The 54,348-nt window shown below is 65.6% G+C and carries 59 protein-coding genes and 1 tRNA gene (1 of these 60 only partly in view); 32 read left to right on the top strand and 28 right to left on the bottom strand.

Annotated elements, in window-relative coordinates; translation table 11 throughout:
* The 3 genes from P1X14_RS11550 to P1X14_RS11540 form a co-directional block, all read right to left on the bottom strand.
* Positions 1-531, bottom strand: partial view of a DUF3419 family protein gene (locus P1X14_RS11550; protein WP_277315515.1) — the 5' end (the start) only. Its footprint begins 714 nt before the window's first position; the window shows 531 of its 1,245 coding nt (coding positions 1-531); its start codon is at positions 529-531; its stop codon lies beyond the left edge, outside the window.
* Positions 532-719: 188 nt separating this feature from the next.
* The gene (locus tag P1X14_RS11545; RefSeq protein WP_277315514.1) at positions 720-944 is read right to left on the bottom strand and encodes a hypothetical protein; all 225 of its coding nucleotides are present in this window, start codon (positions 942-944) and stop codon (positions 720-722) included.
* Between the two features lie 65 nt (positions 945-1,009).
* Positions 1,010-1,480 (bottom strand): hypothetical protein, encoded by a 471-nt coding sequence (locus P1X14_RS11540; RefSeq protein WP_277315513.1) that lies wholly within the window; start codon positions 1,478-1,480, stop codon positions 1,010-1,012.
* A gap of 63 nt (positions 1,481-1,543) precedes the next feature.
* On the opposite strand from P1X14_RS11540, the gene rpiB reads away from it, so the two are divergent.
* Genes rpiB through nrdR form a run of 3 tightly spaced genes read left to right on the top strand, consistent with a single transcriptional unit; the run spans position 1,544 to position 3,764 of the window.
* Positions 1,544-1,996, top strand: a complete 453-nt coding sequence (gene rpiB, locus P1X14_RS11535; protein WP_277315512.1) for a ribose 5-phosphate isomerase B — start codon at positions 1,544-1,546, stop codon at positions 1,994-1,996.
* Positions 1,993-3,303: a serine hydroxymethyltransferase gene (gene glyA, locus P1X14_RS11530; protein WP_277315511.1), complete on the top strand. Its 1,311-nt coding sequence runs from the start codon at positions 1,993-1,995 to the stop codon at positions 3,301-3,303. Before rpiB ends, glyA begins: the two co-directional genes overlap by 4 nt.
* Positions 3,303-3,764, top strand: coding sequence for a transcriptional regulator NrdR (nrdR, locus tag P1X14_RS11525; RefSeq protein ID WP_277315510.1), 462 nt, complete (start codon positions 3,303-3,305; stop codon positions 3,762-3,764). The genes glyA and nrdR overlap by 1 nt, the downstream gene beginning before the upstream one ends.
* Positions 3,765-3,769: 5 nt before the next feature.
* Here nrdR and P1X14_RS11520 read toward each other — a convergent pair whose 3' ends face one another.
* Together P1X14_RS11520 and P1X14_RS11515 are read right to left on the bottom strand one after the other, a co-directional pair.
* Positions 3,770-4,204, bottom strand: a complete 435-nt coding sequence (locus P1X14_RS11520; protein ID WP_277315509.1) for a hypothetical protein — start codon at positions 4,202-4,204, stop codon at positions 3,770-3,772.
* Positions 4,201-4,941, bottom strand: coding sequence for a hypothetical protein (locus P1X14_RS11515; protein WP_277315508.1), 741 nt, complete (start codon positions 4,939-4,941; stop codon positions 4,201-4,203). The genes P1X14_RS11520 and P1X14_RS11515 overlap by 4 nt, the downstream gene beginning before the upstream one ends.
* 111 nt (positions 4,942-5,052) lie before the next feature.
* Here P1X14_RS11515 and P1X14_RS11510 point away from each other — a divergent pair, with 111 nt between their 5' ends.
* From P1X14_RS11510 to rpsD, 3 genes are all read left to right on the top strand, one after another.
* Positions 5,053-5,787, top strand: coding sequence for an RNA methyltransferase (locus P1X14_RS11510; RefSeq protein WP_277315507.1), 735 nt, complete (start codon positions 5,053-5,055; stop codon positions 5,785-5,787).
* Between the two features lie 75 nt (positions 5,788-5,862).
* Entirely contained in the window at positions 5,863-6,117 is a 255-nt protein-coding gene (locus P1X14_RS11505) for a hypothetical protein (RefSeq protein ID WP_277315506.1), read from the top strand.
* 305 nt (positions 6,118-6,422) lie between these two features.
* A complete protein-coding gene (gene rpsD, locus P1X14_RS11500; protein WP_277315505.1) occupies positions 6,423-7,037 on the top strand; it encodes a 30S ribosomal protein S4 in 615 nt (204 codons plus the stop codon).
* Positions 7,038-7,094: 57 nt separating this feature from the next.
* On the opposite strand, the gene P1X14_RS11495 is transcribed toward rpsD, so the two are convergent.
* Both P1X14_RS11495 and P1X14_RS11490 read right to left on the bottom strand, forming a co-directional pair.
* Positions 7,095-8,423 carry a hypothetical protein gene (locus P1X14_RS11495; RefSeq protein WP_277315504.1) on the bottom strand — a complete coding sequence of 443 codons (1,329 nt, stop codon included), beginning with the start codon at positions 8,421-8,423 and terminating at the stop codon, positions 7,095-7,097.
* 58 nt (positions 8,424-8,481) lie between these two features.
* On the bottom strand, positions 8,482-10,482 hold the full coding sequence (locus P1X14_RS11490; protein ID WP_277315503.1) for a S9 family peptidase: 2,001 nt from the start codon (positions 10,480-10,482) through the stop codon (positions 8,482-8,484).
* Between the two features lie 140 nt (positions 10,483-10,622).
* Between P1X14_RS11490 and P1X14_RS11485 the strand changes: the two genes are divergently transcribed.
* On the top strand, positions 10,623-12,281 hold the full coding sequence (locus P1X14_RS11485; protein WP_277315502.1) for a M28 family metallopeptidase: 1,659 nt from the start codon (positions 10,623-10,625) through the stop codon (positions 12,279-12,281).
* Between the two features lie 152 nt (positions 12,282-12,433).
* Positions 12,434-13,429, top strand: coding sequence for an agmatine deiminase family protein (locus P1X14_RS11480; protein WP_277315501.1), 996 nt, complete (start codon positions 12,434-12,436; stop codon positions 13,427-13,429).
* Here P1X14_RS11480 and P1X14_RS11475 read toward each other — a convergent pair.
* Complete coding sequence (locus tag P1X14_RS11475) at positions 13,426-13,971, bottom strand: hypothetical protein (protein ID WP_277315500.1); 546 nt, start codon at positions 13,969-13,971, stop codon at positions 13,426-13,428. The genes P1X14_RS11480 and P1X14_RS11475 overlap by 4 nt on opposite strands.
* A gap of 62 nt (positions 13,972-14,033) precedes the next feature.
* Between P1X14_RS11475 and aguB the strand changes: the two genes are divergently transcribed.
* On the top strand, positions 14,034-14,882 hold the full coding sequence (gene aguB, locus P1X14_RS11470; RefSeq protein WP_277315499.1) for an N-carbamoylputrescine amidase: 849 nt from the start codon (positions 14,034-14,036) through the stop codon (positions 14,880-14,882).
* Here aguB and P1X14_RS11465 read toward each other — a convergent pair.
* Complete coding sequence (locus P1X14_RS11465) at positions 14,879-15,424, bottom strand: uracil-DNA glycosylase (protein WP_277315525.1); 546 nt, start codon at positions 15,422-15,424, stop codon at positions 14,879-14,881. The genes aguB and P1X14_RS11465 overlap by 4 nt on opposite strands.
* A 92-nt stretch (positions 15,425-15,516) precedes the next feature.
* On the opposite strand from P1X14_RS11465, the gene folK reads away from it, so the two are divergent.
* The 3 genes from folK to P1X14_RS11450 all read left to right on the top strand — a co-directional run bounded on the left by folK (position 15,517) and on the right by P1X14_RS11450 (position 18,532).
* A complete protein-coding gene (gene folK, locus P1X14_RS11460) occupies positions 15,517-15,996 on the top strand; it encodes a 2-amino-4-hydroxy-6-hydroxymethyldihydropteridine diphosphokinase (protein ID WP_277315498.1) in 480 nt (159 codons plus the stop codon).
* 13 nt (positions 15,997-16,009) lie between these two features.
* Positions 16,010-16,085: transfer RNA gene (locus tag P1X14_RS11455), tRNA-Lys, on the top strand.
* A 353-nt stretch (positions 16,086-16,438) separates the two neighbouring features.
* On the top strand, positions 16,439-18,532 hold the full coding sequence (locus tag P1X14_RS11450; protein ID WP_277315497.1) for a TonB-dependent receptor: 2,094 nt from the start codon (positions 16,439-16,441) through the stop codon (positions 18,530-18,532).
* On the opposite strand, the gene P1X14_RS11445 is transcribed toward P1X14_RS11450, so the two are convergent.
* The 3 genes from P1X14_RS11445 to galE form a co-directional block, all read right to left on the bottom strand.
* Positions 18,529-18,801 (bottom strand): type II toxin-antitoxin system RelE/ParE family toxin, encoded by a 273-nt coding sequence (locus P1X14_RS11445; RefSeq protein ID WP_277315496.1) that lies wholly within the window; start codon positions 18,799-18,801, stop codon positions 18,529-18,531. The genes P1X14_RS11450 and P1X14_RS11445 overlap by 4 nt on opposite strands.
* Complete coding sequence (locus P1X14_RS11440; RefSeq protein WP_277315495.1) at positions 18,789-18,941, bottom strand: antitoxin; 153 nt, start codon at positions 18,939-18,941, stop codon at positions 18,789-18,791. The genes P1X14_RS11445 and P1X14_RS11440 overlap by 13 nt, the downstream gene beginning before the upstream one ends.
* A 73-nt stretch (positions 18,942-19,014) precedes the next feature.
* On the bottom strand, positions 19,015-20,010 hold the full coding sequence (galE, locus tag P1X14_RS11435) for a UDP-glucose 4-epimerase GalE (RefSeq protein ID WP_277315494.1): 996 nt from the start codon (positions 20,008-20,010) through the stop codon (positions 19,015-19,017).
* A 70-nt stretch (positions 20,011-20,080) separates the two neighbouring features.
* Here galE and msrA point away from each other — a divergent pair, with 70 nt between their 5' ends.
* Positions 20,081-20,626 carry a peptide-methionine (S)-S-oxide reductase MsrA gene (gene msrA, locus P1X14_RS11430; RefSeq protein WP_277315493.1) on the top strand — a complete coding sequence of 182 codons (546 nt, stop codon included), beginning with the start codon at positions 20,081-20,083 and terminating at the stop codon, positions 20,624-20,626.
* Positions 20,627-20,772: 146 nt separating this feature from the next.
* Here msrA and aqpZ read toward each other — a convergent pair whose 3' ends face one another.
* Both aqpZ and P1X14_RS11420 read right to left on the bottom strand, forming a co-directional pair.
* Positions 20,773-21,510 (bottom strand): aquaporin Z, encoded by a 738-nt coding sequence (aqpZ, locus tag P1X14_RS11425; RefSeq protein ID WP_277315492.1) that lies wholly within the window; start codon positions 21,508-21,510, stop codon positions 20,773-20,775.
* A 122-nt stretch (positions 21,511-21,632) separates the two neighbouring features.
* The gene (locus P1X14_RS11420; protein ID WP_277315491.1) at positions 21,633-22,655 is read right to left on the bottom strand and encodes an L-threonylcarbamoyladenylate synthase; all 1,023 of its coding nucleotides are present in this window, start codon (positions 22,653-22,655) and stop codon (positions 21,633-21,635) included.
* On the opposite strand from P1X14_RS11420, the gene P1X14_RS11415 reads away from it, so the two are divergent.
* Positions 22,654-24,363: an acyl-CoA dehydrogenase gene (locus P1X14_RS11415; RefSeq protein WP_277315490.1), complete on the top strand. Its 1,710-nt coding sequence runs from the start codon at positions 22,654-22,656 to the stop codon at positions 24,361-24,363. The two genes, P1X14_RS11420 and P1X14_RS11415, sit on opposite strands and share 2 nt — an antisense overlap.
* Here the strand turns inward: P1X14_RS11415 and P1X14_RS11410 are convergent.
* From P1X14_RS11410 to P1X14_RS11395, 4 genes are read right to left on the bottom strand one after another with little or no spacing between them, the layout of a single operon-like run.
* Positions 24,360-24,842, bottom strand: a complete 483-nt coding sequence (locus P1X14_RS11410) for a hypothetical protein (protein ID WP_277315489.1) — start codon at positions 24,840-24,842, stop codon at positions 24,360-24,362. The two genes, P1X14_RS11415 and P1X14_RS11410, sit on opposite strands and share 4 nt — an antisense overlap.
* Before the next feature lie 26 nt (positions 24,843-24,868).
* On the bottom strand, positions 24,869-25,708 hold the full coding sequence (lepB, locus tag P1X14_RS11405; RefSeq protein ID WP_277315488.1) for a signal peptidase I: 840 nt from the start codon (positions 25,706-25,708) through the stop codon (positions 24,869-24,871).
* A 5-nt stretch (positions 25,709-25,713) separates the two neighbouring features.
* Positions 25,714-26,070 carry a GntR family transcriptional regulator gene (locus tag P1X14_RS11400; RefSeq protein ID WP_277315487.1) on the bottom strand — a complete coding sequence of 119 codons (357 nt, stop codon included), beginning with the start codon at positions 26,068-26,070 and terminating at the stop codon, positions 25,714-25,716.
* A 31-nt stretch (positions 26,071-26,101) separates the two neighbouring features.
* Positions 26,102-26,689: a nitroreductase gene (locus P1X14_RS11395; RefSeq protein ID WP_277315486.1), complete on the bottom strand. Its 588-nt coding sequence runs from the start codon at positions 26,687-26,689 to the stop codon at positions 26,102-26,104.
* A gap of 234 nt (positions 26,690-26,923) precedes the next feature.
* Between P1X14_RS11395 and P1X14_RS11390 the strand changes: the two genes are divergently transcribed.
* The 3 genes from P1X14_RS11390 to P1X14_RS11380 are packed head-to-tail and all read left to right on the top strand — an operon-like array spanning position 26,924 to position 29,840.
* Complete coding sequence (locus P1X14_RS11390) at positions 26,924-28,498, top strand: peptide MFS transporter (RefSeq protein ID WP_277315524.1); 1,575 nt, start codon at positions 26,924-26,926, stop codon at positions 28,496-28,498.
* 8 nt (positions 28,499-28,506) lie between these two features.
* On the top strand, positions 28,507-29,193 hold the full coding sequence (locus P1X14_RS11385; RefSeq protein ID WP_277315485.1) for a DNA alkylation repair protein: 687 nt from the start codon (positions 28,507-28,509) through the stop codon (positions 29,191-29,193).
* Positions 29,194-29,219: 26 nt separating this feature from the next.
* Positions 29,220-29,840: a hypothetical protein gene (locus tag P1X14_RS11380; RefSeq protein ID WP_277315484.1), complete on the top strand. Its 621-nt coding sequence runs from the start codon at positions 29,220-29,222 to the stop codon at positions 29,838-29,840.
* An 89-nt stretch (positions 29,841-29,929) separates the two neighbouring features.
* On the opposite strand, the gene P1X14_RS11375 is transcribed toward P1X14_RS11380, so the two are convergent.
* Positions 29,930-31,969, bottom strand: coding sequence for a M13 family metallopeptidase (locus P1X14_RS11375; RefSeq protein WP_277315483.1), 2,040 nt, complete (start codon positions 31,967-31,969; stop codon positions 29,930-29,932).
* Positions 31,970-32,268: 299 nt separating this feature from the next.
* Entirely contained in the window at positions 32,269-34,206 is a 1,938-nt protein-coding gene (gene acs / locus P1X14_RS11370; RefSeq protein ID WP_277315482.1) for an acetate--CoA ligase, read from the bottom strand.
* A 166-nt stretch (positions 34,207-34,372) separates the two neighbouring features.
* On the opposite strand from acs, the gene P1X14_RS11365 reads away from it, so the two are divergent.
* From P1X14_RS11365 to P1X14_RS11350, 4 genes are read left to right on the top strand one after another with little or no spacing between them, the layout of a single operon-like run.
* Positions 34,373-35,794 (top strand): efflux transporter outer membrane subunit, encoded by a 1,422-nt coding sequence (locus P1X14_RS11365; protein WP_277315481.1) that lies wholly within the window; start codon positions 34,373-34,375, stop codon positions 35,792-35,794.
* Positions 35,787-37,187 carry an efflux RND transporter periplasmic adaptor subunit gene (locus P1X14_RS11360; protein ID WP_277315480.1) on the top strand — a complete coding sequence of 467 codons (1,401 nt, stop codon included), beginning with the start codon at positions 35,787-35,789 and terminating at the stop codon, positions 37,185-37,187. The genes P1X14_RS11365 and P1X14_RS11360 overlap by 8 nt, the downstream gene beginning before the upstream one ends.
* A gap of 19 nt (positions 37,188-37,206) precedes the next feature.
* Positions 37,207-37,890: an ABC transporter ATP-binding protein gene (locus P1X14_RS11355; RefSeq protein ID WP_277315523.1), complete on the top strand. Its 684-nt coding sequence runs from the start codon at positions 37,207-37,209 to the stop codon at positions 37,888-37,890.
* Positions 37,890-39,098: an ABC transporter permease gene (locus tag P1X14_RS11350; RefSeq protein WP_277315479.1), complete on the top strand. Its 1,209-nt coding sequence runs from the start codon at positions 37,890-37,892 to the stop codon at positions 39,096-39,098. The genes P1X14_RS11355 and P1X14_RS11350 overlap by 1 nt, the downstream gene beginning before the upstream one ends.
* On the opposite strand, the gene P1X14_RS11345 is transcribed toward P1X14_RS11350, so the two are convergent.
* Both P1X14_RS11345 and P1X14_RS11340 read right to left on the bottom strand, forming a co-directional pair.
* Positions 39,067-39,693 (bottom strand): nucleotidyltransferase family protein, encoded by a 627-nt coding sequence (locus P1X14_RS11345; RefSeq protein ID WP_277315478.1) that lies wholly within the window; start codon positions 39,691-39,693, stop codon positions 39,067-39,069. The two genes, P1X14_RS11350 and P1X14_RS11345, sit on opposite strands and share 32 nt — an antisense overlap.
* Positions 39,680-40,588, bottom strand: a complete 909-nt coding sequence (locus P1X14_RS11340) for an XdhC family protein (RefSeq protein ID WP_277315477.1) — start codon at positions 40,586-40,588, stop codon at positions 39,680-39,682. The genes P1X14_RS11345 and P1X14_RS11340 overlap by 14 nt, the downstream gene beginning before the upstream one ends.
* 125 nt (positions 40,589-40,713) lie before the next feature.
* On the opposite strand from P1X14_RS11340, the gene P1X14_RS11335 reads away from it, so the two are divergent.
* Positions 40,714-41,718, top strand: coding sequence for a glycerophosphodiester phosphodiesterase (locus P1X14_RS11335; RefSeq protein ID WP_277315522.1), 1,005 nt, complete (start codon positions 40,714-40,716; stop codon positions 41,716-41,718).
* 10 nt (positions 41,719-41,728) lie between these two features.
* Positions 41,729-42,028 carry a hypothetical protein gene (locus P1X14_RS11330; protein WP_277315476.1) on the top strand — a complete coding sequence of 100 codons (300 nt, stop codon included), beginning with the start codon at positions 41,729-41,731 and terminating at the stop codon, positions 42,026-42,028.
* On the opposite strand, the gene P1X14_RS11325 is transcribed toward P1X14_RS11330, so the two are convergent.
* Together P1X14_RS11325 and P1X14_RS11320 are read right to left on the bottom strand one after the other, a co-directional pair.
* A complete protein-coding gene (locus P1X14_RS11325; protein ID WP_277315475.1) occupies positions 42,025-42,741 on the bottom strand; it encodes an alpha/beta fold hydrolase in 717 nt (238 codons plus the stop codon). The two genes, P1X14_RS11330 and P1X14_RS11325, sit on opposite strands and share 4 nt — an antisense overlap.
* The gene (locus tag P1X14_RS11320; protein WP_277315474.1) at positions 42,732-43,400 is read right to left on the bottom strand and encodes a TIGR02117 family protein; all 669 of its coding nucleotides are present in this window, start codon (positions 43,398-43,400) and stop codon (positions 42,732-42,734) included. The genes P1X14_RS11325 and P1X14_RS11320 overlap by 10 nt, the downstream gene beginning before the upstream one ends.
* A 24-nt stretch (positions 43,401-43,424) precedes the next feature.
* Here P1X14_RS11320 and phhA point away from each other — a divergent pair, with 24 nt between their 5' ends.
* Entirely contained in the window at positions 43,425-44,291 is an 867-nt protein-coding gene (gene phhA, locus P1X14_RS11315) for a phenylalanine 4-monooxygenase (RefSeq protein ID WP_277315473.1), read from the top strand.
* 39 nt (positions 44,292-44,330) lie between these two features.
* Here the strand turns inward: phhA and P1X14_RS11310 are convergent, their stop codons facing one another.
* Genes P1X14_RS11310 through P1X14_RS11295 form a run of 4 tightly spaced genes read right to left on the bottom strand, consistent with a single transcriptional unit; the run spans position 44,331 to position 48,732 of the window.
* Positions 44,331-45,308, bottom strand: coding sequence for a 50S ribosomal protein L11 methyltransferase (locus tag P1X14_RS11310; RefSeq protein ID WP_277315472.1), 978 nt, complete (start codon positions 45,306-45,308; stop codon positions 44,331-44,333).
* The gene (locus P1X14_RS11305; protein ID WP_277315471.1) at positions 45,308-46,012 is read right to left on the bottom strand and encodes an SDR family oxidoreductase; all 705 of its coding nucleotides are present in this window, start codon (positions 46,010-46,012) and stop codon (positions 45,308-45,310) included. Before P1X14_RS11305 ends, P1X14_RS11310 begins: the two co-directional genes overlap by 1 nt.
* A gap of 37 nt (positions 46,013-46,049) precedes the next feature.
* Positions 46,050-47,390, bottom strand: coding sequence for a methyl-accepting chemotaxis protein (locus P1X14_RS11300; protein WP_277315470.1), 1,341 nt, complete (start codon positions 47,388-47,390; stop codon positions 46,050-46,052).
* A gap of 16 nt (positions 47,391-47,406) precedes the next feature.
* The gene (locus P1X14_RS11295) at positions 47,407-48,732 is read right to left on the bottom strand and encodes a methyl-accepting chemotaxis protein (RefSeq protein ID WP_277315521.1); all 1,326 of its coding nucleotides are present in this window, start codon (positions 48,730-48,732) and stop codon (positions 47,407-47,409) included.
* 221 nt (positions 48,733-48,953) lie between these two features.
* Here P1X14_RS11295 and sdhC point away from each other — a divergent pair, with 221 nt between their 5' ends.
* From sdhC to P1X14_RS11255, 8 genes are all read left to right on the top strand, one after another.
* Positions 48,954-49,376, top strand: coding sequence for a succinate dehydrogenase, cytochrome b556 subunit (gene sdhC / locus P1X14_RS11290; protein WP_277315469.1), 423 nt, complete (start codon positions 48,954-48,956; stop codon positions 49,374-49,376).
* Positions 49,369-49,758, top strand: a complete 390-nt coding sequence (gene sdhD / locus P1X14_RS11285) for a succinate dehydrogenase, hydrophobic membrane anchor protein (protein WP_277315468.1) — start codon at positions 49,369-49,371, stop codon at positions 49,756-49,758. The genes sdhC and sdhD overlap by 8 nt, the downstream gene beginning before the upstream one ends.
* Positions 49,758-51,560 (top strand): succinate dehydrogenase flavoprotein subunit, encoded by a 1,803-nt coding sequence (gene sdhA / locus P1X14_RS11280; protein WP_277315467.1) that lies wholly within the window; start codon positions 49,758-49,760, stop codon positions 51,558-51,560. Before sdhD ends, sdhA begins: the two co-directional genes overlap by 1 nt.
* Before the next feature lie 60 nt (positions 51,561-51,620).
* Positions 51,621-52,238: an alpha/beta hydrolase gene (locus P1X14_RS11275; RefSeq protein ID WP_277315466.1), complete on the top strand. Its 618-nt coding sequence runs from the start codon at positions 51,621-51,623 to the stop codon at positions 52,236-52,238.
* Positions 52,129-52,605 (top strand): alpha/beta hydrolase, encoded by a 477-nt coding sequence (locus P1X14_RS11270; RefSeq protein WP_277315465.1) that lies wholly within the window; start codon positions 52,129-52,131, stop codon positions 52,603-52,605. The genes P1X14_RS11275 and P1X14_RS11270 overlap by 110 nt, the downstream gene beginning before the upstream one ends.
* A 71-nt stretch (positions 52,606-52,676) precedes the next feature.
* On the top strand, positions 52,677-52,952 hold the full coding sequence (locus P1X14_RS11265) for a hypothetical protein (RefSeq protein ID WP_277315464.1): 276 nt from the start codon (positions 52,677-52,679) through the stop codon (positions 52,950-52,952).
* Between the two features lie 133 nt (positions 52,953-53,085).
* Positions 53,086-54,078: a C13 family peptidase gene (locus tag P1X14_RS11260; RefSeq protein WP_277315463.1), complete on the top strand. Its 993-nt coding sequence runs from the start codon at positions 53,086-53,088 to the stop codon at positions 54,076-54,078.
* 13 nt (positions 54,079-54,091) lie between these two features.
* A partial coding sequence (locus P1X14_RS11255; protein WP_277315462.1) for a hypothetical protein occupies positions 54,092-54,348 on the top strand: 257 nt, incomplete at its 3' end.

Below are 54,348 nucleotides of genomic sequence, written 5' to 3'. Positions count from 1 at the left end.
GACGGTGCCGATCAAGCGGCCGAGCAGCCCGCGCTTGTAGAAGCCGGTGGCAAAGCCCGAGATGCGGCGGCGGCCCGACCAGTCGCGGCCTTCCCAATAGGCGCGGCTCTTCTCGTCCAGATGCGGGCGCAGATAGCGCTTGTACGCCTCGACATTTTCCGGGCTGTCGGCATGGCCGAAGAAGCGGTGGAAACTGGCCTGATCGGGCAGATGCAGCGCCGCGACCTTCTTGAGATTGTTGAGCGCGATATGCGCCGGATTCAGGTCGACCGCGGTGACCTGTTTTGGGTTCGCGGTCAGGTACGAGAAGACGTTGCAGCCGCCCGAAGCGATGGTCACCATGTGGTGATCGGGCTGCAGCTCGAGCGCTTCCATGTCGATCACCGGATCTTCCCAGATCTGGGCATAGACCAAGCCGCGGAACGCGAAGGTGAAGGCGCGTTCGAGGATGCCTTCCTTCGTCAGATGCTCGTGACGGTGCACTGCGCCGCGAACTGCTCCGTTCTTCGGCGTCTTGGCAATCGAACCCATGTCGGATCTCCGGCAAATGCCCCGCAGCACGGCGGCTTTCGCGCGGCCTAGGCGTTCGATGTGACAGGGAGGTTGCAGCCGCGCGTCATTCCCTTGGCACGCCCGCTGCAAAGCGCCAAGCGGGTGTTACCGAACGACGTCGGAATGCCGGAAGGCGGCGCGCGGACGCTGCCCGCGCGCCACAGGCCTTATTCGACAGCGTTGCCGATCGCGTCGCCGACCTTCTCGACGCGGTTGCCGACATCGTCGGTGGCATTGTCGATCGTGTTGATCGCATCTTCCCCGGCATTGGACAGCGTATCGCCGACCGAGTCCGCAGTGTTGCCCAGATCGGCGGCGGTGTTCTCCGCCTGCGAGCAGGCCGACAGTGCCAGGCCGAGCGGGAGCGCGAGAACGAGGATCGATTTGCGCATGGGGTTCTCCATTGCTGTTGATTCCGGTCCGTAACGATCAAGCCGCCGGGCCGTTCCGGCGCGGATCAGTCGCGGCAATAGCCTTCGCCATCCTTCACCTTCAGACAGTCCTTCTTTCCGGCCAGATATTTCAGCCCGGTCGCATCACCGTTCGACGCGCGTAGTTCCTGCTTGCCGTCGGGGCGGGTGAAGGCGATGCCGGCGTCGCTGCCGGTGCCGTCGAAAATTCCCTTGTCGTCGAGCGTATACTGCATCTCCAGCTTGTAGCTGCCCGCGGTCGCACCCTTGGAAACGACCAGATAGGTGCCTTCGACCCCGGTCCAGCGGCCGACCCAGTCGTCACGCGACGGCGGCAGGATGGTGACGGCGTTACCGGCATCCTCCAGCACATTCCCGGCGCCCTCGACGATGTCCGCCGCGCCGTTGCCGATCTCGGTCCCGGCATTTTCGACCGCATTACCGATATTGCTGCGATCCGCCGCATTGCAGCCGGCCAGAATCAGCGCCACCGGCGCGACGAGCAAAAATCCACGCATTTCCTTCTCCAACCCCATTGTCGTGTCTAGCCAGCACCGTTCCGCGCGCGTAGAGGGCGCGGCATGCCGCACCGGATCGCCATCGCATCGGACCATGCCGCCTACGCCATGAAGTCCGAACTCGCCGAATGGTTGCGCGAAATCGGTCATGACGTGACCGATCTCGGCACCAATGGACCTGAAAGCGTCGATTATCCCGACTATGGCTATCGCGTCGGCCAGGCCGTCGCGACAGGCGAGGCGGCGTTCGGCGTCGCCATCTGCGGATCGGGCATCGGCATCTCGATCGCGGTCAATCGCGTGCCCCAGGCTCGCTGCGCCTTGGTGTCGGAGCCGCTCTCGGCCCGGCTGGCGCGCAACCATAACGATGCCAATGTCATCGCGCTGGGCGCGCGGCTGATCGGCGTCGAGATGGCCAAGGCCTGCATCGTGACCTTCCTCAATTCCGAATTCGACGGCGGCCGCCATCAGGGCCGCGTGGACAAGCTGACTCATCCCGAAAGGAACCTGCCATGAGCACCAACCCGCAAACGGCCGGCCTTCGGAGCGAAGGCTTCTTCACCCAATCGCTCGCCGATGCCGATCCTGCGGTGTTCGCAGGCGTCGCGCACGAGCTGGAGCGCGAGCAGCATCAGATCGAACTGATCGCCAGCGAGAATATCGTCTCCAAGGCGGTGCTCGAAGCGCAGGGTTCGGTCTTCACCAACAAATATGCCGAGGGCTATCCGGGCAAGCGCTATTATCAGGGCTGCCACCCGTCCGACGAAGTCGAGCAGCTCGCGATCGACCGCGCCAAGCAGCTGTTCGGTTGCGACTTCGCCAACGTCCAGCCGCATTCGGGCGCGCAGGCGAACGGCGCGGTGATGCTGGCGCTGGTGAAGCCGGGCGACACGATCATGGGCCTGAGCCTCGATTCGGGCGGCCATCTGACGCACGGCGCCAAGGCGGCGATGTCGGGCAAATGGTTCAACGCGATCCAGTATGGCGTGGACCCGGTCACTCATCTGATCGATTTCGACGAAGTCGCGGCCAAGGCGCGCGAGCATAAGCCCAAGCTGATCATCGCGGGCGGCTCGGCCTATCCGCGCATCATCGATTTCGCGAAGTTCCGCGCGATTGCCGATGAAGTCGGCGCGACCTTCATGGTCGATATGGCGCATTTCGCAGGTCTCGTCGCAGGCGGCGTGCATCCGACCCCGTTCGGCCATGCCCATGTCGTGACCACCACCACCCACAAGACGTTGCGCGGCCCGCGCGGTGGCGCGGTGTTCACCAATGACGAAGCGATCGCGAAGAAGATCAACTCGGCGGTGTTCCCCGGCCTTCAGGGCGGCCCGCTGATGCACGTCATCGCCGCCAAGGCGGTGGCGTTCGGCGAAGCGCTGCGTCCGGACTTCAAGTCCTATGCCGCGGCGATCGTCGAGAACGCCAAGGTGCTGGCCGCGACGCTCAGCGAACGCGGCGCGGCGGTCGTTTCGGGCGGCACCGACACGCATCTGGCGCTGATCGACCTCACCCCGCTGGGCGTGACCGGCAAGGATGCCGACGAAGCGCTGGAGCGCGCGGCGATCACCTGCAACAAGAACGGCATCCCCAACGATCCGCTGCCGCCGATGAAGACCAGCGGCATCCGCGTCGGTTCGCCGGCGGGCACCACCCGCGGCTTCGGTCCTGCCGAGTTCCGCGAGATCGGCAACATGGTCGCCGACGTGCTCGACGGCCTGCGCAAGAATGGTGAACAGGGCGACGCGCAGATCGAAGCCAATGTTCGCGAGCGGGTCCGCACGCTATGTGAGCGCTTCCCGATTTATCCGGAGGCCTGATGCGCTGTCCGTTTTGCGGTAACGACGATTCACAGGTGAAGGACAGCCGTCCGACCGAGGACGGCGCGGCGATCCGGCGGCGGCGCCAGTGCGAGGCGTGCGCGGCGCGTTTCACCACGTTCGAACGCATCCAGCTGCGCGACCTGACCGTGCTGAAGAGCGAGGACCGGCGTGAGCCGTTCGAGCGCGACAAGCTGGTCCGCTCGGTCTCGATCGCAGTGCGCAAGCGCCCGATCACCGCGGCGCAGGTGGAGAAGCTGGTTTCCGGCATCCAGCGCCAGCTCGAGACCTTGGGCGACAGCGAAATCCCGTCGCAGCGGATCGGCGAGCTGGTGATGGAGGGCCTCAAGGGCCTCGATCCCGTCGCCTATATCCGCTTCGCCAGCGTCTATAAGGACTTCCGCGAAGCCAAGGATTTCGAGGAATTCGCGGGCAACGTCACCGAAGCCGGGCGGGACTGAACGGCTCAGGCCTTCACGAACAGAACGCCGATCGCCGCGCTGTTGAGCGCCAGTATCGGACCCAGCCACAGATTCGACATGCGCAGCGATCCCAGCGGATCGGGCGCCCATAACGTGCCGAGCAGCGCACCGCTCAACAGCGCCAGATAGAGCAAGCTCAAGGCAAGAGTGACCCAGGATTGCGGCCTTGCACCGGGTGCGAGCGGCGCCGGGTTCGGCTTTGCCTTGGCGGCTGGCGCCTTCGCCTTGGTCTTGGCCTGCTGATACTGGATGCCCCCGACCAGCGCCATCGTCGGGAAAAGGTTGGGGACGAACCATTCCCACGCGGCCCTCACTTCATCCGGCTTGAACAGCGCGATGCTCGACAGGACGACCAGTAGGAGGATCAGCACGATCCCCCAGATCCACCAGATCAGGGTCAGCAGCGCATTGATGTTCACGATCCCCTCCGCAGCAGGCCCGCACCCACAAGATGTGCCCGCCCATCGAGTGGACTGGCACCGACGAACTTGATGTCCGATTGCACCGCCACCCGTGCGAACTCGTAGATCAGCGCCGTCATGCGATGTTCCTGCCCCAAGGGGATTTTGGCCACGTCCAGCGGAATGCCGTCGCCGCCATTGCCGACCCATGCCTGCGCCTGCCCGATCGAGGTGGCGCTTCCGTCTGTGGTCTTGAGCTTCGTGGTGACCAGAATCACGATCACGCGGTACCGGCCCGGTCCGGCATTGCGCAGGCTTTCGAGAATGCCCGCCACGGTAAAGGTGGCCGGCATGCCGATCAGGCCGGTGGGGTCGAGCTTCCATCGGCGATCGCCGATGGTGGAGCGGCCATCGCGCTCGAACCGCTCGGCCTGGGTGGCGACCGCGAAACCGCCGGGAACCGAGTAATAGCTGCGCCTTGTATAACCCTTGGAATCGAGTTGCGCCCTCAGGCGCGCCTCGACCGCTCCCACGGTCGTCAGCCCGGTACCCAGCGCCGTCCATGACAATTCGACCTTGGCAGACGGACTGGGCGCGGGCAGCTTGAATACCGGAAAATCCGCATTTTCCGCACTGTATTCCGAGCTGCTCCCGGTGGACGTTGGCTGAGGCGCCATATTGTTGCTAGAGGGCGCTGCGCAGCTGGCCAGACCGAGCAACGCGGCACTGAGGATCGCGGCAAGAATGGAACGCATCGATTCCCCCTCATTTGAATGAAGAGATCTTATTATTGCTGCGCGGCGAGTTAAATCACCAAAAACATCGACTTTGATCTATAATATTCGGGACTTCGACTTTTCATGAACTTGGCCGCCACTTCCCCGGTTATCGTCCTTGTCCGCCCGCAGCTGGGCGAGAATATCGGCAAGGCTGCGCGGGCGATGCTCAATTTCGGACTGACCGAGATGCGGCTGGTTTCCCCGCGCGACGGCTGGCCCAATCCCATGGCGGGCCCCGCCGCCAGCGGCGCCGATATCGTGCTGGAGCGCGCGCGGGTTTTCGAGAGCGTGGCCGAAGCAACAGCCGATTGCGGGCATGTCTATGCGACAACGGTGCGCAAGCGGGGGGTGACCAAGCCGGTGGTGACGCCGGAAGAAGCCGCACGCGCGATCCACGCCGCGCCGCATCGCTCCGCCATCCTGTTCGGCCCGGAGCGTTCGGGACTGGAGACCGACGATGTCGCGCTGGCCCGCACGATCCTGACCGTGCCGATCAACCCGGAGTTCGGTTCGCTCAATCTGGCGCAGGCAGTGATCCTGGTCGCCTATGAATGGTCGAAGGGCGTCGGCGCCGAAGGCGGTCTCGTTCAGCCGACCGAGGAGGAGCTGGGGCCGCCCGCGCCGCAGGACGAGCTGGAAGGGATGATCGGCCAGCTCGACGAGATGCTGTCGCGCAGCGGCTATTTCTATCCGCCCGAACGCGTGCCGACCAACAAACGGACGTTGCGCACCCTGCTGACCAAGCCCGGCTGGACCAGCCAGGAATTGCGCACCGTGCGCGGTGTGCTGTCGGCGCTGGATGGCAAGAAGCAGCCGAAATAGCGTCTTGGCGCATTGCATTCGCAATACACGCTCGCTTAGAATGGCTATTCAGGAATTTCCCCGGGGAGCCCGTACATGATTGCCACTCTTTTCTCGACGCTGTTGCTCGCAACCCCGATGGCGTCTGCGCAGGATGCCCCTGCGCCCGTGGATCGCGTGATCTGCAAGCGCGACAATTCGGTCGGCACGCGTCTGGCCAAGCGCACCTGCATGAAGGAGAGCGAGTGGAAGCAGGCCGAGCAGCGCTCGCGCGACGACCGCAATCGCATTCTCGACAATGCCGAGCGTGAAGGCCGGAACGCCGAAACCCCCTACGCCAAGCCGAGCTGAGCCCAACACCGGTCGAACGCCTCGCGTTTATAAGCGATCGAGGCTTCGACCCGTTGATCCCACAGCGCGACGATCGCCTGCTCCGGCAGGCGGGCGTCGCGTCTGCGAGCCTGGGCATTGGCAATATACCATCCAGTTGGAGGCCTTTGCGGGCATCCCCATGGTTGACTTGCGCGCGCCACGCGGCTAACCGCGCGCCTTCGCAATGGCCCCGCACTCCGGTGAAGCGGTGGCCCTGCCCTCCTCCGGGAGATCAGCAGGCGGATACCGGAACCAACGTTGTTAGCAATTGCAAGGATTTAGGAATGTCGAAGCGCAGCAGCGCCAAGCACAAGCTCGACCGGCGGATGGGCGAGAACATCTGGGGTCGCCCGAAGAGCCCGGTCAACAAGCGTGAATATGGTCCCGGCCAGCACGGTCAGCGCCGCAAGGGCAAGATGTCGGACTTCGGCATCCAGCTGCGCGCGAAGCAGAAGCTGAAGGGCTATTACGGCGACATCACCGAGAAGCAGTTCAAGCGCTCGTACGAAGACGCCGCCAAGATGAAGGGCGACACCGGTCAGAACCTGATCGGCTTGCTCGAAATGCGCCTCGACATGATCGTGTACCGCGCCAAGTTCGCCCCGACGATCTTCGCGGCTCGCCAGCTGGTGAACCACGGCCACGTCCGCGTGAACGGCGAGAAGTGCAACATCGGCTCGCGCCGCATCAAGGTCGGTGAGGAAATCTCGCTGTCGTCCAAGGCGCAGGAAATGGCGCTGGTGATGGAAGCGCAGAGCCTGTCGGAGCGCGACATCCCCGATTATGTGGTGCCGGATGGCGCCTCGAAGATCACCTTCACCCGCGTGCCGACGCTCGACGAAGTGCCGTACCCGGTGAAGATGGAACCGAACCTGGTCGTCGAATTCTATTCGCGCTAAGTCCGGCTTCCATATCGGAACAGCAAAGGGCGGTCCTTCGGGGCCGCCCTTTTCGTTTCAGCGTATCCCGAATTGCGCCCGCGCAAAGCGGATGAAGGCCGGCCAATTGTCGCGATTGTTGTGACCGCCGCGATGCTGGCGCCAGGCGATCGTGCCTTCGGTGGCGGGGACAAGCTCGGGCGGGAAGGTCGTGGTGCTCAGGCCCGGCTTGCCGAGCAATTCCCATACCGGCGAGGCAGCCAGTGCGGCGAGGAAGTTGCCGCGCGGATCGACCCAGCCGTCGCCGGTCTCGACCGTGCCCGCGCCGATGAAGATCGGGCGTGGCGCCGCCAGCGCGATCAGCATGTGCGCGTCCACCGGCAGGTCGAATTCGGTCTTCGGCCCGGCGTACTTCAGGAAATTGCCCGCGAACCAGTGATACTCGCCACCCGCGGCAAGATTGCCGATCCGCTCGCCGAAATTGCGGCGATAGAGTGCCGCACCACCCGCACCCGATGAGCCGACAAAGCCGATCGCGAAGCGCGGATTATACGCCATCGTCACCAGCGCCGCCTTGCCGTAGCGCGACAGCCCTTCGATCCCGATCCGGCGCGTATCGATCCGCTTGTCCATCGCCAGCGCGTCGAAAGCACGGTCGGCGCCCCAGGCCCAGGCGCGGAGCACGCCCCAATCCTCCGGCCCGCGTCGCGCCCCGCGCAGCGAGATGCCGATCACGCCGCTATCGAGTTCGCCGCCATTATCGGCCTGCACCGAATTGGCGACGATCACGCCATAGCCGAAGCCGTTCGCCAGCAGTTGTTCGCCCGGCGTCGGCCCCGGTTCGGGCGGGCGCGGCGGACCGGGGAAGCGGAAGCCCTCGGGAAAGCCGAAGGACAGGATCAGAGGAACCGCCCGCTTCACATTCGCCGGGATCGTGTAGCGCAGCTGGATCACTGCCGATGCCCGGGGCCATGCGCGATTGTCCGCCGTGCCTTCCAGCCAGCGCTTGATGACCGGCATGCCCGCCTCGGTCGTGCGCTCCTCCTTCACCAGCTTCCATGCGATGCGCGGCGCGGTGGCGGGGACGCGGCCATAGACCTCGCGGTCGAACAGCGCGACGATCTGCGGCCGCCGCTCGCGCCGCCACATCGCGGCGCTGGTTACCGGCCTGCCATCGGCTATCGCCAGCAGGGGCGGGAGCGACGGATTTCCCGCCTGCGCCTCGTCATAATTTGCGGCGTTGGGCGCCTGCCGGTTGAAGCCGTCCGCGCCGGGCCGCGTATCGGCGATCCCCAGCCGGTCCAGCATCGCGCGCCGGTCGATCTCCGCCTCGCGATAATCCTGCTGGGCCGCGGCAGGCACATTCGCCAGCAACAGCAATGCCGCGCACAGGCCGCCGATCCGCATCCTCGCCTCCCGATGTTATCGCTACCATAATGGCAGCGCGCCATCGGAACGCAAGCGGCTACTCCCGGGGCGGCAGCTTCAGCGCAGTGCGCAGGAAGGCGTCGCTGCGGTCGAGCAGGGTGGTGCGCGCCTCGGCATCCTCCAGATAATGATCGAGGCCGGCAAACTCGACGAACTCGACCGTCTTGCCCGCCGCCTTCAGCCGCGATTCCATCGTCCGCGACTGGCCGACGCCGACATTGCTGTCGCGATCGCCATGGAACAGCAGCACCGGCGCGGTGATCTTCACGGCGTTGCGCGCAGGCGATCCCTCGGTGAGGTGCGGGCCGGAACCGATGAAATCGCGTACCAGCTTGAAGCTGGTGAAATAGCGCGACTCCTCGCGCAACGCGGGCAGATCGGTGACCGGCGCCACCGCGACGATCGCCTTGAACAGTGTCGGATCGAGCACCGCGGATTGCAGCGCGGCATAGCCGCCATAGGACCAGCCGACGATCGCCAGCTTGTCCGGCGCGGCGATCCCCTGGCTCACCAGCCAGCGGCCACCATCATTGACGTCGCCGATCGCGACCTTCCAAGACTGGAAACCGTTGTTGACGAACCACGCATCGCCATAGCCGGTCGATCCGCGGAAATTGGGCTGGAGCACCGCAAAGCCGCGCGCGGCATAGAATTGCGCCAGCCAGTCGAAGCCCCATTCGTCCCGCGCGCCGGGGCCGCCATGCGGCATCACGATCGCGGGAAGATTCTTGCCGTCGCTGCCCGGCGGCAGGGTGAGATAGGCCGGGATCACATTGCCATCCGCGGCAGTGAAGGTCACCGCCTTGACCGGCGCCAGCTTCACCGTCTCGAGCTGCGGCCGCGACAGCATGATCTCCAGGATCTGCTTCCCCTTGCGATCGAACACATAATAGCGCCCGGGATCGGTGTCGCTGCCCGCCCAGAATAGCAGCCGGTTCTCGTCCCCGCTGGCATCGACGAAGCTGACCAGCGGCAAGCCGGGCAGCGCACGCGACAGCGAGGCTGCGATCGCCTTGAACTGCGGATCGAAGAAGATGGTCTGGCGCTTCTCGGTCGCGAAGCTGACACCCACCACACGCTGGCGGCGGCCAACGCGGACCAGATCGTCGATGTCCACATCGTCGCGGCTATAGACCAAAGTCTTCTTCATCGTGCCGTCCAGCGCGACGCTGAACAACGCGCTGCGGCCGTTATGGCTCTCGAATCCGTACGCCAGATTCAGATCGCGATCGACGGCATGGGGATTGAAACCCAGCCCCGTCCGCGTGTCGAGATCGCCCAGCGGCTTCCACTCGCGCTGGCCCGCCATCCGGTAATAATAGCGGATCACGCCGGTCGCGTAGCCCGCGTTGTCCAGCACCGATCCGCCCATGATCCGCACCGTGCCATAGCCATCGGTGATGAACTCGACGGCGTCGCGGCGCGGCTGCTCCACGACGGTGCGCCGCAGGCTGGTCGCATCGACTCGCTCGACCCCATAGCCTTCGCGCGATTCGACGATGCGGGTGGTGGGATCGGCCTCGGGCACGAACACGCGGGTCATCAGCACATTGCCGTCGGCATCGGGCAGCCAGTCGATCACCTGCCCGCCATTCTGGGCCACGCCCAGCGCGCGCGACGAGGTGCGCGCCGACAACAGCTTCATGTCGGCGCCGCTCGCATCCACGGTGATCAGCCGCGAATAGCGCACCAGTCCGGCTTCCTCGCGCATATAGGTGGTCGCCAGGCACACGACGCGCTGGTTCGATGCCCAGCTGCAACGCTGCAGCTTTTCCGGCTTGCCGTCGGCGGACAGGATGCTGCGGGGCGCCGCGCCATTCTGCACATCGGCGACATAGGCGATGCTCGATGCGCCCGGTCCCGGCGCGATGAACACGACCCGCGCGCCATCGGGGGAAAGCGCGATCTGCCGCACCGCCTCGCGCGCGCCGAAACGCTTCGCATCCACGCCCTGCGCCTGCGCGGCAGGATTACCCCAGGCTGCGCCCAACATCGCCAGCACGAGACCCGCCCGCGCCGTCACCCCCCGGAAACGCATGCTATACCCCTGAAAATAAACCCCGTCGGCGAGCAGACTGACCGAGCGCCCGGCCCCGCGCAAGGCCGAAACGAGTCCCCTTGTGCTGCCCATGGCCCGCTGCCAATGTCCGCGCCATCCAGGCCATTCAAGGAACCTCCATGCGCCTTTCCATGATCGCCGCCACCGCGGCCCTGCTTGCTTCAAGCGCCGCGCTGGGCGGCTGCAACGCTGCCAAGACCAACGATCCGGGCATCTCCGTCGATACGCTGAAGCAGGTCACCGAGAAGCTGTCGTCCGACGAGTTCGAGGGCCGCGCTCCGGCCACCGCGGGCGAGGAAAAGACCGTCGCCTATCTGATCGAACGGATGAAGGCCGCGGGCCTGGAGCCCGGCAACGAGGGCAGCTGGGTGCAGGACGTGCCGCTGGTCGAGCTGACCGCGAAGAACGTCTCGCCGCTCACCTTCACCGGCGGCAAGGGCGATGCGATCAGTCTGAACTATCGCACCGACATGGTGATCTCGACCTATCAGGTCACGCCCAAGACCGAGATCAGGAACAGCGACGTGGTGTTCGTCGGTTACGGCATCAACGCGCCGGAGCGCGGCTGGAACGACTATGCCGGCGTCGATGTGAAGGGGAAGACGGTCGTCATCCTGATCAACGATCCGGACTGGGAGACCAAGGAGCTGAAGGGCGATTTCGGCGGCCGGGCGATGACCTATTACGGACGCTGGACCTACAAATATGAGGAAGCCGCGCGTCAGGGCGCCGCGGCCGCGATCATCGTCCACAATACCGAACCGGCCGCCTATGGCTGGAACGTCGTCCAGTCGAGCTGGACCGGGCCCCAGCTCGAGCAGGACACGCCGGGCGACCATATGGACCAGTCCAAGGCGATCGGCTGGATGCAGCAGGACTACGCCAAGCGCCTGTTCTTCAAGGGTGGCCAGGATTACGACAAGCTGGTCGCCGCCGCGAAGACCAAGGGCTTCAAGGCCGTGCCGCTGACCGGCGTGAAGGCATCGGTCTCGTTCGACAGCGACATCCGCCGTCAGGCTTCGAAGAACGTCATCGGCATCCTGCCGGGCACCGAGCGCAAGGACGAATATGTCCTCTATTCGGCGCACTGGGATCATCTGGGCCGCTGCGAGAAGGTCAATAACGACGATATCTGCAACGGCGCGCTCGACAATGCCTCGGGCACCGCGGCGCTGATCGCGATCGCCGAGGCGCAGAAGAAGAAGGGTCCGGCCAAGCGCACCATGATCTTCCTGGCGGTGACCGCCGAGGAATCGGGCCTGCTTGGCTCCAAATATTATGCCGAGAACCCCGTCTTCCCGCTTTCGCAGACGGTGGGCGGCGTCAACATGGACGGCGTGAACCTGAACGGCCCGGCCAAGGATTTCGTGTTCACCGGCGTCGGCAAGTCCGAGCTGGAAGACCTGATGAAGAAGCTGGTCGAAGCCGAAGGCCGCGTGGTCGTGCCCGAACCGACCCCGGAAAAGGGCTTCTACTACCGCTCCGACCATTTCAGCTTCGCCAAGCTGGGCGTGCCGATGTTCTATGGCGAGAGCGGCGAGGACCTGGTCAATGGCGGCAAGGAAGCCGGCAAGAAGGCCGCGGACGACTATACCGAGAATCGCTACCACCAGCCTTCGGACCAGTATGATCCCAAATGGGACTGGTCGGGCGCGATTGCGGACCTGAACCTGTTCTTCTGGCTCGGCCGCCAGCTGGCGGACGGCGACACCTGGCCTAACTGGTACAAGGACGCCGAATTCCGCGGGATCCGCGACAAGAGCCGCGCGGGCAAGTGACGTAACGATCCTCCCCCGGAGGGGGAGGTGGCATGCGCAGCATGACGGAGGGGTAGTCTCCGCAGGCGATCTGTTCGCTTGTGGAGACTACCCCTCCACCGCTTTCAGCGGTCCCCCTCCCCTTCCAGGGGAGGATTGAGTAAAGACCCCCCATGACGACCGAACCGACCAGCCCCCCCGCCCCTCCCCCCGCCGAATGGGCGCCGCACGATGCGGTGTGGATCGGCTTTCCCAGCCATGGCGAACTGTGGGTCGAGGACCTCGAACCCGCGCGGGAGGAAGTCGCGAAGTTCGCGCGTGCGGTGCATGCCGGCGGCCGCGGCGAGCGGGTGATCCTGGTCGCGGCGGACGATGAAGCCGCAGCGGCGGCCAAGAAGCTGGTGCATGGCGATGCGCGGATCATCGTCGAGCCGTTCGGCGATATCTGGCTGCGCGACACCGCCGCAATCATCGGCGGCGACCGCGTCGCGCATGATTTCATGTTCAACGGCTGGGGCGGCAAATATGATCTGGCGGGCGACGACGATGTCGGCCTGCGCCTTGCCCGCCGCCAGCATTTCCATGTCGAGGAACATCCCTGGATCCTCGAAGGCGGCGCGATCGACGGCGACGGCACGGGCCTTGTCGTCACCACCGAGCAATGCCTGCTCAACCGCAACCGCAATCCCGACATCACCCGCGACGAAGTCGAACGGCTGCTGCGCCGCGATCTGGGCTATACCCGTGTGCTGTGGCTGGGCGACGGGCTGCTCAACGATCATACCGACGGGCATGTCGACAATCTCGCCCGCTTCGTCGGCGAGAACCGGCTGCTGATCCCGCAGGCGACCGAGAATGATCCCAACTGGCGCGTCTATCAGGACGCGGCGCTGCGCGCGGAGCAGTTCGGGGTCGAGGTCATCCGCATGCCCTCGCCCGGCCGCGTGCTGAACGAGGAAGAGGACATCATCCCCGCCAGCTATATGAACTTCTATATCGGCAATGCCGCGGTGGTGGTGCCGCTCTATGGGCAGGAGAATGACCAGGCGGCGATCGATACGCTGTCCGCGATCTTCCCGGGACGCGAAGTGGTCGGTTTCGAGGCCGGGCATATCCTGACCGGCGGCGGCAGCTTCCACTGCATCAGCCAGCAAATCCCGACGTTCTAGGTCAGCTGGTTCAGCGCATAGAGGGCGAGGATCACGACCTCTGCCGCGAGGCACAGGCGCGGGTCCTTCGCCACGATCAGCACCAGCCCCGGCACGGTGAGGATCAGCGGCCCCGCGACTTCGAACCAGCTGCCCATCCGGTTGCCGAACAGCAACGCCTCGCCCAGCGTCACCAGCCAGTTCGCCACGATCACCCCGCCGATCACCAGCGCCTTGTTGCGCATGAAGTGATGGTCGAGGTTCGGCCATTCGCCCGCGCTCACCGGGAACACCAAAGACGCGGCGAGATAATAGACGCCCGCGATCATCATGCCGAACCCCAGCACGGCGAAGCTGGCGGGCAGCGAATCGCGGATCGCCCAGGCGTTCGTCCAGAATACGATCAGATCGGTCAGCAGGATCACGCCCAGCAGCGGCGTCAGCCAGCCCAGCCGGATGCGGCCATGCTCGCGCAGCACCCGCGCGAATCCGGTCAGGATTTCCGCGACCGACAGGCCCAGCACCAGCCCGAAAAAGGAGAAGACGAACTCGAACGCGGTCATGGCGCCCATCTTCCGCCCCGCGATGCTCGACGCAAGGCCCCACGCACATTACATGGCGCGCCATGACCGAGATCACCGTCGGAGCGCTCCAGCTCGCCTTCACCGCCGATATCGACGCGAACATCGCGAACGTGACCGAGCTTGTCCGCGAGGCGGCAAGCAAGGGCGCACAGGTGGTGCTGCCGCCCGAACTGTTCGAAGGCGAATATTTCTGCCGGGTCGAGGACGAGGGCCTGTTCGCCAACGCCAAGCCGACGGGCGAGCATAAAGCCGTGCTGGCGATGCAGAAGCTCGCCGCCGAGCTGGGTATCTGGATCCCGACCAGCTTCTTCGAAGCCGATGGCCCGCACCACTATAACAGCCTCGCGATGATCAACCCGGACGGCAAGGTCGCCGGTGTCTATCGCAAGAGCCACATCCCGGACGGTCCGGGCTATGAGGAGAAATTCTATTTCCGCCCCGGCAATACCGGCTTCAAGGTGTGGGACGGTGCCGGCGCCACGCTGGGCGTCGGCATCTGCTGGGACCAATGGTATCCGGAAACCGCGCGCGCGATGATGCTGATGGGCGCGCAGATCCTGTTCTACCCGACCGCGATCGGCAGCGAGCCGCATGACGACAGCCTTGACACCGCTCGCCTCTGGCGGCGCGCAATGGTCGGCCATGCGGTGTCCAACGTCGTGCCGGTGGTCGCTGCGAACCGTGTCGGCACCGAACATGGCCAGACCTTCTACGGCACCAGCTTCATCACCGACGAGCGCGGCGACATCCTCGCCGAGCTGGACCGCAAGGAAACCGGCGTGATCACCGCAACGCTCGACCTCGACCGGGTAAAGCGCCACCGCGCCGCCTTCGGCTTCTTCCGCGATCGCCGGCCCGAGCTGTACGGGCGGCTGGTGCAGGATATCTAGGCCGCAGCCACTTCCACCGCCCGCGCGAACACCGCCTCGAACATCTCCGGCGTGATCCGGCCGGTATTCTGGTTGTAGCGCGAGCAGTGATAGCTATCGACCAGCATCATGCCCGATGGCACGCGATGTTCGGCCAGATGGGCGAAGCGGCATTTGGGCAGCTTGCCGCCCAGCGCCTTGACCGAGGACTGGTGCGCGATCTCGCCCAGCGCGACGACCACGCGAAGATTGGGCATCGCCTCCAGCTGCGCCTCTAGGAAGGGGCGGCAGTTGCGGATTTCCTCGGGCACCGGCTTGTTGCCCGGCGGCAGGCATTTGACGGCATTGAGGATCATCACGTCCTTCGGCGCGCCAGCTTCGGCCAGCCCGAATTTCTCCAGCGTGGCGAACAGCAGGTCGCCCGACGCGTCGCCGGTAAAGGCGAGGCCGGTGCGGTTCGCACCCGCACGGCCGGGGGCCAGGCCGACAATCGCGATGGCGGCATCCGGATCGCCATAAGCCGGCACCGGCGCGTTCCACCATTCGGGCTGCTCGGTGCGCATCGCCTCGCGCGTCTCGACGAGGCGCGGACATAGCGGGCAATCGCGGCCGGGTTCTGTGGACGTGTTCACCGCCGCGCGATAGGCGCATGCGGGTGGGAACGACAAGCTATGCCATCGCGATCGGATCGAACCGGCGCGGCCGCCACGGATCGCCCGAGGCCGAAGTCGCCGCCGCGATCCGCGCGCTGGGCGCCGTCTCGGTCTCGCCGACCCTGCGCACCGCGCCGCTGGGACCGTCGAACCGCCGCTTCGCCAATGCCGTCGCGATTGTGGAGACTGCGGAAGAGCCGCCTGCCCTGCTCGCCCGGCTGAAGGCGATCGAGCGCGCCCATGGGCGGCGGCGATCCCAACGCTGGGCCGCGCGGGTGATCGACCTCGATATCGTGCTGTGGTCCGGCGGATCATGGGGCGAGGCTGGGCTGACCGTCCCCCACCCGCAATTCCGCCTGCGCCGCTTCGTGCTCGATCCGCTGGCGCAGGTTGCGCCGGACTGGCGCGATCCGCTTACCGGCCGCACCGTGCGCCAGCTTCGCGCGCTTCTGTTGACCCGACGGCCCCTCGCCCCTAGGTGAGCCGCCTTGGTGTGGGCTCGTAGCTCAGTCGGTAGAGCAACGGACTTTTAATCTGTAGGTCCCGGGTTCGAATCCCGGCGAGCCCACCAGCGCTTTCTGATCTCGCGGCTTATGCGCTTCGCGCATGCCTCCGATGGAGCGGCCTTTCGGCCGGCGCGCGGTTGCGCTTGCGGACCCTTCGAGTCCGGGGCGCTTCTTTTTCGCGGCCTGTTTCCCTTTTTCCCCTTCCCCAGCGAAGGCTGGGGCCCAGTTGCGGGACGTTCGCTGGAGAGCGTCGAACTTCGTTACATCGACCTTTGCAGCTGGCCCCCAGCCTTCGCTGGGGAGGGCGGCCGTGTGAAGCGCGCCCATCCGTTCGCGTCTCGCGTCAAAAGGAGTTGATACTTTATATCATCCCCTATATCGCACTGCGGCATACCCAGTATCGAGAGTCGCAAACCTGATGATCCGCACCCTGCTGCTTGCTTCCGTCGCCTTCGTCGCCCTTCCCGCGCATGCCGAGGATGTGCCGTTGCCGCGCGCGGACACCACCGCCGAAGAGACCGCACAGGATCAGGACCACACCCAGCCCAATGCCGAGATCGTCGTCACCGGCACGCGCGCGCGGTCGACCGCCGACGTGCTGGGTGGCACGGCGGTGCTGGCCAATGAGGAACTGGACCGCAACATGCGGCCGACCATCGGCGAGACGCTGGCGACCCAGCCCGGCGTGTCGGCCACCTCGTTCGGTCCCAACGCATCCAAGCCGGTACTGCGCGGCTTCACCGGGGATCGCGCGCCGGTGCTGACCGACGGGATCGGCAGCATCGACGTCTCCAACACCTCGGCCGACCATGCCGCGGTGATCAACCCCCTGACCGCGGACCGGATCGAAGTGCTGCGCGGCCCTGCCGCCCTGCTGTTCGCGCCCTCGTCGATCGGCGGCGTGGTCAATGTGATCGACAGCCGCATCCCGCGCCGGGTCGAAACGCCGGTCCATGCCGATGGCATCGCCACCTATGGCTCGGCCGCGAACGAGCGCTCGGTCTCGGGCATGCTCGATCTGCCGGCCACCGGCGAGCTCGTGCTCCATTTCGACGGCAGCTATTCCAAGACCGACGACATGAAGACCGGCGGCTATGTGCTCAGCCCCGCGCTTCGTGCGCAGGCGCTGGCGAGCGCCGATCCCGATATTCGCGATCTGGCGGCCCTCGAAGACACGGTGCCCAACACCGCGGCGCGCACCTGGGACATTGCGGGCGGTGCTGCAATCATCAACGAGGGCGGCAATCTGGGCTTCGCGGTCAGCCATTATGACAGCATCTATGGCGTGCCGGTGCGCTACTCGCTCGATCCCGCGATCGAGGCCGAGCAGGTCCAGCTCGCGGTGAAGCAGACCCGCGTCGATATCCGCGGCGAAGTGAATACCGGCGGCAGCGTGATCAGCCATATCCGCCTGCGCCTCGGTGCCGCGGACTACCGCCACAGCGAGATCGACGATACCGGCGCGGTCGGCACCACCTTTTTCAACCAGGGCTATGAAGGCCGGCTCGAGCTGGTCCAGACCACGCGCGGCAGCTGGGAAGGGCTGGTCGGCGGCCAGTTCGTCGTCAAGGACATGCATATCGACGGCGACGAGAAGTTCCTGCCCAAGAACAACATGACCCGCTTCGGCCTGTTCACCCTCCAGTCGCTCGATCTGGGCGCGGTGAAGGTCGAGGGCGCCGCGCGCTACGAGCATAGCAACTATGCCGCCCGCGAAGACGCCGATATCGGCAACCCGGCCTATGATCGCCGCTTCGACACCTTCTCGGCCTCGTTCGGCGGAAGCTACGAGCTGGCACCCCATGTGCGCTTCGGCATCAACGCCTCGCGCAGCGAACGCGCACCGTCGCCCGAGGAGCTGTTCGCCAACGGCCCGCATGCCGGTACGCAGGCGTTCGAGGTCGGCAACCCCGATTTCGACACGGAAAAGGCCTGGGGCGTGGAAGCCACGCTGAAGGGCAATGGCGATGGCTGGTCGCTCGGCGCATCGGCCTATTACAGCTGGTACAATGGCTTCATCTACGATTCGCCCACCGGCGCGATCGAGGACGACCTGCCCGTCTTCCAGTACGCCCAGGCCGATGCCCGCTATTACGGGTTCGAGATCGAGGCATCGAAGCGGATCGCCAGCTTCGGCAATTACACGCTGAACGCCGACGGCCTTGCGGACTATGTCCATGCGACCATCGTCGGTCAGGGTCCGGCGCCGCGCATCCCGCCGCTGCGCATGCTGGGCGGGCTGGAAGTCCAGTCGGACCATCTCAACACCCGCTTCGAAGTCGAGCACAGCTTCGCCCAGAACCGCGTGACCGGCTTCGAGAGCGAGACCAAGGGGCATACGCTGGTCAACGCGTCGATCGCGTGGAGCCCCTGGGGTCCGCAGGGCACGAGCTTCACCTTGTCGGCGAACAACATCTTCGACGTGGAGGCCCGCCGCCACGCCAGCGTGCTGAAGGACTTCGCCCCGCTCGCCGGCCGCGACATCCGCCTGACCGCCCGGCTGGCGCTCTAGTCGGGTTCGCGGGCGCTGTGTTTGACTTCGACGACATGAACCGTGCTGTCGATCATAATATAGCGAAGCAGATAGGGCGGAACCGAAGGTAGCTCCCGGCGACCACGTGTCGCCGGTCTGCCCCGCTCAGGGAAATCCTTGAGACTGTTGCCAGTTTCGATCAAAGCGTTGATGATTCGGGCCGCAGCAACCGGATCGAACTGCGCAATATAGCTATGGATCAGATCGAGGTCATGGAGCGCGACCGGGCTCCAGATTACGCGAGCCATTCGCGCGGCATCGGAGTCTCCCGCGGCGTCCCCAGCCGACTGGCCCATTCCGCCACTAGCTCATGCGGAACGCCACGGCCCGCAGCGATATCGGCATCGGCCCGCGCGTCGCGGATCGCCGTCCACTCCTCGTCGCTCATGCCTTCGGGCGGCAGCAATGGATTTCGCGGCTCAGCGTTCATGCAGCCGATATAGCAGCGAACGCCGCTTGCGTCAGCCCCGCTCCGCCAGCTTGCGTTCCCAGGCGAGGGCATCCTTCACGATCCCGTCCAGATCGTCATGCTTCGGCCGCCAGGGCAGCGCGGCGAGGATGCGGCTGTTGTCCGCCACCAGCGCGTCGGGGTCGCCGGCGCGACGGCCTTCGAGGCGGCGGTCGATGGTCATGTTGGTGACGCGATCCACCGCGTCGAGCACCTGCAGCACCGAGAAGCCGCGGCCATAGCCGGCGTTCATCGTGTGGCTGTTCGCAGGATCGGCGATCAGCAGGTCGAGCGCATCGACATGCGCCGCGGCCAGATCGGTGACATGGATATAGTCGCGCACGCCGGTGCCGTCGGGCGTGTCGAAATCGGTGCCGAACACACCGACATGGCTGCGCTTGCCGATTGCCGCTTCCACCGCGACCTTGATCAGATGCGTCGCGCCCGCGGTCGACTGGCCCGAGCGTCCCTGAGGATCGGCGCCCGCCACGTTGAAGTAGCGCAGCGCGCAGTAATTGATCGGATGCGCCGCGGCGACGTCCTTCAGCATGAACTCGGTCATCAGCTTCGACATGCCGTACGGGTTGATCGGCACGCGCGGTGAATCTTCCTGCACCGGCACGACTTCGGGGATGCCATAGGTGGCGGCGGTGGAAGAGAAGATGAAATGCTTCACCCCGCACGCCACCGCGCTCTCGATCAGCGCGCGGCTGGCGACGGTGTTGTTGCGGTAATACTTCAGCGGATTCTCGACCGATTCCGGCACCACCACCGATCCGGCGAAGTGCATCACCGCGACCACGCCATGATCGCGCATCGCCGCGCGGACCTTGTCGTCGTCCTCGATATTGGCGACCACCAGCGAGGCGTGCCTGTCGACCGCCCAGTCGAACCCGGTGACCAGATTGTCGACCACCACGACCTTCCAGCCGGCATCGAGCAGCGCCAGCACCGCATGGCTGCCGATATAGCCTGCGCCGCCCGTCACCAGCACCGAACCTTCGCGCATCGCCGACTCCCTCACCCTTTGTTCCTGAGCGGCTCAACCCTATCTAGGCGCCATAAGCAAGGAGTCGGGAATGACGATCGAGACGGCCATCGTGGCGGGCGGGTGCTTCTGGTGCACCGAGGCAGTGTTCAACGACGTGATCGGCGTCGAAAAGGTCGAGAGCGGCTATATCGGCGGCACCGCCGAAAACCCGACCTATAAGCAGGTCTGTTCGGGCAGCACCGGCCACGCCGAGGCGATCCGCATCAGCTTCGATACCGATATGCTCAGCTATGGCGACCTGCTCGACATGTTCCTGGGCACGCACGATCCGACCCAGCTCAACCGGCAGGGCAACGATATCGGCACCCAGTATCGCTCGGCGATCTTCCCGCTTTCGAGCGAGCAGGAGGAGGAAGCCAAGGCCGCGATTCTGCGCGCCCAGCCCGACTGGCCCGCACCCATCGTCACCACCATCGAGCCGAACGGCCCGTGGTGGCCGGCCGAGGATTATCACCAGAGCTATTGGGAAGGCGAAGGCCAGCGGAACCCCTATTGCCTGGCGGTGATCCCGCCCAAGCTCAAGAAGCTCCGCAAGAGCTTTGCGGCGCGCAGCAAGGCTGCAGCGGAGGCTTAGCTTTGTTGTGATGCGCCTATCGGCGCATTGCGGCACCGGCCCGCTCCCCCACCCGGCCACCCAACGGAAGTATATTCTATAGGTGGCCGGGTGGGGGAGCGGGCCGGTGCCGCTTCAGGACGCGCTCTTATGCGCGTTCTGACAAATCAGCCTTCCTTACCCGGCAGCGCCTCGCCTTCGACGGGCGGGCGCACCGTGGCGTCGGCGCCGAGCGTCTTGTAGACAAACCCGCCGATCAGTGCGCCGAGGATGGGCGCGACCCAGAACCATACCAGCTGCTCCAGCGCGATCCCGCCTTCCAGGATCGCCGGACCGGTGCTGCGTGCGGGGTTCACCGACGTGTTGGTGACCGGAATCGAGATCAGGTGGATCAGCGTCAGGCACAGGCCGATCGCGATCGGTGCGAAGCCCGCGGGCGCGCGGCTGTCGGTCGATCCCATGATCACCAGCAGGAAGACAAAGGTCAGCACGACCTCGATCGCCATGCCGGCCTCGAACGAATAGCCCGCAGGCGACGCCGCACCGAAGCCGTTCGAAGCGAGGCCGCCGCTATAATCGGGTGCGCCGCTGGCGATGTACCACAGCAGGGCCGCCGCGATCACCGCGCCAGCCACCTGCGCGATCACATAGAGCGGGATGTCCTTGGCCGGGAAACGGCCCCCGGCCCACAGTCCCAGCGTCACCGCCGGATTGAGATGGCAGCCCGAGATATGGCCGATCGAATAGGCCATGGTGAGGACGGTCAGGCCGAAGGCGAGGCTGACGCCCACGAAACCGATCCCGACATCCTGAATGCCGGCCGCCAGCACCGCGCTGCCGCAACCGCCGAAAACGAGCCAGAAGGTGCCGATCAGCTCGGCCAGCCCACGCTGCATATTGGTCATGTCCGCCCCTCCAATACGCCGCCGATCCCCCGATCTGCGACTCCATGAAGATGCGAGCCTGCGCCCTCGTTGCGTATGTGTAAAGATTGCCGACACCCGGAATGGGTGGCGGAATGGATGAGTCAGCGCGGATGCGCCGCGCGACGGAGACGGTCGTTGATCGCGATGCCGATGCCGGTTTCCGGGATGGAAGCGACAGCGATGGCATTGGCAGGCGCGGCGTCGGCGCGGTGGAGCGCGTCGAACAGGTTGGCGGCGGCCTCGGTGAGGTCGCCTGCGATGGAGAGGCTGTCGTCGCCCGAGACATCACCGAACCCGATCAGCCACTCACCTTCGCTTGCTTCGGTCGCGTTCAACCGGACGGGCTTGGACGGCGCGTAATGACTGTCGAGCTGGCCGGGGGCCACCACCTTGCCGTGCTCCGGCGAAGGCCGGAGCGCTGCGTTGTCGGGCGATCCGCTCTCCTCACCAGGACTCCGGCCTTCGCCGGAGAACAGGTCTTCAAAGGTCAGAGGCCCCGGCCGCAATATCTCCCGCCCGCGCACGATGGTCGATTCCAGCCCCGCCTCGGTCGCGCCATCGTCGATCACCAGCGGGATGCGCCCTGCAAGACTGGCCGCAACATGCGCCGCGCGGGTCGGGCTGATCCCGCCGCTGGCGTTCGCCGAGGGCGCCGCCAGCGGTTTGCCGCTGGCCGCCAGCAGCGCCTGCATCGCGCGGTGGCGCGGCACCCGGATCGCAATCGTCTCGAGACCCGCGGTCACCAGCGAAGCGATCCCCGCATCGGAGCGGACCGGCAGCACCAATGTCAGAGGCCCGGGCCAGAAACGCCGCGCCAGATCGCGCGCGACATCGTCGAACTCGGCGATCCGCTCTGCCGCGGCAAGATCGGGCACATGCACGATCAGCGGATTGAACGAAGGCCGCCCCTTGGCTTCGTAGATTCCGGCGACAGCGCGCGAATCGGTCGCGTCGGCGGCAAGGCCATAGACTGTCTCGGTCGGCACGGCGACGCATCCGCCAGCCGCGATCACACGCGCGGCCTCGGCGATGGCGGCCTCGCCGTAGGGTAAGATGCGGGGATTTGTCGGACTCACCCAAGCGGCGCTATAGCGCGCGCGACAAGCCGACAAGAGAGGACACATGACCTTCACCCCCGCCATCGCCGATCAGCGTTTCGTGCTGGAGCATATCGTCCGCCTGGGCGAGCTTTCCGAAGAAGCCACGCCCGATCTGGTCGATGCGGTTCTGGAGGGTGTCGGCCAGTTCGCCGCGGGCGAATGGGCGCCGCTCGAGCGGCTGGGCGACGAGGTCGGCGCGAAATGGACCGAGGCGGGCGTGGTGATGCCCGAGGGGTTCGGCGCGGCGTACAGGGCCTATGTCGAAGGCGGCTGGGGCACGATCGGATCGCCGGTCGCCTATGGCGGGCAGGGCCTGCCGGTCAGCCTCGCCACCGCGGTGATCGAGACGCTCGGCACCTCGAACATCGGCTTCGCCCTCGCCCCGATGCTGACCGTGGGCGCGATCGAATCGCTGGTGCATCACGGGACTCAGGCCCAGCAGGACGCCTATCTGCCGAAGCTCGCGACCGGCGAATGGACCGGCACGATGAACCTGACCGAGCCTCAGGCCGGATCGGACGTGGGCGCGCTGCGCTCCACCGCCACGCCGCGCGGCGACGGCAGTTTCCTGATCAAGGGCACCAAGATCTTCATCTCGTTCGGCGATCACGACATGGCCGACAATATCGTCCATCTCGTCCTCGCCCGCACGCCGGGTGCGCCCGCGGGGACCAAGGGCATCTCGCTGTTCCTGGTGCCCAAGTACCGGCTGAATGCCGACGGCACGCCGGGTGAGTTCAACGATGTCCGCACCGTCTCGATCGAGCACAAGATGGGCATCCATGCCTCGCCCACCTGCGTGCTGAGCTTCGGCGACAATGACGATTGCGTCGGCGAGCTGATCGGCAACGAGATGGGCGGCATCGTCGCCATGTTCACGATGATGAACAATGCCCGGCTCAATGTCGGGCTGCAGGGCGTCGAGGTGGCCGAGCGCGCCACCCAGCGCGCTGTCGCCTATGCCCGCGAGCGCATCCAGTCGGCCCGCGCCGGCGCGCCGAGCCGCGAGAGCGTCGCGATCATCGAGCATCCCGATGTCCGCCGCATGCTGCTGCGGATGAAGGCGCAGACCCAGGCGGCACGTGCGCTCGTCTATCTCGCCTTCGGCCAGCTCGACCGCGCGCATGCGGGTGACGCCAAGGCCAAGGCGCGGGTCGAACTGCTCACCCCGCTGGCCAAGGCGCACGGCACCGATCTGGGCAACGAAGTCGCCTCGCTCGGCATCCAGGTCCATGGCGGCATGGGCTATATCGAGGAGACCGGCGCGGCCCAGCATTTCCGCGATGCGCGCATCTTCCCGATCTATGAAGGCACCAACGGCATCCAGGCCGCCGATCTGGTCGGCCGCAAATTGAGCATGGACAATGGCGGCACGCTGTTCGGCCTGCTCGACGAGATGCGCGGCGATGCCGAGGACGACGCGCTGGTCAACCTGATCGCCGCCTGCGACGAGGTGGCACGTAACCTGCTCTCGTCCGAGACCGACGACCGGCTGGCGGCGAGCTATCCCTTCCTCACCATGCTTTCGACCGCGGTGTGCGGCTGGCTGATGGAGGAGAGCGGCCGCATCGCCGCACGCAGCGAGGGCGACCCTGCGTTCCTGAAGATGAAGCAGGCCGCGGCGCGCTTCTATGTCGAGCAGATCGTTCCCGAAGCGCTGGGCCTGAAGGCCGCGGCGATGGCGAAGGCGGATGTGCTGTATGCGGTGGATGCGGAGGCGTTCGCGGCCTAGGCCGCGTCGCCCGAGGGGCACGGCTCCTTCTTCGCCAGTGGCTCGCCCTCCGCGAACCAGCGCGGGTCGCCGGCCTCGGAATCATAGTAACAGATCTGCGCCCCGCTGCCGTCGGGACGGATCAGCAGCGTCCAGTTATGCGGCCCGCAATTATGCGCCTCGCAACCCCATGAGATCAGCATGCCGTCGCGCAAGCGGATCGGGGTGGAGGGACCGGCATCGCCCCAGGTCAGCCATTTGCGGACCTCGGGATCGCGAACCGCGCCCAGGATCGCCGCACGAACGGCAGACACTTCGGTAAACTTCAGCCCATCGACCCGATCGAACGGATATTTGCCGACATGGCCCGACAGATCGACCTTCGGGCCGGGCGCGGGTGCGGGCACCGCGATGGAATCATTCTTCGGCGGCGGGGATGCGGGCTGGCAACCGGTTATCGCCAGCGCAGCCAAGGGGATCAGGAAAGCAGCGTACCTCATGCCGGAACGCTAGCAGATTCGGCGCGCTATTTCGCCTCGTGCGCCGGACGCAGACTCTCGCCCGCGCGGTCGCCGCGCAGGGACGAGACCCAGCTGATCGGGTTGAACGCCGATCCGCTGCCGTCATAGCTGTGGGTCACGAACTCGGCACGCCCGCCCAAGCTCTCGACCGGCACCGCGCCGCCCAGCCCGGTCGGCAGCGGAAAGCGGCTGTCGGCCGACTGGTCGCGATTGTCGCCCATCAGGAACACATGACCCGCGGGGACGGTGACTTGCCCATAGTCATCACCGAAGCTGGTATAGTCCGGCCCCAGATCGATCGTGTCGTAGCTCGCCCCGTTGGGCAGGGTCTCGCGGAACAGCGGCAATTCGCAATGCAGCTTGCCGTCCGGCCCCGTCCGGCGGAACTGGGCCAGCGCGCCGTCGCACGGCAGGTTGGCGTCGACCGGCAGCATCGCCGTGCCATGCGCCACGCGCGGCACCGGCTTGCCGTTCAGGACCACCACCCCGCCCTGCACCGCGATCGTGTCGCCGGGCAGACCGATCACGCGCTTGATCAGGTCCGCGCCGTCGCCGCGCCGCGCCACCGTCACGATGTCGCCGCGCTCGGGCAGAGTGCCCAGCAGACGTCCGGGGATCACCGCCGATCCATGGATCGAAGGCGAGGCATAGGACCAGCCATAGGGATATTTGGTCACCACCAGCCGGTCGCCCTTCACGAGTGCGGGCATCATCGAACTGGAAGGAATGTAGAAAGGCTTCGCCGCGACCGTCTGGAACGTAAAAACGCCTGCGAACAACAGGATGACGAAACGGATCGTCCCGCGCCAGCTATCCTTCTTTTCAGGTTCCGGCGTGGTGCTCATCGCAGTCAGACCAGCTCGCGGTCCAGCAATTCGCGGGCATCGAGGCCCAGCAGCGCGATATGATCGCGCACCCGCGGCCACATGCCGTTGAGGAACCGCTCGCGCTCGGCGATGCGCAGCCGCTCGACCGTGCCCGGCAGCACGAACATGCCCACGCCGCGGCGAACCTCGACATAACCATCGTCCTGGAAGCTCTGATAGGCCTTGGCCACGGTCAGCGGATTGGCGCCATGTTCGGCGGCGAGTGCACGCACCGAAGGAAGCTGGTCCCCTGCCCGGAACTGGCCCCGCAGGATCGCCGCAGCGATCGTCGCGCGAAGCTTCAGATATACCGGGCTGTCGTCATGTTCGAGCGCTGTCATGGTGTGATAATACACCAAATACAGTGTCCGTCTAGTCCCCCACCGACCAGACCTGTACGATTTCGGACAGTAACGGACGGGGCCGTTCCTCAAGGTCTCGCGCAGGCGTGCCGATGAACATGAATCCCGCGATCTTCTCCGGCGCCGCGCCGAACAGGTCGCGCACCGCATCCGAATAGCTTGCCCATCCGGTCAGCCAGCCGCCGACGAAACCCATCGCATGCGCGGCGTGGAGCAGGTTCATGCAGGCGGCACCCGCGGAAAGCTCCTGCTCCCACACCGGCACCTTGTGGCCATGGACGGGCTTCGAGAGTACCACGACCAAAGCGGGCGACTGGGTGGCGAACTGCGCCGCCGCTTCCACGTCGCGCGGGCCGGCATCGGCCTTCTCCGCCATCACGATCTCGCCCAGCTTCGCCGCCAGCGCGGCGCGGGCATCGTCGGGCACGATCACGAAGCGCCAGGGGAACAGCTTGCCGTGGTCCGGCGTGCGTGAGGCGATGGCGATCATCGCGTGGAGTTGGTCCATGTCCGGCCCCGGCGCGACCAGATCGCGCGGCTTGCCCGAACGGCGGGTTTCGAGGAGCGACAGCGGCGTGGTGCGATCGTTGAATATCATGAGGCCCAGCTAGGCCGCCTTGCCCCGTCCCGCAATGCGGCCGACGTGAAACCAATCGGTCACAATGCGCTTGGCATGTGTGATTGAGTCGTTAGGTTCCCAAGCCATTCATCGTCCTGACGGAATTGCGCAGGGCGAGCAAATAGCTTGAAGGGGAGCAGTCCTTTGCGGACAGAAGATATCATCGCCATGCTCGCGGGAATCGCGTTGCTGGTGTTCCTTGCCGGGGGCGGCATGATCGCCACCAGCAAGAAGCCCGAATTTGCGGGCCATCCCAAGGGACTCTACGTCCTGTTCTTCGCCGAAATGTGGGAGCGTTTCTCCTATTACGGCATGCGCGCACTGCTGATCTTCTACCTCACCAAGCACTGGCTGTTCGGCGATAGCCACGCGAACCTGATCTACGGCGCCTATACCAGCCTCGTGTACATCACCCCGGTTCTGGGCGGCTATCTGGCCGATCGCTATCTGGGTCAGCGCAAGGCGGTGCTGTTCGGCGCCGTGCTGCTCACCATGGGCCATGTGCTGATGGCGGTGGAAGGCTCCACCGGCGTGATCGATCCGGTCATCAAGCAGGCCGATCCCGCGATCAACGTGTTCTGGATGGCGCTCTCGCTGATCATCGTCGGCTCGGGCTTCCTGAAGGCCAATATCTCGGTGATCGTCGGCCAGCTCTATGCACGCACCGATGTGCGCCGCGACGGCGCCTATACGATCTTCTACATGGGCATCAACGTCGGCGCCGCGATCGGCACCATCCTGGCCGGCTGGCTGGGCGAGACCTATGGCTGGGCCTATGGCTTCGGCGCGGCGGGCCTCGGCATGCTGCTCGGCCTGATCGTGTTCGTGCTCGGCAAGCCGCTGCTGATGGGTCAGGGCGAATCGCCCGATCCTGCAAAGCTTGCGCGCCCGGTGGCGGGCATCAAGTTCGAATATATCGTCTATGCGCTGGGCTTTGCCTCGGCGTTCGTGATCTGGGGCCTGATCCAGTATCAGAGCGTGATCCAGAACCTGCTGATCGTGTCGGGCGTCGGCCTGCTGCTCTACGTCCTGTACGAGAGCTTCAAGCTGGAGCCGCATGCGCGTGACCGCATGTTCGTCGTGCTGTTCCTGATCGCGCTGAACCCGGTCTTCTGGGGCCTGTTCGAACAGGCCGGCGGCAGCCTCAACCTCTACACCGATCGCTTCGTCGACCGTGCAGGCGTTCCGGCTTCGCTGTTCCAGTCGATCAACCCGATCTACATCGTGCTGATGGGTCCGATCTTCGCGGGCCTGTGGGTCTGGCTGGGCAAGAAGGGTCTCGAGCCTTCGGCCCCGGCCAAGTTCGGCCTCGCGCTCGCACAGGTCGGCTTCTCGTTCCTCATCTTCGTATGGGGTGCGCAGATGGTCGGTCCGGAAGTGATGACGCCGGTGCTGTTCGTGTTCCTGATCTACTTCTTCCAGACGACCGGCGAGCTCTGCCTGTCGCCGGTGGGTCTCTCGGCCATGAACCGCCTCGCGCCGAAGCATCTGGCGTCGCTCATCATGGGCGCCTGGTTCTACATGACCGCGGTGGGCAATTTCGTCGCGGGCAAGATCGGTGAGGCAACCGGCGGTCATGACGGCGAGATGACCAAGCAGGGCACGCTCGACGTCTATTGGAACATCGGCCTGTGGACGATGGGCATCGCGCTGGCGGTGCTGATCCTGTCGCCGATCGTGAAGAAGCTGATGCACCTCGATACGCTGAAGGACGACGAGCTGGCCGGTCAGTCCGAACTCGGCGAGCCGCAGGCGGCCGGAACCGGGACCAGCGGCGAAACCCGCTGATCCCTTCGATGGACGAACGCGTGGAGGCGGTCCTGCAATCCCTGCAGGCCGCCTCTTCGTTTTCGTACCGCGAGCGGATGGGGCCGAAGTTCGGCATCCATGTCGAACAGGCCTGGGGCGTGCCGATGGCCGCGATCCAGGCGATCGCCAAGCCGCTGCGGAACGATCACGAACTGGCCGAAGCGCTGTGGGCGACCGGTTGGTACGAAGCACGCATCGCCGCGATCCTGATCGACGATGCGGCGCAGGTGACGCGGGAACAGATGGACCGCTGGCGCGCCGATTTCGACAATTGGGGCGTCACCGACACCGCCTGTTTCAAACTGTTCGATCGCGTACCGCATGCGCCCGCCAAGGTGGCGGAGTGGGCGCGGCTGAACGATGAGTTCGGGCGGCGGGCCGGCTTCGCGCTGCTGGCCTGCCTGGCGCTGCACGGCAAGCAGGCCGATTACCTCGAGGGCTTGAAGCTGATCGAGAGCGCCGCGACCGACGAACGCAACTTCGTGAAGAAGGGCGTCAACTGGGCACTCCGCGCGATCGGCGGCAAGAAGGACCCGGCGCTGCGTACGGCCGCCCGCGAGACTGCGACGCGGCTGGCGGCGTCAAAGGACAAAACCGCGCGCTGGAACGGCAAGGACGCGCTGCGCGAATTTGCGAAGAACGATGCTAGGTTGAAGGCGGAGCGCGAGACTTAGAATCCTCGTACGGAAAGGACAGGGCAGTGGCCGATCATCTCGGACGGATGTTCAGATTCTATGCGCTATTGGCCATCCTTCCGCTGGCGGCCGGATTCTTCGGCGTCTGGTCGTTGGCCATCGGGTATCTGCTCTTTCTGCTGGTCGCCGCTGGCCTCATCGCGATGCTGATCGGCACCCTGATCTGGATCGACCGCGGCATGAAGCTGCCGGTCGAGCGACGGCAACGCGCGCTTCTAATCGGGCTAGCGCCGCTCTTGTTCGCGGTCAGTGTGGTGGTCGTCATGCCGCTGTTCGACGCGGGTAATTTCTTCGCCAGCCTGATCCGGTTGACCATCGACCGCGATCATTATGAAGCCATCATCGCGAAGGCGGGTTCGGTGCCGGGAGAACGTTACGGTCAGGATGGCAACATCGACTATATCACCGTCCCGGGGCCGCCGGTGCGTGTCGCGTTCCGCCATGGCGACATGCGCCAGCCTTGGGGCGCCACCGTCTACGATCCCAGCGGCGACGTGATGTTGGCGAAAGGCCATTTCGACCAGTCCGGGCTCTGGATTGCACCGGCTTCGGTCAGAGACCTCGGTATGATCACCGGCTGCCGCCACCTCTGGGGCGACTATTATACCTGCTGGGAATATGATTGACCGGTCTCAACCCTGAGGCATCCCCAAACGAAGAGGGGGCGCCGCACCATCGTGCGACGCCCCGTTCTCATCTCAACCGGTAGCCAGGCTTACCAGATCTTCACGCGATCCTTCGGCGCGAGGTACAGCTTGTCGCCGGGCTTCACGTTGAACGCGACGTACCAGGCGTCGACGTTACGGACGATGCCGTTGACGCGATACTTGGCCGGCGAGTGCGGGTCGGTCAGCACCTGGTTGCGCAGCGCATCGTCGCGCGACTTGCTCTGCCAGGCCTGGGCATAGGACAGGAAGAAGCGCTGATCGCCGGTCAGGCCGTTGATCACCTTCGCCTTGCCGTGCGTCGCCTGATAGCGCTGGTACGCGCCATAGGCCGCCTCGACGCCGCCCAGATCGCCGATATTCTCGCCCATGGTCAGCGCACCCTTGATGTGCAGGCCGGGTAGCGGCTCATAGCCATCGAACTGGGCGCCCAGCGCGGCGGTGCGCGCCTTGAACGCGGTCTTTGCCGCTTCGGTCCACCAATTCTCGAACTTGCCGGTCGGGCCGAACATGCTGCCCTGATCGTCGAAGCCATGGCCCATTTCATGGCCGATGATCGCGCCGATCGCGCCATAGTTCACCGCCGGATCGGCATTCATGTCGAAATAGGGCGGCTGCAGGATCGCGGCCGGGAAGGTGATCTGGTTCGCCAGGGGGTTGTAATAGGCGTTCACCGTCTGCGGGGTCATGCTCCACAGGGTGCGGTCCACCGGCTTGGGGAAACGCTGCAGCTCGAGCTGATGCTCGAATTCGCCGCTGCGCATCACATTGCCCAGGATATCGCCCCGATCGATCGCCAGCGACCAATAGTCGATATACTTCTCCGGGAAGCCGATGCGCGGTTCGAACGCAGCCAGCTTCTTCAGCGCGGCGGCGCGGGTCGCCTCGTCCATCCACGACGACTTCTCGATCCGCTCCTTGTAGGCGCCACGCAGATTCTCGATGAGCTCGCCCATCTGCTTCTGCGCCGCGGGCGGGAAGTGGCGGGCGACATAGATCTCGCCGACCGATTCACCCAGCGCGCCGTTGACCATCTGGATGCCGCGCTTCCAGCGCTCGCGCTTGGTCTTCACGCCCGACAGGGTGGTCGAATAGAAGCCGAAGCGGGTGTCGTCGAACACCTTGGGCAGATAGGACGCGTTGCTGCTGACGAAGTGGAAGGTCAGATAGTCCTTCCACGTCTGCACCGGAGTCTCGTTGAAGATCTTGCCCAGCGCGGTCACCGCGGTGTTCTGGGTCATCAGGATCGTCGGCGAGGAATCGACGCCCGCGGTCTTGAGCAGCAGCGCCCAATCCCAGTCCGGCGCCTTCTTCTCGAGACCCTCAAGGCTCTGCGGATCGTTCAGCTTGGCGATGTCGCGGCTCTGGACCGGGGTCCAGTGGACCTTGGCCATCGCGGTTTCCAGCGCGAAGATCGTGTCGGCCTTGGCCGATGCGTCGGCGACGCCGGTCAGTTCGAGGATGCGCTGGATATAGGCGCGATAGGCCTTGCGGAAGCCGTCATACTTCTCGCCTTCGAGCAAATAATAGTCGCTCGGCATGCCGAGACCGCCCTGACCGACCGCCGCCGTGTAGCGCGACGGATCGGCGAGATCGGGGATGATGCCCAGGCCGACCGGCGACTGATAACCGACGCTGGCGAACAGCACCTGCAGCGCGGCTTTGTCGTTGGCGCCGTTGATCCGGTCGAGATAGGGCTTCAGCGGCGCGGTGCCGCGCGCTTCGATTCCCGCCTCGTCCATCCAGCTGGCGTAGAAATCGCCGATCTGCTTGCCCTTGGCGCCGAACTGGGCGGGGTTGGCGGCCATGTCGTCCAGGATCTTGCGGACATTGACCTCGGCTTCTTCGGTCAGCTTGACGCCGTAACCGGCGCTGGCGCGGTCGGCCGCGATCTCGGTGCGCTTGTCCCAGCCGCCATTTACGTAGGTCCAGAAATCGTCGCCCGGCTTCACGCTGGTGTCGATCGTGGTCAGATCGACGCCGAAGCTGCCGTAACGCGGGCCCGAGGGCACCGACTGGGTGAGCGCCGGCATCGAAATAGCCAGCAAAGCGGCGCCCGCGGTGAGGCGAGCAAAGGTCTTGAACTTCATGCGGACAGCCCCTCTGGAAAGTGTCTTATGAAACTATATCGGCCCGCCCGATGCCCGGCAACGGTTCGTCGCAGGCGTATGGACGAAACGCGGCTGGACCGGGATCAGGTGGAGCGAACGCCGTCACAGACGATCGTTTCGCGTAAATGTCCGGGCAGACTCAGTTTAAAAATCCTCCCCCGCCAGGGGGAGGTGTCAGCGCAGCTGACGGAGGGGGAGGATTCCAGAACAGAGGTTGGGGAGTCCTCCCCCTCCGTCGCCTTCGGCGCCACCTCCCCCTGGCGGGGGAGGATTGAAATTCAACCCACCCGGTTCGCCACCAGATCGTCCACCACGCTCGGATCGGCCAGCGTGCTCGTATCGCCCAGCGACGACACATCCCCCTCGGCGATCTTGCGCAAGATGCGGCGCATGATCTTGCCCGATCGGGTCTTGGGCAGGCCCGGCGCGAACTGGATCGCGTCGGGGGTGGCGATCGGCCCGATCTCGGTGCGGACCCAGTTGCGCAGCTCGATGCGCAGTTCCTCGGTCGCCTCGCAGCCGGCGTTCAGCGTGACATAGGCATAGATGCCCTGCCCCTTGATGTCGTGCGGCATGCCGACCACCGCGGCCTCGGCCACCTTGGGATGCAGCACCAGCGCGGATTCCACCTCGGCGGTGCCCATGCGGTGCCCGGACACGTTGATCACGTCGTCGACGCGGCCGGTGATCCAGTAATAGCCATCCTCGTCGCGGCGGCAGCCGTCGCCGGTGAAGTACTTCCCCGGATAGGTGGTGAAATAGGTCTGGAAGAAGCGCTCGTGATCGCCCCACACGGTGCGCATCTGCCCCGGCCAGCTGCGTGCGATGCACAGATTCCCTTCGGTCGGACCGGTCAGCACATTGCCCTCGGCATCGACGATCTGCGGATCGACGCCCGGCAGCGGACGCGTCGCGCTGCCCGGCTTGAGCGGGGTCGCCCCGGGCAGCGGCGCGATCAGTGCGCCGCCGGTCTCGGTCTGCCACCAGGTATCGACGATCGGGCAGCGACCCTCGCCCACCACTTCGTGATACCAGCGCCATGCCTCGGGATTGATCGGCTCGCCGACCGTGCCGAGCAGCTTGAGCGTCTTGCGTGAGGTCTTCGCGACATACTCATCGCCCTCGCGCATCAGCGCGCGCAGCGCCGTCGGGGCGGTGTAGAGGATCTCGACCTTGTGCCGGTCGGCCACCTGCCAGATGCGGCTGGCGTCGGGCCAGTTGGGCACGCCCTCGTACATCAGGGTCGTCGCGCCGTTCGCCAGCGGACCATAGACGATATAGCTGTGCCCGGTGACCCAGCCAATATCCGCCGCGCACCAGTAGACCTGCCCCGGACGGTAATCGAACACCAGTTCGTGCGTGTAGCTGGCCCAGAGCAGATAGCCCGCGCTCGAATGCAGCACGCCCTTGGGCTTGCCGGTCGAACCCGAGGTATAGAGGATGAACAACGGGTCTTCCGCGCCCATCGGCTCGACCGGGCAATCGGCCGAAACCTGCGCCGCAGCCTCGTGATACCAGATGTCGCGGCCGGGCGTCATCGCCACCTCGCCGCCGGTCGCGCGGACGGTGATGACCTTTTCCAGCGCCGGCGCATGTTTGGCAGCGGCATCGACATTGGCCTTGAGCGGCACCTTCTTGCCCGCGCGGCGGCCTTCGTCGGCGGTGATCACCACCGCGCTGTCGCAATCGGTGATGCGGCCGGCCAGAGCTTCGGGCGAGAAACCGCCGAACACCACCGAATGGATCGCCCCGATCCGCGCACAGGCCAGGATCGCGAACGCCGCCTCGGGGATCATCGGCATGTATACGGTGACGCGGTCGCCCTTCTTCACCCCTTGGCCTTTAAGCACATTGGCGAAGCGGCAGACCTCGGCATGAAGCTGGCGATAGGTGAAATGTTTCGGCGATTCCGAAGGCTCGTCGGGTTCCCAGATGATCGCGGTCTGATCACCCAGCTTCGCCAGATGCCGGTCGATACAGTTGGCGGCGACGTTCAGCTTGCCGTCGGCGAACCAGCGGATGTGGAAATCGCTTTCGTCGAACGACCAGTCGCCGGCCAGTTCGGGGCGCTTGATCCAGTCGAGCCGCCGCGCCTGTTCCAGCCAGAAGCTGCCCGGATCGGCGATCGAGCGGCCATAGAGCTTCTCATAGCCATCGGCGTTCACCCGTGCGCGGCGCGTCCATTCGTTCGGAACGGGATAGACGCTCTCACTCACATGGATTCTCCAGCTCTGGGTTGATTGCTCTTTGCCCATGCATCCCCGGTGCGCAAGGCGCTGTTTCCGTTACGGCGACGCTCCGATCCGCAGTCCAGCAACGTTTGCGACAAACTGCGACATAGTTTTTGTGGAACCCAATGGCGTTCGAAACCATCTAGCCCCCATGATCAAACGCCCGATCACCTTGCTCCTCGTCGCCGCGCTGCCGCTTTCGGCGTGCGCCACCGGCCCGGACTATCGCCCCAAGAGCGCGACCGAACTCGGCGTGCCCGATGCATGGTCGGTCGCCGCCAACCAGCAGAATCCCGAGGATCTCGGCCGCTGGTGGGCGAAGTTCGACGATCCGATGCTGGGCCAGCTGGTCGAGCAAGGGCGCACCGCCAATCTCGATGTCGCGGTGGCGGTCACCCGGCTGCGTCAGGCCCGCGAGTCGCTGGTCCAGTCGCGCGCGTCGCTGTTGCCCACGATCAGCGGATCGGCCGGCTATTCGCGCAACGTGAACGTGGCAGGCCAGAATTTCTCCGGCGCGAATGACAGTTTCTCGATCGGCGCCGACGCCAGCTATCAGCTCGATCTGTTCGGCGGAGTCAGCCGCGGGATCGAGGCATCGGGCGCGGCATTCGACGCGGCGAAGTTCGATTATGCCAGCGTACTGATCTCGGTGCAGGGCGAGATCGCGCGCAACTATGTCCTCGCCCGCCTCGCGCAGCAGCAGCTCGCCAATGCGCGCGACAGCCTCGCCATCCAGGACGACAATCTGGAGATCGCCGGTTTCCGCGTTCAGGCGGGTCTCGTCTCGTCGCTCGACGGCGAACAGGCCCGCGCCTCCCGCGCCCAGACCGCCGCGACGATCCCCTCGATCGAAGCCAGCTATAACGGCTTCGTCTCGCGGCTCGGCGTACTGACCGGGCAGGCGCCCGGCGCGCTCAAGGCCCAGATGGAAACGGTTCGTCCGATCCCCGCCGGCCCGGCCAGCATCGCGGTGGGCATCCCCGCCGATACGCTGCGCCAGCGCCCCGATGTGCGTTCGGCCGAACGCAATCTCGCCGCCGCCACCGCGCGGATCGGCGTGGCCGAGGCCCAGCTCTATCCCGCACTCTCGATCGGCGGCAGCCTCAATTCGGGCGGCGGCGCGCTCTCCACCTTGTTCGACGCGATCAGCGGACGGCTGTTCGCCAGCCTTGCCCAGACGATCTTCGACGGCGGCCGCCTGCGCAGCCAGGTCCGTTCCAACGAGGCCGCGGCCGAAGGCGCGTTCCTCACCTACAAGCAGACCATCCTTACCGGCCTCGAGGACGTCGAGAACGCCATCGTCGCGCTGAACGCCGCGCAGCAGCGCGCCGAGCAATTCGCGATTGCCTATGAGGCCGCCAACAACTCGGCGATCCTGTCGCGGATGCAATACCGCTCGGGCCTCACCGATTTCACCACGCTCAACACCGCCGAGTCGCAACTGCTCTCGGCACGCAACGGTCTCGCCCAGGCGCGGGCCGACCAGGCGACCGCTCTGATCCAGCTCTATCTGGCGCTGGGCGGCGGTTGGGACATTTCCTCCATTCCCGAAACGGGCGGTACCAATGGCTGACCAGAAGCTCGACGATTTCCTCGGCGCAAAGCCGGCACCATGGTGGCGCCGTTACCTGAAATGGCTGATCGCCGGGGTGGTGCTGATCGCCGCCATCTTCCTGCTGGCGCGCTACTTCGGCGGCTCCGAAGAAGTGAAATATTCCACGCAAGACGTCGAGCGCGGTAATCTGACCGTCACCGTCTCCGCCACCGGCAAGCTGGCGCCGACCAATCAGGTGCAGGTTGGCTCCGAACTCTCGGGTCTGGTCGAGGTCGTCTATGTCGACGTGAACGATCGCGTGACCAAGGGTCAGGCGCTGGCGGTGCTCGATACCTCGCGCCTCGACGACGCCATCACCCAGAGTGCTGCCGCGCTGAACGCGGCACAGGCAACCGTCGCGCAGAACCAGGCAACCGTCGCCGAGGCGCAGGCCCAGCTCGCCCGGCTTCAGGAAGTCAGCCGCTTGTCGGGTGGACGCGTCCCCGCCAAGGTCGAGATGGAGCAGGCCCAGGCCGCGCTCGCCCGCGCCATCGCCAATGTCCGCGCTTCGCAGGCAAACGTCGTGTCCGCCCGCGCCGCGCTGTCGTCCAACCAGACCCAGCGCAACCGCGCGGTCATCCGATCGCCAGTCAATGGCGTGGTGCTCGCGCGCCAGATCGATGCCGGCCAGACGGTCGCCGCATCGTTCAACACGCCGACCCTGTTCGTGATCGCCGAGGATCTGTCGAACATGGAACTGCAGGTTGCGATCGACGAAGCCGATGTCGGCGAAGTGAAGGACGGCCAGCCCGCGACCTTTACCGTCGACGCTTTCCCCGGCCGCACCTTCCCGGCGCGGATCACCCGCGTCGACCTCGGATCGAACCTGTCGGCCGAATCGAGCAGCTCGACCAGCACCAGCACGACCAGCAGTCAGGTCGTGTCCTATGCCGCCACGCTGAGCGTCTCCAATCCGGACCAGCAGCTGCGCCCGGGCATGACCGCGACCGCGGAGATCACCACCAAGGCGCAGCCGAACGTGCTGCTGGTGCCCAATGCCGCGCTGCGCTTCACGCCCGCCACCCCGCAGGCGAGCAGCAGCTCGTCCGGCGGCATCACCGGCGCGCTCGCCCCGCCCCGCCCCAACCGGCGCGGCAATGCGGAGAAGACCGCGACCACCAAGCGCGGTGCGCAGCAGACCGTCTATGTGCTGGGCGATGACGGCAAGCCGCAGGCGATCCAGGTCACCACCGGCGATACCAACGGATCGGTCACCGAAGTGACCGGCGGCAACCTGAAGCCCGGCATGAAGGTCATCACCGGCCAGCTCGCCAGCGGCAGCACCGGCCAGAGCAGCGGCAGCGGCCAGCGCCGTTCGGGCTCGGGCGGTCAGGGCGGCCAGAGCGGAGGCCAGCGTGGCACCGGTGGCTGATGCGTCGCCGCTGATCCGGATGCGCGGCGTCACCAAGGTCTATGGTTCCGGCCCGACCGAGTTCCAGGCGCTCAAGGGCATCGATCTCGATATCCAGGCCGGCGATTTCGTCGCGGTGATGGGGCCATCGGGATCGGGCAAATCGACGACGATGAACATCCTCGGGTGCCTCGACGTGCCTTCGGGCGGCGAGTTCCTGTTCAAGGATGTGCATGTCGAGCGGCTCGACCGCGACCAGCGTGCGCTGCTCCGGCGCAAATATCTCGGCTTCGTGTTTCAGGGCTTCAACCTGCTCTCGCGCACCTCGGCGCTGGAGAATGTCGAGCTGCCGTTGCTCTATCGCGGCGATTCCAAGACGACCCGGCGCGAGACGGCGATGGCCGCGCTCGACAAGGTCGGGCTGAAGGACTGGTGGGACCATACCCCCGCCGAGCTTTCGGGCGGGCAGCAGCAGCGCGTGGCGATCGCCCGCGCCATCGTCACCAGCCCCGACGTGCTGCTGGCCGACGAACCGACCGGCAATCTCGATTCGGAGCGTTCGGTTGAGATCATGGAATTGCTGACCGGCCTCAATCGCGACAGCGGCATCACCGTGCTGATGGTCACGCACGAGCCGGACATGGCGGCGTTCGCGCGCACCATCATCCATTTCAAGGACGGTCTGGTGGAACGGATCGAAGGCAAGCAGGGAGTTCCCGCCTGATGTTCGGCACCACCCTGATCCTCGCGATCCGATCGATCTCGCGGCACAAGCTGCGTTCCTTCCTGACGACGCTCGGCATCATTATTGGCGTCGCCGCGGTGGTGGCGATGGTCACGCTGGGCAAGGCGACCACCAAGGCCGCGCAGGATCAGGTGGCGAGCCTGGGCACCAATATCCTCCAGATCCGTCCGGGTCAGGGCTTCGGCCGTGGCGGCGGCGGCCCCCGCCCGCCCGATTTCGAGGAAGCCGATGTCGAGGCCGTGCGCGAGCAGGTCGAGGGCATCACCGCCGTCGCCCCGCAGGCGTCGACCACCGCGACCGCGATCTACAATGGCGCCAACTGGTCGACCACGATCAACGGCACCACCGCAGCCTTCTTCCAGGTCCAGCCCTGGCCGCTGGTGCAAGGCCGCCTGTGGACCACGGCCGAGGAACAGGCCGGCAAGGGCGTGTGCATCATCGGCAATACCGTGCGCACCAATCTCTATCGCGGCGGCAGCGCGGTCGGCACAAGGCTGCGCGTCAACGGCATTTCGTGCGACGTGATCGGCGTGCTCTCGACCCGAGGTCAGGCCGGGTTCGGCGGCGATCAGGACGATGTGGTGATCATGCCGATCAAGCAGGTCCAGCGCCGCTTCACCGGCAATCGCGATATCCGCCTGATGCTGGTCGGCACCGATCCTTCCTACGATAGCCAGCAGGTCCAGAACTCGATCTCCAGCCTGCTGCGCGAACGGCGCAACATCACCGGCGGCAAGCAGGACGATTTCAACATCTTCGACACCGCGCAGATCAGCGCGACGCTGACCGGCGTAACCACCTTGCTGACCCAGATCGTCACCGCCGTGGCGGGGATCAGCCTCGTCGTGGGCGGCATCGGCATCATGAACATCATGCTGGTGTCGGTCACCGAGCGAACGCGCGAGATCGGCATCCGCCTCGCCATCGGTGCGGTAGCCAGCGAGGTGCTGCTGCAGTTCCTCACCGAAGCCGTGGTGCTGTCATGCCTTGGCGGGCTGATCGGGCTGTTACTGGCTCAGGGCGTCGTCGCAGGCCTTGCGCCGGTGATGCAGGTGCAATGGATGTTCGATCCCCAGATCAACATCATCGCCTTCCTGATCTCGGCGCTGATCGGCATCGTGTTCGGCTATTTCCCCGCCCGCCGCGCGGCGAGCCTCAACCCGATCGACGCGCTTCGGCACGAATAGGGCTGCCGTCGCTCGGCAGCCCATAGGCTTCGCGCAACCGCTGCAGGTCATCCCGAGTATCGATATCGACCAGTTCGGCGGGGCTGGTCACCACATGGTGACCGCCCCGGATCAGATCGCGCGCGCCCTGATCGCCGGTCAGCGCGAGGAGGTCGTCGAACCGGTCGCGGCCGAACAGAGCGGGCGGCATCGGCTGCACGCCGTCGCTGGAAGCGACGACCACGTCCGGCCCGTCGCTGCGATCCAGCATGCGATAGATATGGCCGGCGGTGACGCGTGGCATGTCCGCCAGCGCCACCAGCACCGCCTCCACACCCAGCTCCTTCGCCACGGCAACGCCATGACACAGCGACCGTGCCTGCCCCAGCGAGGGATCGGGATTCTCGACCACGCGATAACCCCGCGCCGCGAAGTCGAGCGCGGTGTCCGACACGACTGCGATCCGCGCCAGAAACGGCACGCCTTCCAGCGCGGTCACCACATGATAGGCCAAGGGCTTGTCGAGAAACGGCTCGGCCAGCTTGTCGCCGTCGCCGAACCGCTGCGAGCGGCCTGCCGCCAGCAGCACCAGCGCGACCCGCTCAGCCGCGATCATGAAAGGTCTTCACCATCGATGCCGCGATCGACAAAGCGATCTCGGCCGGCCCGATCGCGCCCAGCGCCAGCCCCGCCGGTCCCTCGATCCGCACCAGATCCTCGGCCGAAACGCCTGCCGCCGCGAGCCGTTCGAGCCGCGCCGCATGGCTCCGCCGCGATCCCAGTGCCGCGACATAGCCGGCCCCACTCGCGAGCGCGGCGATCAGCGCGGGATCGTCGATCTTGGGATCATGGCTCAACGTCACCACGGCAGTCGCGGGATCGGGCCTTAGCGAAGTAACGGCCTCGTCGGGCCAGCGATCGTCGAGCATCACATGCGGAAACCGCTCGGGCGTCAGAAATCTCCCTCGCGGATCGATGACGACGGTCGAAATGCCCAGTTCGCGCGCCAGCCCCGCCAGCGCCTGCGCGATCTGCACCGCGCCGACGATCAGCAGGCGGCGCGGCGGATCGTAGCGATTGACGAATTCGCCCCCCGCCCCGCTCAGCCCGGTTGCCAGATCAGTGGCCACCTCCAGCGTCTCGCCACGCCCCCGCGCCGCGTCGATCGCATCGAACAGGTCCGGCGCGAACCCGGCATCGGATACCGACTGCACCAGCACCTCGATCCGCCCGCCGCAGGGCAGGCCGACTTCCCATGCCGAAGCGTCCTCGACCCCATAGGCCTTGAGCACCGCCGGCGCGCCCGCGATCACCTCCGCGGCAGTCGCCAGGATATCGCTTTCCACGCATCCGCCCGAAACCGATCCTTCGAACCGCCCATCCTCGTGCACCAGCATATGGCTGCCGCGCGGCCGCGGCGCCGATCCCCAGGTCGAAACCACCGTCGCCAGCGCCAGCCTGCCGCCCTTCCACGCGCGCGCAGCCGTTAAAACGCTGTCATTGTCGGCCAAGTCTCGCTCCTGTCATCCACGCTCGCTAACCGTGCTAGCCAGAGGAGAGCCGAATGGCGAGATCGTTGATTTGGGTGCCGTTATTGCTGCTGGCGCAGGCGTGTACCGGAGTGCAGACACAGACCATGGCGGAACCCGCGAAACAGCCCAGGATCCTGCTGATCGCCCATCGCGGCGCGAGCGGCGAGCGGCCCGAGCACACGCTGCTCTCGTACGAACTTGCCATCAAGCAGGGCGCAGACTTCATCGAGCCCGATCTGGTGCCCACCAAGGACGGCGCGCTGGTCGCCCGGCACGAGAACAACATCACCGACACGACGGATGTCGCCGCGCATCCCGAATTCGCCGATCGCAAGACAACCAAGACGATCGACGGCGTGAAGATGACCGGCTGGTTCACCGAGGATTTCCTCCTTTCCGAACTGAAGACGCTGCGCGCCAAGGAGCGGCTGCCCCAGCTACGCAAGGGCAACACCGCCTATGACGGACAGGCGACGATCCCGACGCTGGAGGAAGTGATTGCCCTCGCCAAGAAGGCAAGCGCCGAGACCGGCCGCACCATCGGCATCTATCCCGAGACCAAGCACCCCACTTACTTTGCGTCGATCGGCCTGCCGCTCGAGCAGCGGCTGGTCGATGCGCTGGAAAAGGCGGGCTGGAACCGCGCCGATGCGCCGGTCTTCATCCAGTCGTTCGAGGTCGAGAACCTCAGGCGGCTTCACACCATGACCCGCGTCCGCCTGATCCAGCTGATGGCCGCGTCGGACGGCCCCGCCGACAATAGCTTCCCCAGCTACAAGGCGATGATCACGCCCGAGGGGCTGCGCGCGGTGGCCGCCTATGCCTATGGGATCGGCCCGGAAAAGGCGATGATCCTGCGCGCGACCGGTCCCGCCACCTCGCTGGTCGCCGATGCGCATGCCGCGGGACTGAAGGTCCATCCCTGGACCTTCCGTGCGGAAAACCTGTTCCTCAACCCTGCCTTCCGCACCGGCACCGACATGGCCGCGCATGGCCGGCTGAGTGCCGAAATCTTGTCTTTTCTTGAACTTGGTGTGGACGGATTCTTCACGGATTACCCGTACATAGGGTTCCAGGCGCGGGAGACGTATCAGTCCGCCGCGCGTTGAGGGGGCTATCATGCGCTTGTTTCTTCTGCCGGCGCTGGCCGGTTCCTCGCTGCTGCTGAGCGGCTGCATCGCCAAGACCGCGCTCGACGTGGTCACGCTTCCGGTGAAGGCCGGCGGCAAGGTGGTCGACATGGCGACCACCAGCCAGTCGGAATCCGACCGCAACTATGGCCGCAAGATGCGCGAAGCCGAGGAACGCGAAGGCCGCGAGCGCCGCGCCCACGAAAAGCGCTGCCAGAGGGACCCGCGCGACTGCGGCCCCTATGAAGGCTTTGTCGCCCACCCCGGCGGAAACCGGCGCGACCGCTAGGCTTTAGTTCCCGCCAGCACGTCCGCAATCGCGAGCAACGTCTCGGGCTTCAGTTGTACACCCATATGGCTGCTGGTGATCTCGATCGCGCGGCAGTTATCGTCGCGGCAGATCATGCCGTTGACCAGCCCATCGCTGCGGCTCCAGATCGCGGTGGTCGGGATCGGCAGCGGCGCCGCAGCTTCGGCGGATCGCGCCTTCACCTGATCGTCGCCGATCTTCTCGCCGGTGATCAGTTCGAACGCTTTCCACACATTCGTCGCGGTCGGCGGCCCGGCATAGGGCGAGCTGACCGTGATCACTTCGCGTACCAGATCGCCGCGGCGATGCGCCACCAGCCGGGCCATGATCCCGCCCAGCGACACGCCGATCAGCGTCACCTTTTCGCCGGTCTCGTCCCGGATCGCCTCGATCCGCGCGATCAGCCGCTCGGCTTCGGGACCCACGGCACGCACGCCAAAATTGCGGCCCAGCTCCCATCCGAACACGCGATAGCCCAGCTTTTCCAGAAAGCCGCGCATCACGAAGTTCGACCGGTCGGAATTGAACAGCCCGGGCAGCAGCAGCACCGGCCGCCCGTCGCCGCGCGGCGCGGCCTTGAGCTGCTCCTGCGCCAGCATCAGCTCGGCGACGTTCCATGCCGCCCGCGCCGGTTCCAGCATCCACGCCAGCGGCGAGGGGGCATGGGTTTCGTCGCGTACCGTTACAGCCATCGCATCACTCCGAAGGGGAAGGGCGTCCAGCTGCCCATCGTCACGCCCGCTGCGCGCAACGCCTGGCCCGTCCAGGCATTGCAGGTGTTGATCGCGCTATACCCGCCCTTCGCCGGGTAAAAGGCATCGTTCGACCCATAGCCACGAACGCTCGGACCCTCGGCAAAGGTTCCGCGGACGAACGCGGCGAGGCGGTGATATTCCTCGGGCCGCAACAGGATCGTGCGCATTTGCGGCATCCGCGGCGGTTCGGCCAGATGGACGACGTGCAGCACGGTGCTGCCCCGCCCGGTCAGCGCGGCCAGGGTCCGCTGCGGATCGATCTTCGACCAGCTCGGCGTGTTGAGATAGAAATCGCGATCGCCCCAGCCCAGCGCGATATGGCTCTGCGCCGCCTGCCGCGGATCGGCGATGTCTTCAGGCTTCACCAGATCGCGCCAGTCCACGCCCTCGGCCACCAGCGGCAGCACCAGATCGGTGTGGATGCCATTGTCGATCACATGGATGCGCACGCCGCTATTGGCCATCACCCAGCCGCGATTGGCGGGGTAGCTCGCCCCCACCGCAACCGCCAGCGCATAGGAGCCGGCAACCAGCATCAGCAGCGCGAACAGCCGGAATGTCCAGCGCCACAGCATCGCGAGTCCGTTTCGCAGCATCGTTCCCCCTGCTATGCCGCCACGATGGCAAAGGATACGCACGTACTGGATCGCCCGCCCGAAGGCGCTTCCCCCGACTGGACGATACCCCAGGACTGGCAGCATTACACCGCCGAAGAACATGCCACCTGGGACACTTTGTTCGCGCGCCAGGCAAAGCTGCTGCCCGGCCGCGCCTCACAGACCTATCTCAGGGGCCTCGACGCGCTGCGCCTGTCCGAATCGGGCATCCCCAATTTCGAGGAATTGTCGGAGCGGCTGATGAAGCTGACCGGCTGGCAGGTGGTGGCGGTGCCCGGGCTGGTGCCCGACGACGTGTTCTTCGATCACATGGCCAATCGCCGCTTCGTCGCAGGCAATTTCATCCGCCGGCCCGATCAGCTCGACTATCTTCAGGAACCCGACGTGTTCCACGACGTGTTCGGTCATGTGCCGATGCTCGCCGATCCGGTGTTCGCCGATTATCTGGTCGCCTATGGCCAGGGTGGGCTGCGCGCGATGGAGCTGGGTGCGCTGGCGAATCTTGCGCGCCTTTACTGGTACACGGTCGAATTCGGCCTGATCGCAGAGCCGGAAGGCCTGCGCATCTATGGCTCGGGGATCGTGTCCAGCTCCGCCGAAAGCCGGTTCGCGCTGGAAAGCGACAGCCCCAACCGCATCGGCTTCGACCTGAAGCGGGTGATGCGCACCGAATACCGGATCGACGATTTCCAGCAGAATTACTTCGTGATCCCGTCGTTCGACGAACTGCTGCGCGTAACGGTGGAGACCGATTTCGCACCACTCTACGCAGAAGTACTGGCGCTGCCCGAGATCCCGGTCGCGGAGATCGTGCCGGGGGATGATGTGATCACCCGGGGCACGCAGGAATATGCGACGAGCAAGGCCTGACCTTACCCTCTCCAGCGAAGACAGGAGAGGGAGAAGAAATCACCAGCTCCCGAATCCCGGCGCTTCACCCACGCCGCTCGGTCCCGGCCGCGTCACGCGCCCGGCGCCATAGCGCGCGCGCTTCACCAGCCGCAGCGTCGGCCATTCGCCATTGTCGATCCGACCGGCCAGCCGCAGCCCCTGCCGTCGATAGGCATGCGCCACCGCGTCCGCCTGTCCCTTGAGCAGGCCCGCCACGATCAGCGTCCCGCCCTCGGCCAGCGCCATGCTGACATGCGGCGCCAGCTCGATCAGCGGTCCGGCCAGGATGTTCGCGACGATCAGGTCATAGGGCGCCCGGCCGATCAGCAGCGGATGCTGCATCCCCGGAGCCGCGGCCAGCGCGAGCTGGTTCACCCCGCCGCCCAGCGCCACGCCGTTGATGCGGGCATTCTCCGCCGTCACCTCGATCGAGCGCGGATCGATGTCCGAAGCCGTCGCATAGGCGCGCGGCCATAAATGCATCGCGGCAAAGGCGAGCAGCCCGGTGCCGGTGCCCAGATCGAGCAGGTTGCGCACCCGCACGCCCGACAGTTTCAGCGCGTCGAGCGTCATCAGGCATCCGCTGGTGGTCTCGTGCGTGCCAGTGCCGAAGGCCAGGCCCGCATCGATCCGGAACGCCTTCGCGCCCGCCGGTACGCGCCCCTTGTTGGTTTCGGTGTGGACATAGAAGCGCCCGGCATGGACCGGCTCGATCCCCGCCTGGCTCATCGTCACCCAATCGGCATCGCGGATCTTCTCGATCACCGGCTTCACGCCGTTGCTGCTGGGCACCAGCGATTGCACTGCCGCGATCATGCCGCTGTTCGGCTTTCCCTCGAAAAATGCTTCGAGCTGCCAGCTGGCATGATCGTCAGGGATCGTCTCGCTGGTCAACAGCACCGGCGAAGGGTCGAGGCCGAGCAGTTCCGCGCCTTCGAAGTCGATCGCCTCGGCTTCGTCGCGGGTGCAGGGGAAGGTGACTTTCCAGCTACCCATTATCTTACGAAGCTCGCGCCGTTCACGTCGAGCACCGCACCGGTCATCGATGCAGGCGCCTCGAGCGCACAGAATTTCGCCATGGTCGCAACCTCCTCGGGATCGGCCACGCGGCCCAGCGGGATATCGGCGAGCAATTTGTCGCCGCCGCGGCTCTCCAGATAATCCTCGGCCATGCCGGTCATGGTGAAGCCCGGGCAGATCGTGAAAGCAAGGATGCCCTGCCCGGCATAGCCGCGCGCGATGCTCTTGGTCATGCCGACCATGCCCGCCTTGGACGCGGCATAATGCCAGTGCGCCGGGCTGTCGCCGCGATAGGCGGCGCGGCTGGCGATGTTGACGATCCGGCCGCCGCGACCCTCGCTTTGCCAGTGGCGGATCGCGAAGCGGCAAAGCTGCGCCGATGCGGTCAGGTTGACCTGCATCGTATGCTCCCACGCCGTGACCCATTCGTCATCGTCGAGGTCGATCGGCGCGGCTTCGAAGATGCCGGCATTGTTGACCAGCACGTCGATCCGCCCGTCGAGCCGGTCGAGCGCAGCCTGCCAGAGCTGCTTGGGTGCAGCATTGTCGGAGAAATCGGCAGGGATACCGACCCTGGTGCTGTGTCCGGCGACGCGCGCACCTGCGGCTTCGAGCGATGCGAGGATCGCGGCACCGATGCCCCGGCTGCTGCCGGTGACGAGGATATGGGGTTGGGACATTCGCAGTCCCCTAACCCCTTCGTCCTCCCGGCGAAAGTTACGCCGCCACGCTGCTCGAGAATTTCTCGGTCGCGTCGTGCAGCTGGTGGAGCTGGTCGTCCACTTCGGTGACGTCGCGCTGCAGCTCGTCGATCTCGCTGGTCACCGACTTGGTATCCTCACGGATCGCGCCGATGGTGGCCGACATGGAGTCTGCGGCCAGCGCCGTTTCGTCCACCGCCGCGGTAATTGCCGTCACCGTCTGCGCCTGGACTTCCATCGCCGAACGGATGCGGTTGGCGCTTTCCTGCACCTCGGTAACGGTCGAGCGGATCGACGCATTGGTTTCCACAGTCGAGCGGGTCGCCGACTGGATCGCCGCGATCTTGGCCGCGATATCGTCGGTCGCCCGCGCCGTCTGGTTGGCCAGCGATTTCACCTCCTGCGCGACGACCGCAAAGCCGCGTCCCGCGTCACCGGCACGCGCCGCTTCGATGGTCGCGTTCAGCGCCAGCAAATTGGTCTGCCCGGCAATGTCGCGGATCAGGCCCAGGATCGATTCGATCGACTTGGCGTGCTCCGAAAGCATTTCCGACATGCCGACCGCCGCGCCCGCCTGGCTCGAGGCCCGGGTCGCGATGTCCGCCGCCGATTCCACTTCGATCCGTGCATCCTCGATCGCGCGGATCAGCCCCGCCGCGGTCGAAGCCGCTTCGCGCATCGCCACTGCCGACTGTTCGGCAGCCGCAGCCACTTCGGAAGTCTTGCCCAGCATGCCGCGGACCGACGTCGATGCGCCCTGTGCCTGCACGCGGATGCGATTGCCCAGATCGGCCGCGCCGCTGATCGTGCCCGCAATCGTCTCGCGGAACCGGCCATAGCGCTCGCGCCGCTCGTCGCTTGCAGCTTCATGTTCCAGCTCGCGGGTGCGCGCGAAGAGGATATCGGCTTCGGCCAGCGCCAGCCGCTGGACCACGTCGCTCAGCCGGTTGGCATGTTCGGCATCCCCGCCGACATAGGTGCTGATCGCGTCGATCGTCGCCTTGTGCGAACAGGAGACCGCGGCCAGCTGCGCCGAAAGCGACACGCCCGCCTGATGCGCCTTTTCGGCATGATCGCAGGCCATCAGCATCCATTCGTCGCCGAACGGCCGGGTGAATTTGGCGCGGGCATAGCGCGCGCCCTTGGCGACCTGCTTGGCCACGCGCTGTTCGCTGAAGCCCGCGCGGATATGCGCGGTGGCGGGATCGTTCAGATACTGGCGCCAGAAAATTCCGGAAATCTCTTCGTAATGCCCCTCCAGCGCGACCGCGACTTCGGCTGCGCCCTCGGCCAGCTTTCCATCCCAATCGTACCGCGCCAGCCTTTCGGACAGCGACTGCTTCACGCTTTGGGTCATTCGAACCCCTCTCCGGTTATGCGGCGACCTTGGCGACGAAATCGCCGGCGCTCGTCTTCAGGCTGCCCAGCTGACCGTCGAGCGCGGCAAAGCCCTGCCCGACCTGGTCGATCTCGGAAGCGACCGTCTCGGTATCTTCGCGGATCGCGCCGATGGTGGCCGACATCGAGTCCGCGGCCAGCGCCGTTTCGTCCACGGCCGCGGTGATCGCAGTCACCGTCTGCGCCTGCACTTCCATCGCGGTGCGGATGCGGTTGGCGCTTTCCTGAACCTCGGTCACGGTCGAACGGATCGACGCATTGGTTTCCACGGTCGACTTCGTCGCCGACTGGATCGCCGCGATCTTGGCAGCGATATCGTCGGTCGCACGCGCGGTCTGGTTGGCAAGGCTCTTCACTTCCTGCGCAACCACCGCGAAGCCGCGGCCCGCATCGCCGGCACGCGCCGCTTCGATCGTCGCATTCAGCGCCAGCAAATTGGTCTGCCCGGCAATGTCGCGGATCAGGCCCAGAATCGATTCGATCGACTTGGCGTGCTCGGAAAGCATTTCCGACATGCCGACCGCCGCCCCCGCCTGGCTCGATGCCCGGGTCGCGATATCGGCTGCGGCTTCCACTTCGGTGCGCGCATCCTCGATCGCACGGATCAGGCCCGCTGCGGTCTGCGCCGCTTCGCGCATCGCCACGGCCGACTGTTCGGCTGCCGCGGCAACTTCCGAAGCCTTGCCCAGCATGCCGCGAGCCGATGCCGAAGTATGCACCGCCTGCACGCGCAGCTGATCGCCTTCGCGCGACGCCCGCTCGACGGTCGCGCCGATCGAGTCACGGAAATCCAGCGCGAGCCGGTCGCGCGCCACCTGCGCGCTATGCTCGCGATACATATTGTAGATCTCGACCGTGATGTCGCCTTCCAGCGCCGAGAGCCGCATCAGCGTGTCGATCAGCGCAGGCAGCCGCGAGTCGTCATTGCCCACCCGGCGCATCAGCACTTCCAGTGCGGCACGGTCGCTGGCGTTGATCATCGACAGCAAGGCCAGCGGCGGCACATCCTCGGCATAGGCCGCGGCGACCGAACGCTCGATCGATTCGATCCAGGCATTGCCCTGGGTGTCGAGGAAGCGGTTGCGCAGGAACACCACGCCCACATCCACCATCTTCTCGGTTTCCTGCGGCGCCCAGTTACGCTCGTCGGCGAAGCAGCGCAGCCATTGCTGCCAATAGGCGTCGCTGACGTGGCGAATCTCGGGTTCCAGCGTGTCCCACACGGCGCGGGCCGACTTGATCAGCGAATTGTCGAAATCGAAGATTCGCAGGCGCGCACGCACGTCGATCCGCGCGGCCATGGTGCCCGGTGCAGGCAGAGTTTCGGTCTTCGAGGCGCTGGTCACGGAATCATTTCCCCATTGCACGCGGCATGAACCGCGGTCGTGCTCCTGAGCTATCCACGAAACTGGTTAAGGCCGGGTTAGTTAACCTATGCGCAAACATGCAGGGACGTTGCGGCTTGCATCGGACGCGCGCCGGACTAATGGAGGCGGCAAGAATTCCACAGGGGAACTGCGCCTTGGCCAATGTCCGCAACGAAGAGCGTCCGCTCTCGCCGCATCTGACCATCTGGAAATGGGGGCCCGGCATGGCGGTCTCGATCGTCCATCGCGTCTGCGGATCGGGCCTCGCCACGGTCGGCACGATCCTGTTCGTGTGGTGGCTGATCGCGATGAGCTATGGCGAACCCGCCTATGCGAAGTTCATCGATCTGTTCACCAAGCAGTCGGGCGATCTCAACATCGTCGGCTATGTGTTCGGCATCGGCCTCACCTTCGTGCTGTTCCAGCACATGGCGAGCGGCATCCGCCATTTCTTCCTCGATGCGGGCGACAATTTCGAACTGAAGGCGAACAAGGCCAGTGCCTATGCCACCTTCGCCGTCTCGGTCATCGCCACGCTGGCATTCTGGTACGTCATTCTGGAGAAGCTCAATGGGTAACGGCACCAGCATCGGCAAGGTGCGCGGACTGGGTTCGGCGCACGCAGGTTCGCATCACTGGTGGCATCAGCGGCTGACCGCCGGCGCCAATCTGGTGCTGCTGCTGTGGCTGATGTTCAGCATCGCCCTGCTCCCGGCGCATGATTATGCAACGCTCACTGCCTGGCTGCGCGAGACCATCGCCGCCGTGCCGATGATCCTGCTGGTCGCGGTCACCGCCTATCATTTCCGCCTCGGGCTTCAGGTGGTGATCGAGGATTATGTCCATAACGAGAATGGCGTGGCGCTGATCGTGCTGGTCAACCTCTTCTCGATCGCGGTGGCGAGCCTCGCCATCTTCTCGATCCTCAAGATCGCCTTCACGCCGGTGGTGCCCGCCTGATGCCGACCGCCTACAAGATCATCGATCACAGCTACGACACGGTCGTGGTCGGTGCAGGCGGCTCGGGCCTGCGCGCCACCATGGGTTCGGCCGAAGCCGGCCTCAAGACCGCCTGCATCACCAAGGTGTTCCCGACGCGCAGCCACACGGTTGCGGCGCAGGGCGGCATCGCGGCGAGCCTCGGCAACAACACGCCCGATCACTGGTCGTGGCACATGTACGACACCGTGAAGGGGTCGGACTGGCTCGGCGATCAGGACGCGATCGAATATATGGTCCGCGAGGCACCTGCCGCGGTCTATGAACTCGAACATGCCGGTGTGCCGTTCAGCCGCAACGACAATGGCACGATCTACCAGCGCCCCTTCGGCGGCCATATGCAGAATATGGGTGCCGGCCCGCCCGTGCAGCGCACCTGCGCCGCGGCCGACCGCACCGGCCATGCCATGCTCCATGCGCTCTATCAGCAGAGCCTGAAGTATGACGCGGACTTCTACATCGAATATTTCGCGCTCGACCTGATCATGGAAGACGGCGCCTGCCGTGGCGTGATCGCACTGTGCATGGAAGACGGATCGATCCATCGCTTCCGTTCGCACGCCGTCGTGCTTGCAACCGGTGGCGGCGGCCGCGTGTACCAGTCGGCCACCTCGGCCCATACCTGCACCGGCGACGGCAACGGCATGGCGCTGCGCGCCGGCCTCGCGCTGCAGGACATGGAGTTCGTCCAGTTCCACCCGACCGGCATCTACGGCGCGGGCGTCCTCATCACCGAGGGTGCGCGCGGTGAAGGCGGTTACCTGACCAACTCCGAAGGCGAGCGCTTCATGGAGCGCTATGCCCCCTCGGCGAAGGACCTCGCCAGCCGTGACGTCGTCGCGCGCTCGATGGCGATGGAAATGCGCGAGGGCCGCGGCGTCGGCAAGGACAAGGATTACATCTACCTCCACCTGAACCATATCGATCCGAAGGTTCTGGCGGAGCGCCTCCCGGGCATCACCGAGACCGGCAAGATCTTCGCGGGCGTCGATCTCACCCGCCAGCCGCTGCCGGTGACCCCGACGGTCCATTACAATATGGGCGGCATTCCCACGAACTATCACGGCGAAGTCGTGCAGCTGCGCGACGGCGATCCCGATGCGGTCGTCCCCGGCCTGTTCGCGGTCGGCGAAGCGGCCTGCGTGTCGGTCCATGGCGCAAACCGCCTCGGCTCCAACTCGCTGATCGATCTGGTGGTGTTCGGCCGCGCGACCGGTCTCCGCCTCAAGGAGATCGTGAAGCCCAATTCGCCGCACGCCCCGCTGCCCGCGGGTTCGGAAACATTCGCACTCGAACGGCTCGACCATTTCCGCAACGCCAAGGGCGGCACGCCCACCGCGCAGATCCGCGCCGACATGCAGAAGACGATGCAGCGCCACTGCGCCGTGTTCCGCGACAGCGCGCTTCTGTCCGAAGGCGTCGCGCACATGGACAAGGTCTATCAGGGCATGCAGGACATCGGCGTGACCGATCGTTCGCTGATCTGGAACACCGATCTGGTCGAGACGCTCGAGCTCGACAATCTGATCGGCCAGGCGCTGGTTACGATCAAGGGCGCCGAGAACCGCAAGGAAAGCCGCGGCGCGCACATGCACGAGGACTATCCGAACCGCGACGACAAGAACTGGATGAAGCACACCACTGCCACCTTCGAAGGCTGGGGCGGCAAGGGCGGTTCGACGGTTCTCGATTTCCGTCCGGTCCACGAATACACGCTGACCGACGACGCGACGTACATCGAGCCGAAGGCACGCGTTTACTAAAGCTCCATTCTCGACTTGAAATGATTCGAGTCCAGCCACGCTCCCGCCCACTATTTCGCAGTGGGGGAGCGGAACATGGCTGAACTTCGGATCTATTTCGTCACCAATCGCAACTATATCCCTGAAAACAAACAGGCGATATTCGGACCGCAATTCAATCCGGATGGCGTTGCGGGCCTGCGATTCGGCCAGGCATTGTTCGATATCGGCGGTCCGGCACCCCGGCTGACCAAAGTCGACGTCTATGACGACCAGCAGATCAGCAAGGACGGCGGCACCGCCAAACCGATCGGCAGCAGCAATTTCCTCGACGATCTGCGCGACGAGATGCTTAAGGGCCGCGACACGCTGATCTATATCCACGGCTTCAACGTCTCGTTCATCGAGGCGCTGAACGCAGGTGCGCGGCTCGGCGTCGGGATCGCGAAGGACACCAATGTCGTCGTCTTCAGCTGGCCATCCGATGGCAAGGCGGTGCCGTACATGTCCTATTACAGCGACCGCGAGGACGCTCGCGCCGGGCGAGCGGCTGTTGTGCGACCACAGCCTGCATCTGCTCGCGCATTCGATGGGCAATTACGTGCTGCGTCAGGGCGTGCAGGCGATCCGCGCCAAGGAACCGACCAAGCTGGTGCGCATGTTCGATCAGGTCATCCTGGCCGCCGCCGACGAGGATGACGACACGTTCGAGCATGAGGACAAGCTGCGCGTCCTGCCCACGCTCGCCCGCCGCATCACCGTCTATTATAACCGCAGCGACCGCGCGCTGCTGATCTCCGACACGACCAAGGCCAATCCGGACCGGCTGGGATCGGAAGGGCCGCGCATGCTCGACCTGCTGCCCAAGAAGGTGATCATCGTCGATTGCAGCCGCATCGCACAGGATGCCGACCCGCTCTCGCGCCACTCCTATTATATCAACAACGCACAGGCGACGGCGGACATCGTCAGCGTGCTGGCCAATATCGAGGATTCCGAGATCGACGGCCGGACGACGATCCGCCCCGAGCGGGTCTACCGGCTCGACGGCAGTGCGTCGGGATAGGATCGGGTGTATCAGACCATCGCGGCTGCCGGGAACCGCAAGGCCCGGGGACCGCAAGGCGGGGAGTGGCGATGTTCGGTTTCTGGATGATCCTGCTCTGCGGCACCGTGATCGGCGCCGTGTTTGCCGGCATATTGATCAGGCTGCGCGTTTCGCCCGGCCATGCCTGCATCCTGTCGCCTGCCCTCACCGTCTTCGCGCTATGCGTTGTGCTGCTTGGTCAGTTCACGATGTTCGAGCTTGGGCCCTTCGTCTTCATCCCGCTCTTCCTCGCCTATTGGCTGGCGATGGCTGCTGCGGCCGCGATCGCCTGGCTGAGCCTTCGCCGCGAATCCGAGGAATGGTAGCCTCTCCACCCGCATCTTGAAGTCGCGCCGCTCCTGACCGGTCCCGCAATCGGACCCCTCGGCCCTCCTCCCCGCTTGACTTCGCCGCCTGCGACACGAGATTGGCGGCGTTAACCAATTTCGGGGGCAGTATATGCGTTTGGCCGGTTTCGCGCGGTTGTTCGGGGTCCTGGCCGCAACGCTGCTGGCCCCCGCGGCAATCGCACAGACCTATACCCCGCCCCAGCATGACCGCGATGGCTGGCCCGGCATCGTCAGCGGCAATTCGCAGAGCCAGCGCACCGCCAGCCTCGATCGCGGCCCCGAACTGCAACGCGGCCGCCCTGCACGCTGGTCGCTTGCCGAGCATCGCCGCCTCACCCGTGCGCTCGCCGCGATCCAGCCGCAGCGCAAGGGCGTGGTCGATGTCTATGTCATCGCCATCGCGCTCGACAGCGATCCGGTGTTCGGCCGCGAAACGCGCGAGGCGGGCAAGGTCCTGTCGCGCCGCTATGGCGCCACCGGCCGCACCATCGTGCTGGCCGGCTCCACCGGCGCGGCGCCCAGCGAGCTTCCGCTGGGCAGCATGGAATCGCTCAACCTCGCATTGGCCCGCGTCGCCGAGGTGATGGACCCGAAAGAGGATGTGCTCGTCCTCTATTCGACCAGCCATGGCGCGCAGATCGGCATCGCCTATCATGACGGCGACGAAGGCTTCGGCCTGCTCACACCCAAGCGCTTCGCCGAGGTGCTGGACGAACTGGGCATCAAGCGCCGCGTGCTGATCCTGTCGGCCTGCTATTCGGGCATCTTCGTACCGGCGCTCGCCAGCCCCGACACCGCACTGTTCACCGCCGCGTCGGACAGCCGTCCGTCGTTCGGCTGCATGGCCGAGAATGACTGGACCTTCTTCGGCGACGCGATGATCAATCATGGCCTGCGCAAGCCCCAGCCGCTGCGCGCTGCGGCGGACGAAGCGCACGGGCTGATCACCGATTGGGAATCGGGTGCCGGGCTCCAACCGAGCAACCCGCAGATCAGCTATGGCGCAAATGTCGACAGCTGGCTCAAGCCGCTCGAGACGCGCATGCCCAAGGTCGCGACCCAGCCCGTCGGCAAGCCTGCCGTCGAAGCGCTGAAGCGGTAACGGGATCGGAGTCGTGTCTTCGCCGCCGGAAACCCTGCTGGCGAAGCTGATTCCGGGTGATCTGGAGAATCAGATCCCCGCCGCGGTGCAGAAGGTGCTGCCCGGCGGATTCAAGAACCGGCTGATCCAGGCGGGCCTCGGCGTGTTGCTCGCCTTCGGCCTGTCGTTCGTGGTCAAGCGCATGCTGGAATGGCGCGAAGGCAAGGCGGCGCTCGCCCGCCCCGCCCCGCGTCCAGCCATTGCGCCGCCGCCCGCACCCGCGCCACTGGC

The organism is Sphingomonas sp. AOB5 (assembly GCF_029433115.1).
GTDB lineage: Bacteria > Pseudomonadota > Alphaproteobacteria > Sphingomonadales > Sphingomonadaceae > Sphingomonas.
The sequence above is the reverse complement of the archived record's forward strand: the minus strand, read 5'-3'. Positions and strand labels throughout refer to the sequence as shown.

What these genes read in the sequence shown, in the direction of transcription:
- P1X14_RS11545 (WP_277315514.1), bottom strand. Translation starts at nt 944, where the DNA reads ATGCGCAAATCGATCCTCGTTCTCGCGCTCCCGCTCGGCCTGGCACTG.
- P1X14_RS11540 (WP_277315513.1), bottom strand. Translation starts at nt 1,480, where the DNA reads ATGCGTGGATTTTTGCTCGTCGCGCCGGTGGCGCTGATTCTGGCCGGC.
- rpiB (WP_277315512.1), top strand. Translation starts at nt 1,544, where the DNA reads ATGCCGCACCGGATCGCCATCGCATCGGACCATGCCGCCTACGCCATG.
- glyA (WP_277315511.1), top strand. Translation starts at nt 1,993, where the DNA reads ATGAGCACCAACCCGCAAACGGCCGGCCTTCGGAGCGAAGGCTTCTTC.
- nrdR (WP_277315510.1), top strand. Translation starts at nt 3,303, where the DNA reads ATGCGCTGTCCGTTTTGCGGTAACGACGATTCACAGGTGAAGGACAGC.
- P1X14_RS11515 (WP_277315508.1), bottom strand. Translation starts at nt 4,941, where the DNA reads ATGCGTTCCATTCTTGCCGCGATCCTCAGTGCCGCGTTGCTCGGTCTG.
- P1X14_RS11505 (WP_277315506.1), top strand. Translation starts at nt 5,863, where the DNA reads ATGATTGCCACTCTTTTCTCGACGCTGTTGCTCGCAACCCCGATGGCG.
- rpsD (WP_277315505.1), top strand. Translation starts at nt 6,423, where the DNA reads ATGTCGAAGCGCAGCAGCGCCAAGCACAAGCTCGACCGGCGGATGGGC.
- P1X14_RS11495 (WP_277315504.1), bottom strand. Translation starts at nt 8,423, where the DNA reads ATGCGGATCGGCGGCCTGTGCGCGGCATTGCTGTTGCTGGCGAATGTG.
- P1X14_RS11490 (WP_277315503.1), bottom strand. Translation starts at nt 10,482, where the DNA reads ATGCGTTTCCGGGGGGTGACGGCGCGGGCGGGTCTCGTGCTGGCGATG.
- P1X14_RS11485 (WP_277315502.1), top strand. Translation starts at nt 10,623, where the DNA reads ATGCGCCTTTCCATGATCGCCGCCACCGCGGCCCTGCTTGCTTCAAGC.
- P1X14_RS11480 (WP_277315501.1), top strand. Translation starts at nt 12,434, where the DNA reads ATGACGACCGAACCGACCAGCCCCCCCGCCCCTCCCCCCGCCGAATGG.
- P1X14_RS11475 (WP_277315500.1), bottom strand. Translation starts at nt 13,971, where the DNA reads ATGACCGCGTTCGAGTTCGTCTTCTCCTTTTTCGGGCTGGTGCTGGGC.
- aguB (WP_277315499.1), top strand. Translation starts at nt 14,034, where the DNA reads ATGACCGAGATCACCGTCGGAGCGCTCCAGCTCGCCTTCACCGCCGAT.
- P1X14_RS11465 (WP_277315525.1), bottom strand. Translation starts at nt 15,424, where the DNA reads ATGCGCACCGAGCAGCCCGAATGGTGGAACGCGCCGGTGCCGGCTTAT.
- P1X14_RS11450 (WP_277315497.1), top strand. Translation starts at nt 16,439, where the DNA reads ATGATCCGCACCCTGCTGCTTGCTTCCGTCGCCTTCGTCGCCCTTCCC.
- P1X14_RS11445 (WP_277315496.1), bottom strand. Translation starts at nt 18,801, where the DNA reads ATGGCTCGCGTAATCTGGAGCCCGGTCGCGCTCCATGACCTCGATCTG.
- P1X14_RS11440 (WP_277315495.1), bottom strand. Translation starts at nt 18,941, where the DNA reads ATGAGCGACGAGGAGTGGACGGCGATCCGCGACGCGCGGGCCGATGCC.
- galE (WP_277315494.1), bottom strand. Translation starts at nt 20,010, where the DNA reads ATGCGCGAAGGTTCGGTGCTGGTGACGGGCGGCGCAGGCTATATCGGC.
- msrA (WP_277315493.1), top strand. Translation starts at nt 20,081, where the DNA reads ATGACGATCGAGACGGCCATCGTGGCGGGCGGGTGCTTCTGGTGCACC.
- aqpZ (WP_277315492.1), bottom strand. Translation starts at nt 21,510, where the DNA reads ATGACCAATATGCAGCGTGGGCTGGCCGAGCTGATCGGCACCTTCTGG.
- P1X14_RS11415 (WP_277315490.1), top strand. Translation starts at nt 22,654, where the DNA reads ATGACCTTCACCCCCGCCATCGCCGATCAGCGTTTCGTGCTGGAGCAT.
- P1X14_RS11420 (WP_277315491.1), bottom strand. Translation starts at nt 22,655, where the DNA reads ATGTGTCCTCTCTTGTCGGCTTGTCGCGCGCGCTATAGCGCCGCTTGG.
- P1X14_RS11410 (WP_277315489.1), bottom strand. Translation starts at nt 24,842, where the DNA reads ATGAGGTACGCTGCTTTCCTGATCCCCTTGGCTGCGCTGGCGATAACC.
- lepB (WP_277315488.1), bottom strand. Translation starts at nt 25,708, where the DNA reads ATGAGCACCACGCCGGAACCTGAAAAGAAGGATAGCTGGCGCGGGACG.
- P1X14_RS11400 (WP_277315487.1), bottom strand. Translation starts at nt 26,070, where the DNA reads ATGACAGCGCTCGAACATGACGACAGCCCGGTATATCTGAAGCTTCGC.
- P1X14_RS11395 (WP_277315486.1), bottom strand. Translation starts at nt 26,689, where the DNA reads ATGATATTCAACGATCGCACCACGCCGCTGTCGCTCCTCGAAACCCGC.
- P1X14_RS11390 (WP_277315524.1), top strand. Translation starts at nt 26,924, where the DNA reads ATGATCGCCACCAGCAAGAAGCCCGAATTTGCGGGCCATCCCAAGGGA.
- P1X14_RS11385 (WP_277315485.1), top strand. Translation starts at nt 28,507, where the DNA reads ATGGACGAACGCGTGGAGGCGGTCCTGCAATCCCTGCAGGCCGCCTCT.
- P1X14_RS11375 (WP_277315483.1), bottom strand. Translation starts at nt 31,969, where the DNA reads ATGAAGTTCAAGACCTTTGCTCGCCTCACCGCGGGCGCCGCTTTGCTG.
- P1X14_RS11365 (WP_277315481.1), top strand. Translation starts at nt 34,373, where the DNA reads ATGATCAAACGCCCGATCACCTTGCTCCTCGTCGCCGCGCTGCCGCTT.
- P1X14_RS11360 (WP_277315480.1), top strand. Translation starts at nt 35,787, where the DNA reads ATGGCTGACCAGAAGCTCGACGATTTCCTCGGCGCAAAGCCGGCACCA.
- P1X14_RS11355 (WP_277315523.1), top strand. Translation starts at nt 37,207, where the DNA reads ATGCGCGGCGTCACCAAGGTCTATGGTTCCGGCCCGACCGAGTTCCAG.
- P1X14_RS11350 (WP_277315479.1), top strand. Translation starts at nt 37,890, where the DNA reads ATGTTCGGCACCACCCTGATCCTCGCGATCCGATCGATCTCGCGGCAC.
- P1X14_RS11345 (WP_277315478.1), bottom strand. Translation starts at nt 39,693, where the DNA reads ATGATCGCGGCTGAGCGGGTCGCGCTGGTGCTGCTGGCGGCAGGCCGC.
- P1X14_RS11335 (WP_277315522.1), top strand. Translation starts at nt 40,714, where the DNA reads ATGGCGGAACCCGCGAAACAGCCCAGGATCCTGCTGATCGCCCATCGC.
- P1X14_RS11330 (WP_277315476.1), top strand. Translation starts at nt 41,729, where the DNA reads ATGCGCTTGTTTCTTCTGCCGGCGCTGGCCGGTTCCTCGCTGCTGCTG.
- P1X14_RS11325 (WP_277315475.1), bottom strand. Translation starts at nt 42,741, where the DNA reads ATGGCTGTAACGGTACGCGACGAAACCCATGCCCCCTCGCCGCTGGCG.
- P1X14_RS11320 (WP_277315474.1), bottom strand. Translation starts at nt 43,400, where the DNA reads ATGCTGCGAAACGGACTCGCGATGCTGTGGCGCTGGACATTCCGGCTG.
- phhA (WP_277315473.1), top strand. Translation starts at nt 43,425, where the DNA reads ATGGCAAAGGATACGCACGTACTGGATCGCCCGCCCGAAGGCGCTTCC.
- P1X14_RS11310 (WP_277315472.1), bottom strand. Translation starts at nt 45,308, where the DNA reads ATGGGTAGCTGGAAAGTCACCTTCCCCTGCACCCGCGACGAAGCCGAG.
- P1X14_RS11305 (WP_277315471.1), bottom strand. Translation starts at nt 46,012, where the DNA reads ATGTCCCAACCCCATATCCTCGTCACCGGCAGCAGCCGGGGCATCGGT.
- P1X14_RS11300 (WP_277315470.1), bottom strand. Translation starts at nt 47,390, where the DNA reads ATGACCCAAAGCGTGAAGCAGTCGCTGTCCGAAAGGCTGGCGCGGTAC.
- P1X14_RS11295 (WP_277315521.1), bottom strand. Translation starts at nt 48,732, where the DNA reads ATGGCCGCGCGGATCGACGTGCGTGCGCGCCTGCGAATCTTCGATTTC.
- sdhD (WP_277315468.1), top strand. Translation starts at nt 49,369, where the DNA reads ATGGGTAACGGCACCAGCATCGGCAAGGTGCGCGGACTGGGTTCGGCG.
- sdhA (WP_277315467.1), top strand. Translation starts at nt 49,758, where the DNA reads ATGCCGACCGCCTACAAGATCATCGATCACAGCTACGACACGGTCGTG.
- P1X14_RS11270 (WP_277315465.1), top strand. Translation starts at nt 52,129, where the DNA reads ATGGGCAATTACGTGCTGCGTCAGGGCGTGCAGGCGATCCGCGCCAAG.
- P1X14_RS11265 (WP_277315464.1), top strand. Translation starts at nt 52,677, where the DNA reads ATGTTCGGTTTCTGGATGATCCTGCTCTGCGGCACCGTGATCGGCGCC.
- P1X14_RS11260 (WP_277315463.1), top strand. Translation starts at nt 53,086, where the DNA reads ATGCGTTTGGCCGGTTTCGCGCGGTTGTTCGGGGTCCTGGCCGCAACG.